This window comes from Microbispora rosea (assembly GCF_900156315.1).
Lineage (GTDB): Bacteria > Actinomycetota > Actinomycetes > Streptosporangiales > Streptosporangiaceae > Microbispora > Microbispora rosea.
In genome coordinates this window covers 57,490-109,418 of the sequence record NZ_FTNI01000033.1, presented here as the reverse complement: position 1 = coordinate 109,418, position 51,929 = coordinate 57,490, and the positions used below count along the sequence as shown (strand labels likewise).

The 51,929-nt window shown below is 70.9% G+C and carries 40 protein-coding genes and 1 pseudogene (1 of these 41 running past the window's edge); 25 read left to right on the top strand and 16 right to left on the bottom strand.

The window, feature by feature from the left end; translation table 11 throughout:
* Positions 1–320 (top strand): RICIN domain-containing protein (locus BXA11_RS34580; RefSeq protein WP_143734691.1); only part of this gene is annotated, 320 nt, incomplete at its 5' end.
* 105 nt (positions 321–425) lie between these two features.
* On the opposite strand, the gene BXA11_RS34575 is transcribed toward BXA11_RS34580, so the two are convergent.
* Positions 426–1,619, bottom strand: coding sequence for a PP2C family protein-serine/threonine phosphatase (locus BXA11_RS34575; RefSeq protein ID WP_083744791.1), 1,194 nt, complete (start codon positions 1,617–1,619; stop codon positions 426–428).
* 188 nt (positions 1,620–1,807) lie between these two features.
* Positions 1,808–2,506 carry a methyltransferase domain-containing protein gene (locus BXA11_RS34570; RefSeq protein ID WP_076441381.1) on the bottom strand — a complete coding sequence of 233 codons (699 nt, stop codon included), beginning with the start codon at positions 2,504–2,506 and terminating at the stop codon, positions 1,808–1,810.
* 116 nt (positions 2,507–2,622) lie between these two features.
* Between BXA11_RS34570 and BXA11_RS34565 the strand changes: the two genes are divergently transcribed.
* The gene (locus BXA11_RS34565; protein ID WP_143734690.1) at positions 2,623–2,889 is read left to right on the top strand and encodes a hypothetical protein; all 267 of its coding nucleotides are present in this window, start codon (positions 2,623–2,625) and stop codon (positions 2,887–2,889) included.
* 114 nt (positions 2,890–3,003) lie between these two features.
* Here the strand turns inward: BXA11_RS34565 and BXA11_RS34560 are convergent, their stop codons facing one another.
* Both BXA11_RS34560 and BXA11_RS44115 read right to left on the bottom strand, forming a co-directional pair.
* Positions 3,004–5,499 carry a PEP/pyruvate-binding domain-containing protein gene (locus BXA11_RS34560; RefSeq protein WP_076441377.1) on the bottom strand — a complete coding sequence of 832 codons (2,496 nt, stop codon included), beginning with the start codon at positions 5,497–5,499 and terminating at the stop codon, positions 3,004–3,006.
* A 1-nt stretch (position 5,500) separates the two neighbouring features.
* Complete coding sequence (locus BXA11_RS44115) at positions 5,501–6,217, bottom strand: TetR/AcrR family transcriptional regulator (protein WP_076441375.1); 717 nt, start codon at positions 6,215–6,217, stop codon at positions 5,501–5,503.
* A 688-nt stretch (positions 6,218–6,905) separates the two neighbouring features.
* On the opposite strand from BXA11_RS44115, the gene BXA11_RS34550 reads away from it, so the two are divergent.
* The gene (locus BXA11_RS34550) at positions 6,906–7,271 is read left to right on the top strand and encodes a hypothetical protein (protein ID WP_076441373.1); all 366 of its coding nucleotides are present in this window, start codon (positions 6,906–6,908) and stop codon (positions 7,269–7,271) included.
* Between the two features lie 130 nt (positions 7,272–7,401).
* Here BXA11_RS34550 and glpK (BXA11_RS34545) read toward each other — a convergent pair whose 3' ends face one another.
* Entirely contained in the window at positions 7,402–8,925 is a 1,524-nt protein-coding gene (gene glpK / locus BXA11_RS34545; protein ID WP_076441371.1) for a glycerol kinase GlpK, read from the bottom strand.
* A 48-nt stretch (positions 8,926–8,973) separates the two neighbouring features.
* On the bottom strand, positions 8,974–9,753 hold the full coding sequence (locus BXA11_RS34540) for an IclR family transcriptional regulator (protein WP_030511832.1): 780 nt from the start codon (positions 9,751–9,753) through the stop codon (positions 8,974–8,976).
* A 288-nt stretch (positions 9,754–10,041) separates the two neighbouring features.
* Between BXA11_RS34540 and BXA11_RS34535 the strand changes: the two genes are divergently transcribed.
* From BXA11_RS34535 to BXA11_RS34525, 3 genes are all read left to right on the top strand, one after another.
* Positions 10,042–10,878 (top strand): MIP/aquaporin family protein, encoded by an 837-nt coding sequence (locus BXA11_RS34535; protein ID WP_030511833.1) that lies wholly within the window; start codon positions 10,042–10,044, stop codon positions 10,876–10,878.
* Between the two features lie 59 nt (positions 10,879–10,937).
* Positions 10,938–12,455, top strand: coding sequence for a glycerol kinase GlpK (gene glpK, locus BXA11_RS34530; RefSeq protein ID WP_030511834.1), 1,518 nt, complete (start codon positions 10,938–10,940; stop codon positions 12,453–12,455).
* A 63-nt stretch (positions 12,456–12,518) separates the two neighbouring features.
* Positions 12,519–14,237 carry a glycerol-3-phosphate dehydrogenase/oxidase gene (locus BXA11_RS34525; RefSeq protein ID WP_204054050.1) on the top strand — a complete coding sequence of 573 codons (1,719 nt, stop codon included), beginning with the start codon at positions 12,519–12,521 and terminating at the stop codon, positions 14,235–14,237.
* Positions 14,238–14,374: 137 nt separating this feature from the next.
* Here BXA11_RS34525 and BXA11_RS34520 read toward each other — a convergent pair whose 3' ends face one another.
* The 3 genes from BXA11_RS34520 to BXA11_RS34510 all read right to left on the bottom strand — a co-directional run bounded on the left by BXA11_RS34520 (position 14,375) and on the right by BXA11_RS34510 (position 18,055).
* Complete coding sequence (locus tag BXA11_RS34520) at positions 14,375–16,138, bottom strand: YncE family protein (RefSeq protein ID WP_159454894.1); 1,764 nt, start codon at positions 16,136–16,138, stop codon at positions 14,375–14,377.
* Between the two features lie 72 nt (positions 16,139–16,210).
* Complete coding sequence (locus BXA11_RS34515; RefSeq protein ID WP_159454893.1) at positions 16,211–16,885, bottom strand: HAD hydrolase-like protein; 675 nt, start codon at positions 16,883–16,885, stop codon at positions 16,211–16,213.
* A 27-nt stretch (positions 16,886–16,912) separates the two neighbouring features.
* Complete coding sequence (locus tag BXA11_RS34510) at positions 16,913–18,055, bottom strand: ROK family protein (protein ID WP_076441363.1); 1,143 nt, start codon at positions 18,053–18,055, stop codon at positions 16,913–16,915.
* A 105-nt stretch (positions 18,056–18,160) separates the two neighbouring features.
* Here BXA11_RS34510 and BXA11_RS34505 point away from each other — a divergent pair, with 105 nt between their 5' ends.
* The 7 genes from BXA11_RS34505 (at position 18,161) to BXA11_RS34475 (ending at position 23,848) form a co-directional block, all read left to right on the top strand.
* Entirely contained in the window at positions 18,161–18,889 is a 729-nt protein-coding gene (locus BXA11_RS34505) for an amino acid ABC transporter ATP-binding protein (protein ID WP_030511839.1), read from the top strand.
* Positions 18,890–18,911: 22 nt separating this feature from the next.
* The gene (locus BXA11_RS34500; RefSeq protein ID WP_030511840.1) at positions 18,912–19,841 is read left to right on the top strand and encodes a glutamate ABC transporter substrate-binding protein; all 930 of its coding nucleotides are present in this window, start codon (positions 18,912–18,914) and stop codon (positions 19,839–19,841) included.
* Positions 19,841–20,485, top strand: a complete 645-nt coding sequence (locus BXA11_RS34495) for an amino acid ABC transporter permease (protein ID WP_030511841.1) — start codon at positions 19,841–19,843, stop codon at positions 20,483–20,485. Before BXA11_RS34500 ends, BXA11_RS34495 begins: the two co-directional genes overlap by 1 nt.
* A complete protein-coding gene (locus BXA11_RS34490; RefSeq protein ID WP_076441362.1) occupies positions 20,482–21,315 on the top strand; it encodes an amino acid ABC transporter permease in 834 nt (277 codons plus the stop codon). The genes BXA11_RS34495 and BXA11_RS34490 overlap by 4 nt, the downstream gene beginning before the upstream one ends.
* Complete coding sequence (locus BXA11_RS34485) at positions 21,302–22,252, top strand: asparaginase (protein WP_076441360.1); 951 nt, start codon at positions 21,302–21,304, stop codon at positions 22,250–22,252. The genes BXA11_RS34490 and BXA11_RS34485 overlap by 14 nt, the downstream gene beginning before the upstream one ends.
* Before the next feature lie 39 nt (positions 22,253–22,291).
* Entirely contained in the window at positions 22,292–23,038 is a 747-nt protein-coding gene (locus BXA11_RS34480) for a copper homeostasis protein CutC (RefSeq protein ID WP_030511844.1), read from the top strand.
* Between the two features lie 66 nt (positions 23,039–23,104).
* Positions 23,105–23,848, top strand: coding sequence for an alpha/beta hydrolase (locus BXA11_RS34475; RefSeq protein WP_076441358.1), 744 nt, complete (start codon positions 23,105–23,107; stop codon positions 23,846–23,848).
* On the opposite strand, the gene BXA11_RS34470 is transcribed toward BXA11_RS34475, so the two are convergent.
* Both BXA11_RS34470 and BXA11_RS34465 read right to left on the bottom strand, forming a co-directional pair.
* Complete coding sequence (locus tag BXA11_RS34470; protein ID WP_159454892.1) at positions 23,835–25,994, bottom strand: MMPL family transporter; 2,160 nt, start codon at positions 25,992–25,994, stop codon at positions 23,835–23,837. The genes BXA11_RS34475 and BXA11_RS34470 overlap by 14 nt on opposite strands.
* Before the next feature lie 13 nt (positions 25,995–26,007).
* The gene (locus BXA11_RS34465) at positions 26,008–26,409 is read right to left on the bottom strand and encodes a hypothetical protein (protein WP_076441354.1); all 402 of its coding nucleotides are present in this window, start codon (positions 26,407–26,409) and stop codon (positions 26,008–26,010) included.
* 220 nt (positions 26,410–26,629) lie between these two features.
* Between BXA11_RS34465 and BXA11_RS34460 the strand changes: the two genes are divergently transcribed.
* Together BXA11_RS34460 and BXA11_RS34455 are read left to right on the top strand one after the other, a co-directional pair.
* The gene (locus tag BXA11_RS34460; RefSeq protein WP_076441352.1) at positions 26,630–30,673 is read left to right on the top strand and encodes a ThuA domain-containing protein; all 4,044 of its coding nucleotides are present in this window, start codon (positions 26,630–26,632) and stop codon (positions 30,671–30,673) included.
* A gap of 89 nt (positions 30,674–30,762) precedes the next feature.
* A complete protein-coding gene (locus BXA11_RS34455; protein WP_030511849.1) occupies positions 30,763–31,404 on the top strand; it encodes a hypothetical protein in 642 nt (213 codons plus the stop codon).
* Between the two features lie 91 nt (positions 31,405–31,495).
* On the opposite strand, the gene BXA11_RS34450 is transcribed toward BXA11_RS34455, so the two are convergent.
* Complete coding sequence (locus BXA11_RS34450) at positions 31,496–32,659, bottom strand: ROK family protein (protein ID WP_076441350.1); 1,164 nt, start codon at positions 32,657–32,659, stop codon at positions 31,496–31,498.
* 278 nt (positions 32,660–32,937) lie between these two features.
* Between BXA11_RS34450 and BXA11_RS34445 the strand changes: the two genes are divergently transcribed.
* From BXA11_RS34445 to BXA11_RS34425, 5 genes are read left to right on the top strand one after another with little or no spacing between them, the layout of a single operon-like run.
* A complete protein-coding gene (locus BXA11_RS34445) occupies positions 32,938–34,383 on the top strand; it encodes a sugar ABC transporter ATP-binding protein (RefSeq protein WP_076441348.1) in 1,446 nt (481 codons plus the stop codon).
* Positions 34,380–35,378, top strand: coding sequence for an ABC transporter permease (locus BXA11_RS34440; protein WP_076441346.1), 999 nt, complete (start codon positions 34,380–34,382; stop codon positions 35,376–35,378). The genes BXA11_RS34445 and BXA11_RS34440 overlap by 4 nt, the downstream gene beginning before the upstream one ends.
* The gene (locus BXA11_RS34435; protein ID WP_051762642.1) at positions 35,375–36,316 is read left to right on the top strand and encodes an ABC transporter permease; all 942 of its coding nucleotides are present in this window, start codon (positions 35,375–35,377) and stop codon (positions 36,314–36,316) included. Before BXA11_RS34440 ends, BXA11_RS34435 begins: the two co-directional genes overlap by 4 nt.
* Positions 36,303–37,535 (top strand): substrate-binding domain-containing protein, encoded by a 1,233-nt coding sequence (locus BXA11_RS34430; RefSeq protein WP_076441344.1) that lies wholly within the window; start codon positions 36,303–36,305, stop codon positions 37,533–37,535. The genes BXA11_RS34435 and BXA11_RS34430 overlap by 14 nt, the downstream gene beginning before the upstream one ends.
* A gap of 17 nt (positions 37,536–37,552) precedes the next feature.
* The gene (locus tag BXA11_RS34425; RefSeq protein ID WP_239105301.1) at positions 37,553–38,371 is read left to right on the top strand and encodes a sugar phosphate isomerase/epimerase family protein; all 819 of its coding nucleotides are present in this window, start codon (positions 37,553–37,555) and stop codon (positions 38,369–38,371) included.
* A 94-nt stretch (positions 38,372–38,465) separates the two neighbouring features.
* Here BXA11_RS34425 and BXA11_RS45055 read toward each other — a convergent pair whose 3' ends face one another.
* The 3 genes from BXA11_RS45055 to BXA11_RS34410 form a co-directional block, all read right to left on the bottom strand.
* A complete protein-coding gene (locus tag BXA11_RS45055) occupies positions 38,466–39,860 on the bottom strand; it encodes a lectin (protein ID WP_076441340.1) in 1,395 nt (464 codons plus the stop codon).
* Positions 39,861–40,112: 252 nt separating this feature from the next.
* Positions 40,113–41,780, bottom strand: coding sequence for an MBL fold metallo-hydrolase (locus tag BXA11_RS34415; RefSeq protein WP_076441338.1), 1,668 nt, complete (start codon positions 41,778–41,780; stop codon positions 40,113–40,115).
* Positions 41,777–43,261 (bottom strand): MFS transporter, encoded by a 1,485-nt coding sequence (locus BXA11_RS34410; RefSeq protein WP_076441336.1) that lies wholly within the window; start codon positions 43,259–43,261, stop codon positions 41,777–41,779. The genes BXA11_RS34415 and BXA11_RS34410 overlap by 4 nt, the downstream gene beginning before the upstream one ends.
* Positions 43,262–43,338: 77 nt before the next feature.
* On the opposite strand from BXA11_RS34410, the gene BXA11_RS34405 reads away from it, so the two are divergent.
* The 3 genes from BXA11_RS34405 (at position 43,339) to BXA11_RS44105 (ending at position 48,468) form a co-directional block, all read left to right on the top strand.
* Positions 43,339–44,016 (top strand): winged helix-turn-helix transcriptional regulator, encoded by a 678-nt coding sequence (locus BXA11_RS34405; RefSeq protein WP_076441334.1) that lies wholly within the window; start codon positions 43,339–43,341, stop codon positions 44,014–44,016.
* Between the two features lie 129 nt (positions 44,017–44,145).
* Positions 44,146–46,845, top strand: a complete 2,700-nt coding sequence (locus BXA11_RS34400) for a glycoside hydrolase family 3 protein (RefSeq protein ID WP_083744788.1) — start codon at positions 44,146–44,148, stop codon at positions 46,843–46,845.
* Between the two features lie 81 nt (positions 46,846–46,926).
* Entirely contained in the window at positions 46,927–48,468 is a 1,542-nt protein-coding gene (locus tag BXA11_RS44105; RefSeq protein WP_076441332.1) for an acyltransferase family protein, read from the top strand.
* Between the two features lie 3 nt (positions 48,469–48,471).
* Here BXA11_RS44105 and BXA11_RS45050 read toward each other — a convergent pair.
* Positions 48,472–49,368: pseudogene (locus tag BXA11_RS45050) on the bottom strand (MFS transporter); the annotation flags it as partial.
* A gap of 242 nt (positions 49,369–49,610) precedes the next feature.
* Between BXA11_RS45050 and BXA11_RS34385 the strand changes: the two are divergent.
* A complete protein-coding gene (locus BXA11_RS34385; RefSeq protein ID WP_076441327.1) occupies positions 49,611–51,110 on the top strand; it encodes a vWA domain-containing protein in 1,500 nt (499 codons plus the stop codon).
* A gap of 168 nt (positions 51,111–51,278) precedes the next feature.
* A protein-coding gene (locus tag BXA11_RS34380) for a DEAD/DEAH box helicase (RefSeq protein WP_030511864.1) crosses the window boundary here: on the top strand, positions 51,279–51,929 show its 5' portion. The gene runs 1,065 nt beyond the window's last position; only the first 651 of its 1,716 coding nucleotides appear in the window; the start codon lies at positions 51,279–51,281; its stop codon lies beyond the right edge, outside the window.

Here is a 51,929-nt window from a genome sequence, read left to right as displayed (position 1 = left end):
CCGACGGCACCCAGGTGCAGCTGTGGGACTGCAACGGCCAGACCAACCAGACCTGGTCCTCCACCTCAGCGGGCGAGATCCGCGTGTACGGCAACAAGTGCCTGGACGCGGCCGGCACCGGCAACGGCGCCAAGGTGCAGATCTACAGCTGCTGGGGCGGCGACAACCAGAAGTGGCGCGTCAACTCCGACGGCTCCATCCAGGGCGTCCAGTCCGGGCTGTGCCTGGACGCCACCGGGCAGGGCACCGGCAACGGCACCAAGATCCAGCTATATTCCTGCCACGGCGGCACCAACCAGAAGTGGACCTGGAACGGCTAGCCCCACTCACACCCGCCGCCGGGGACCGCGCGAGCACGTCCCCGGCGGCGGACGGGGGTTCGGCCCTTCCGCCCCGAATCGCACGGGAGAGCGTCGCGGGGCGGGTCAAGGGCTGAGCTTCTCGTGCGCGTTGCCGTGCCACTCGACCAGCAGCACGCTCGCGTCGTCATGCAGCCGGTTGTCGTGATACTCCAGCACGGTCCGGATCAGGCGGCGCAGCGTCTCGGGCACCGGCAGTCCGGCGGCGTTCTGCTTGATCATGAACTCGACGAACCGGCCCAGGCCGAACTCGCCGCTGTCGGGGCTGCGCATCTCGGTGATGCCGTCGGTGTAGAGAAGGATCCGATCGCCGGGCTCCAGCTGTTCGCGGCACTGAACGACGGGCAGGCCGAGGTCGAGCCCCATCGGGTGGGCGGGCGGGCAGTCCAGGGTGGACGTCCAGCGGCCGTGGCGGATCAGCACGGGCGCGTGGTGGCCGCGGTTGACCCAGGTGAACAGGCCGGTGGAGAGGTCGAGGTCGCCGATGATCGCCGTGACGAAGCGGTCGCCCCGGCCGAACTCCTCGATCAGTACCCGCTCGATCGCCTCGCTGTTACGCGCCAGGCTCATGCCCTGCCGCCGGTGGTTGCGGCAGGCGGCCACGGCGAGGTTCGCGGTCAGCCCGGCCGACACGTCATGGCCCATCGCGTCGAAGACGCTCACGTGCGCCATGGAGCCGGAGGTGGAGTAGTCGAAGGCGTCGCCGCCGATCTCGTACGCCGGCTCCAGCACGGCGCCGATGGTCACCGCCGGCGTGGCGAAGGTCAGCGGCGGCATGAGGTTCCACTGCATCTCGGCCGCCACGTTCATCTCCCGGCTGCGCACCAGCCGCGCGTGACAGTCGCTGAACGAGCGCTTGCTGACGACGATCAGCGCGATGAGGGACGCGATGTGCCGCATGCGCTCCTCGATGTCGTCGCCCTCCGACGTGGGGGTCATGTGCAGCACGCCGAGGCGCTCGGTGCCGTCCAGCACGGGAACCCACCACTGGTCGGGGGCGTCGCCCTCCGTGACGCTCCGCAGCGTGCGCACCTCCTGCAGGGCGAGCCCGGCGAGCGTGGTGTCGATCTTCAACTCCTCCGGCTGGGCGTCATCCCCGCCGGGGCCGTACAACCGGCGCAACACGCTCTGCTGCAGGTCGGCCAGGTAGATGCCGACCTCCGCGAAGCCCGCATCGCGTTTGTGGCGGTCGACCAGCGACGGGATGTCCTCGAACGCCACCAGATGGCTGTCCTCCAGCATGCCCGTCAACGCGCGCATGAGCCCACGATCATGAGAAGGGGGGATGCCCTGCTCCATCTGCCCACCCCCGTGGTCCTCCGTCACCTACCCACGATGCGCCACTACCCGTAGTGTCAGCCCGAACACCATGACGATTTGGGCGACGAATTACCCCAGTGCGGGTGCATTGCCGCGGTGTGGGCGCCTTCGGCGACCCGGCGGACCGCTCAGTCGAAGAAGCGCGCCAGCCGCCGCTCGCAGGCGGGCTCCCGGCCGTCCTTCGCCGGGACGAGGTCCGCGAAGACCGTGGACTCGTCGCGCGTGACCAGCAGCGGATACCAGCACCGGCCCGCGTCGTCGGGCCGGCACAGGTGCTTGAACGTCTGCACGTCGATCAGCCTGACGTGCGTGGGGTCGGCCACCGCGTTGACGTGCCGCCACCAGGGCGCGAGGACGTGCAGCACGCCGCCCGGCCGCAGCATGCGGTGGCACTCGCGCAGCAGGGGCAGGTAGTCGGCCAGGTGTTCCAGCACGTGCACCACGAAGATCTGGTCCACCGCCTCGTCCGCCAGCGGCACTCCGTACGCCAGGTCGGCCAGCACGTCGACCACCGGGCCGGGGCGCAGGTCGATGCCGATGTTGTCGCGGTGCTGCTTGGTGCCGCCGCAGCCGAGATCGACGACGCGGGGCGAGACGCCGGCCACCCGCACCCGGTCCCACACCGCCAGCACCCCGGCCAGGCGGCCGAGACGCTCGCGCAGCACGGCGAGCTCGGCGGTGGACGGCACGTCCCCCTCGACGTGCGCCACCCCGCCGTCGAAGCGGATCCGCACGTCCAGGCCGCGCAGCCGGGGGTCGTGCGCCAGGAGGTCCGCCGCCGCCTCGTCGAGGTCCCGGTCGACCAGCTCACGCCGACGCCTGTCCATCCCGTCCACTCCTCGCTCCGATCACCTGTCGTCTACCCCCGGGAGGCCGGGGCGTACGCATGACAGGCCTTTGCGAGGATGAATGAAGGCCGTACGACGGGGGCAGGTGAGCGGTCATGCGCGATCCGCAGGCCGGGGGGACCGGCGGACAGCAGCGAGGACATGTGGGAGGAGACGCGGACGTGGTGGCGGACAGATCAGGAGCGAAGGACGCGAGGGGCGCCTCGCCCGAGCCGCTGACGCCGGAACCGGACGACGGGGGCCTGGAGGAGATGATCGGCGACGTGTCCGACATCGAGACGCCGGCCGCGGAGACGCCGCCGCCGACCGGGACGGAGTCGGCGATGCCCGAACCCGAGCCCGACATCGGCCCGACCTCCTGAGCCGTCCCGGCTCCGCGCGGATGGCGGGGCGTCGCCGCCGCCGCGACCGGCGGGTGGTGGGCCATGCCCGCCGCTCCGCATCGCCGGTAGCGGCCCCGAGTTCGGTCAGCGGCTTCAAGCGCCGAGCAGTTCCACCGTGCCGTTCGCGCCGTCCACCCTGATCCTGTCGCCGTCGCGTACCCGCATGGTGGCGTTGCCGGTGCCCACGACGGCGGGGATGCCCAGCTCGCGGGCCACGATGGAGGCGTGCGAGAGAGGCGCCCCGACGTCGGTGACCACGGCCGCCGCGCGCGGGAACAGCGGCGTCCAGCCCACGTTGGTGAGCGTGGTGACCAGGATCTCACCGGGCCGGAGCCGATCGCCGTCCTCGGGGCGGGCGATCACCCTGGCGACACCCTCGACCACGCCCGGCGCGCCGGGGAAGCCGGTCACGGTGTCCACGGCCGGGGGGACGCCGCCGCGGGCATCGTAGATGTCGGCGCGCCTGCGGGGGTCTGCCGCCCAGCGGACCGGGTCGAACCGGCCCACGATGAGCGTCGGGTAGGGCGGGAGCGCCGCGTACATCTCGTACGTCGCCCGCCGGACGGGCACCCGCTGCAAGGGAGTGGCGTCGCCGCGGAGCACGGCGAGCAGTTCGTCCAGGTAGAGGTGGAAGAGGTCACCGCCGTGACCGGTCAGCTCGCCGGCCCGCAGGACGAACGCCCGCAGCACCCAGAACGCGCGGACGACCTCCGACCGGGTGGCCTCGCGGTCGCGCACCACCCCGGCCCAGCGCTCGACCCTCGCCCGCATCCCGGCCTCGCGGCGGGGGTGGCGCCGAGCCAACCGCGCCCACGCCTCCTCCCTGGCCTCGCGCTGCCGGGCCAGCAGGACGTCCGCGTCGGCCCGTGTGTCCCGCAGCCCCGCGAGCTGGGCGTCGATCCAGGCGGGGTCCTCCCCGGGGCGCGGGACGGACACCTCGAACTCGTGCGGTCCGCGGTGGCCATAGAGCCGGGCGAAGGTCTCCCTGGTGATCTCGCCGGATGCCAGCCGGCCCAGCCCCGTAATCAGGCCGAGGCTGGCCAGCTCGTCCTCGCCGCCCGCGCCCGTCAGGATGGCGTCCGCGTCGGTCTCGCCCACCAGCGTGCGCAGCCTGCCGCGGGTGAAGACGAGCGTGCCGCCACCCTGCCGGCCCGCGGCCTCCAGCATGCGGCAGGCCGTGCGGAAATGCGGCTCGACGGCCCGCGACCACAGGCCGGCCAGTTCCGGCGCCGACGAGGTGGACCGGATCGCGGCGCGCAGTTCCTCGCATCGCTCCAGGGAGGTGGACAGGAAGGCCCGCATGCCTCCGAGGCTCGCCTTGACCCTGCGCTGGCGGCGTACGGCCAAGGGCACCGCCGTTGTGATGATCTGCCACCGGGACATCCCGAGCGGCGGCACGTCCAGGCCCGGCGGCAGCTTGCCGAAGACCTGCTCGATCGCACCGAGCCTGCTCCCCATGCCCAACGCCCGGGCGACGGAGACCGCGATGCTCAGGTTCATGTAGAAACGGCCGCCGATGTTGCCGACCAGATCGAAGCCGGGCATCGTGGCCGCCGACATGGCCTCGTTGATGAACAGGCGGACGAACGACCAGGTGATGGGCGTCATGACGTCGGGGATGGCCTCCCCGAGGTTGCCGGACGTCCACAGGTAGTCGCCCTTGAGGCTGTCGTTCCACTCCTCCACGCGTGGCCCGGCGGCGGTGATCGGGCGGGCCTGGACGAGGGCGAACGTGCCCGCGCGCCTGGTCCATTCCACGTCCATCGGCCTGCCGTACAGCGCCTGGACGCGCGCTCCCAGCTCGGCCAGCGCCAGGGCCTGCGCCCGGGAGAGGACGGTAGCCCGGCGCATGTCCTCGGGGACCGGCTCCTCGCGGGTGCCGCCGGGGGCGAGGACGGTCATGACGGTCTTGTCGCCGGTCCGCTCCTCGACGACCGCGGCGCCGGAGACGACGACCGTGTCGGGGATGACCTGGCCGCCGACCACGGCCTCACCCAGGCCCCACGACGCGTTGATCACAATCGAGTCGCGGGCGCCGGTGACGGGGTCGGCGGTGAACATGACGCCCGCCGCGTCGGCGTCCACGAGCTCCTGCACCACGACCGCCAGGGCGACGTCGTCGTGTGGCACGCCGTTCTCCTCCCGGTAGGCGATGGCACGGGAGTTCCAGAGGGAGGCCCAGCAGCGTTTGACCGCGTCGAGCAGCCCATCGGCTCTGACGTTGAGGAAGGTGTCCTGCTGCCCGGCGAACGACATGCCGGGGAGGTCCTCGGCGGTGGCGGACGAGCGCACGGCCACCGGGACGTCGTCGCCCAAGGCGGCATAGGCGGCGCGGATCTCGGTGGCGATCGGGCCGGGAACCTCGCGCCCGGCGAACAGGGCCGCGATCCGCTCGGCGTCGCCCGCCGCGGCGGCGGCCAGCGTCTCCTCGCGGAAGTCCGCCACGAAGGCCCGGTAGGCCTCGGTGGTGACGTGAAATCCGCCGGGGACGGGCAGCCCTGCCCGTGCGAGGGTGGCCAGCGAGGCGCCCTTCCCGCCCACGGTGGCGAGGTCGGCGCCGGTGTCGTCCAGGGGGATGACGACCTTCATGTCACACGCTCCTCGGAGAGCTCAGGGAATCCGCCAGCTTGCGCCGGGCGACGTAAGTCATCGAGTCGAGATAGTCGAGGGTGGCCCGTTCCACGGCGTCTACGGCGTCATCCGGCAGCGCCCGTCCGGTGCCGATGGCGCGCTCGACCATGTCGGCGAGCAGCGGGGCGAGTCGCTCCTCCGGGGGAGGCCCGCCGGGGAGCATCCACGGCACGGTGAGGAACCCGTAAATGATCGAGCCGATCACCAGGACGTGGTCGCCCGACAGGTCTCTGGCAGCGCCCACCTGGATCAGCGCGGCGTAGTAGGCGTCCAACGCCTCGCCCGGGTTCACCGCGCCGGGGCCGTGCCGCTTCTGCCGGACGAGCTTGCCGAGCACCTCCGAGTCGCCGACGAGCGCCGCCTTGAGCAACGGCCGGCGCAGCAGGCCCGCGGCGATCCCGGCGAACAGATCGCGCGGGGTGGCGGGAGCGCTCCGCCGCACCTCCTCGAGCATCCGCACCCGCTCCCGGCGCAGTAGCGCGGCGAAGAGCGCGTCGCGCGTCCTCCAGTGCAGATAGATGGTGCCCTTGGCGACGCCGGCCTGTTTGGCGACGTCGTCGATGGTCGTCTTGTCGTAGCCCCAGCGGCCGATCAGCTCGGCGGCGGCGTCGAGGATGCGGTGCGCCCGCTCCACCTGGCGCGCCGGATCCTGCGGGGGCCGTCCCACTTTGGTCATCCGCCCATCCTCATTGATTGACTGGATGACGCTATATGGTCATTAAATTGAGCGCAAGGGGCGGCAGCTCGTATAGAGCTTGCCGCCAGTGATGGCTGGCCTGGGCGCGGGCTCGATGGCGTCGTGGCCGGCAAGACCGGCACAACAGGTCAATCACGCTGCGGGAGGTCTGGCTGAGCAGCCGGACAAGCAGATGCCGGATCCCGCCGAGCGTCGGTGGTGCCGGCTCGGGTTCGGCTGGCTGGCTCGTTCTCGGGCGGTAACCGCGGCGAGGAAGGCGTGGGCGAGCATGACCTGGTGAGCTCCGGCTCCGCCCGCAGGTGCGGGCGTCGCTCGGTGATCGCGCGTCCGTCGGCGTCTCTGCACCAGCCCACGCGTAAGATCGCCGTCTACGGCTGGAGTATCGGGTGTCCCGTCTGGAATGCTCCGCCCATGCCGGTGACGTCCTTTCCGCAGTCACGGATCGTCGTAGCAGCAGGCTTTTCCTGTGGTGAAATCGCAGCGATGATAGGGCTCTCCCGCCTGGAGGCCGATCGTGGGCAGTAACCCGCCGCCTGAGCAACCGCATGGTCAGCAGCCGCCGATACAGCCGGAATATCGGACACCAGAGCGACCCTATGTTCGGCAGCCACCGCCGGTCTCGCCGGAATATTCGCCGCGAGCGCAGTCGTCAGCGCAGGACGCGCTGATGGGGGCCGTCGCCGCGGTGACTCTGATTCCATTCCTTCAAGCCTTCGCCACGAAAACCGGCGAAGACATGTATGCGTGGATTCGTGAAAGGGGTTGGAGAAGGGACCGGAGGAGACTCAGGAGCCAGCGCAAAAAGGGGATCATCTATCTGGCGGACCCCGAGCTGAAGATCCTCATTTCGTTTCCCAGCGATCTCCCGCCGCACATCGTCGCGAACGCCGCCCTAGTAGCTCAGGGGGTCGGCAAGGCGCCTCGCGCCGGTTGGGTGGGGATCGCATGGGACTCCTCGGCCGGCGGTTGGACCGAGATCCCGATCGTCACCCCGCCTCGGCACACCGTCCGGTTGCGCACTGACGAGGCCTGACAGCGCTCGCGGAGGCCTCGCTAGGTCCGGGGGACCACCGTTGATGGGGGAGGACGGTCTGGCCGGTGGAGAAGGCCGCTCCCGTCCCCCGCTCGCGGCGGGTGATCGACCAGCCGCCGACCGGCCGCTGTCAGGGGCGGGCCCGGCCCGCGGTGGGCTTGATCCAGTCGAGGGCGCGCTCGACCGCCCGCCGCCAGTTGTCGTATTCGTCCTCGCGCCGTTGCGGGTCCATCGCCGGCGTCCACTGGGCGGCGCGGTGCCAGTTGCGCCGCAGGCCCTCCAGGTCGGGCCAGTAGCCGACGGCGAGCCCGGCGGCGTACGCCGCGCCGAGGGAGACGGTCTCCGCGACCATGGGCCGGACCACCGGCACGTCCAGCACGTCGGCGATGAACTGCATGAGCAGGTTGTCGGACGTCATGCCGCCGTCGACCTTGAGCGTGGTGAGGGCGATCCCCGCGTCGGCGTTCATGGCGTCCACCACCTCGCGGGTCTGCCAGCCCGTGGCCTCCAGCACGGCGCGGGCGAGATGGCCCTTGGTGATGTACGAGGTGAGCCCGACGATGACCCCGCGGGCCTCGCTGCGCCAGTGGGGCGCGAACAGCCCGGAGAACGCCGGGACGATGTAGCAGCCGCCGTTGTCGTCGACCGTGCGGGCCAGGGTCTCGATCTCCGGGGCGGTGCTGATGATCCCGAGCCGGTCCCTGAACCACTGCACGAGCGCGCCGGTGACCGCGATGGAGCCCTCCAGGGCGTACACCGCGGGCTGGTCGCCGATCTGGTAGCCGACCGTGGTGAGCAGGCCGTGGGTGGAGGCGACCGGCTCGGTTCCGGTGTTGAGCAGCAGGAAGGCGCCGGTGCCGTAGGTGCACTTGGCCTCGCCGCGGTGGAAGCAGGTCTGCCCGAACAGCGCGGCCTGCTGGTCGCCGAGCGCGGCGGAGATCCGCACGCCGGGCAGCACCCGCCGTGCCGTGCCGTACGTCTCGCTGGACGGGCGGATCTGCGGCAGCATCACGCGGGGAATGCCGAAGAAGCCGAGCAGGACCGGGTCCCAGTCGAGGTCGCGCAGGTTCATCAGCAGCGTGCGGCTGGCGTTGGTCACGTCGGTGACGTGGACGCCCCCGTCCGGCCCGCCGGTGAGGTTCCAGATGAGCCAGCTCTCCATCGTGCCGAACAGGACGTCGCCGCGCTCGGCGCGTTCGCGCAACCCGTCGGTGCTGTCCAGCAGCCAGCGGACGGTGGGGGCGGAGAAGTACGTGGCAAGGGGCAGGCCGCAGCGCTCGCGCACCACGTGCGCGTCGGGGCGGCGGGACAGCTCGTCGACCAGCGTGTCGGTCCGGGTGTCCTGCCAGACGACGGCGGGGGCGACCGGGACGCCCGTGCGCCGGTCCCACAGCACCGCCGTCTCCCGCTGGTTGGCGATGCCGACGGCGGCGACCTCGCCGGGCCCGATGCCCGCCTGGGCGAGCGCCTCCGGCCCGATCCGCTCCAGGTTGCGCCAGATCTCGACCGCGTCGTGCTCCACCCATCCGGGACGGGGGAAGTGCTGCTTGTGCTCCCGCTGCGTCACCGAGACCAGCCGGCCGCGCTGGTCGAACAAAATGCACCGGGTCGAGGTGGTGCCTTGGTCGATGGACATCACATAACGCTGGGTCACGGCGGGCCTACCTTCTGGCGGCGGAAGCGGTGTGGGGAGTGGAGAGGGTCACCAGCGGGAGGCGCCGAGGTCGCGGGAGACGGCACGCGCCGCGTCGCGCACATAGCCCACCAGGTCGGGGCGGGGACGCCCGCCGGGGTCGCAGATCCGCTCGGTGGCGCCGGAGATGCCCATCGCGCCCACCACGAGACCGCCGTACCCCCGGATCGGGGCGGCCACCCCCGCCTCGCCCATGCCGGCCTCGTCGACGTCCGACGCCCAGCCGTGCTCGCGCACGGTCGTGAGCACGCGCGACATCTCCCTGTGCGTTCGCACGGTGCGGCGGGTGAACTGCTCCAGCTCCCCGTCCTGTACGGCGTCATGCAGTGCGGCGGCCGCGTTGGCGTCGTAGGCGAGCAGCACCTTGCCGATCGCCGTGGCGTGCATGGGCAGGAGCATGCCGACGTCGAGCGTCTGCAGGCTGTCGTCGGGCCGGAAGACGTGGTGGACGACCAGGACCTTGCCCTGCAGGTGGGTGCCGATCCGCACCGCCTCGCCGCTGCGCGCGGCCAGGGCGTCGGCCCAGTTGATCGCCCGGGAGCGGAGCTCGTTCACGTCGAGGTAGCTGGTGCCCAGGTGCAGCAGTGCCGCGCCGAGCTGGTACTTGCCCGTCGCCTCGTCCTGCTCGACGAAGCCGACGAGCTGGAGGGTGCGCAGGATGCCGTGCGCCGTGCCGCGGGCCAGTCCGAGGGAGTTCGCGATCTCGGTGAGGCCGAGCCGCCCCGATCCCTGGGCGAGCAGCCGCAGGATCGCGGCGGCGCGCTCGATGGACTGGACCGGACCTGGCACGCCCCGGATCCTAGCGATGTCGACTGGTGTTCGACAATGCCGACACCCCGCCGGTGCAGGTGCGCTGAGCTGCTGAAAGATCTTCGGTAATGGGACAGGTTTGCGCGAAATGTGATTGTTCGCGTCATACCCGGGGAGCGTAGTACGCGGTTCTGAATGTGACCAGTGTTCGACAATGCCGACGATCTTTCGTTGACGCTCCCTTGGGCGGCGTTTAACGTCCGGACGACCGGCAGTGCTCACAACGGGCACTTCTGGATGTGACGGGCGTGGTCAAGGAGGAGACACATGGCGGAAGGGCGAAGCGACCGGCGGCTACTCAATCCACTTGCGGGTGAGCTCGCGGCCGAGTTCGCGGGCACGGCGATCCTCATCCTGTTCGGCGTCGGGGTGGTCGCCCAGGTGGTGGCGGGCGGCATCGGCGACCACGACAGCATCGCGTGGGCGTGGGGGCTGGGGGTGACCCTCGGGGTCTACACCGCCGCCCGCATCAGCGGCGCCCACCTCAACCCGGCCGTGACGGTCGCCCTCGCGGTCTTCAAGGACTTCTCCTGGCGGAAGGTCCTGCCGTACGCGCTGGCGCAGACCGCGGGCGCCTTCGTGGCGGCGCTGCTCGTCCGGTGGAACTACGCCGAGGTCCTGGCCAAGGTCGACCCCGGCCACACGATCAAGACGCAGGGGGTCTTCTCCACCCTCCCCGGCAACGGCACGCTGCCGGTCACCCAGTGGGGAGCGCTGCGCGACCAGATCATCGGCACGGCGATCCTGCTGTTCCTGATCTTCGCGATCTCCGACGAGCGCAACTCCGCGCCGCTCGCCAACCTCGCGCCGGTCATCGTCGGCCTGCTCGTGGTCGCGATCGGCATGGCGTGGGGGACCGACGCCGGCTACGCCATCAACCCCGCCCGCGACTTCGGCCCGCGCCTCGCCTCGTTCTTCACGGGGTACGGCTCGGCGTTCCGCGACCAGTACGGTGGGCTCTACTTCTGGGTGCCGATCATCGGCCCTCTGGTCGGCGGCGTCATCGGCGCCGGGCTCTACCAGCTCCTGGTCGCCCGTTTCCTGCCGCGTACGGACGCGTCGGAGCCCGGCCGCACGCCGGAGCCCGCCGCGCAGGCCGGCTGATCATCCCCGGGGCCGAGACCAGCAACGTCCACCTCACCGAAACGAGAGGCGCAACGAGAATGGCAGACTACGTCGGCGCGGTCGACCAGGGGACGACCAGCACCCGTTTCATGATCTTCGATCACGGCGGCAACGAGGTCGCCCGCCACCAGCTGGAACATCAGCAGATCCTGCCGCAGGCGGGCTGGGTCGAGCACAACCCGACCGAGATCTGGGAGCGCACCCGGGCGGTGATCGAGACCGCGATGCGGACCGCGGGCCTGCACGCCTCCGACCTCGCGGCGCTCGGCATCACCAACCAGCGCGAGACCGCCGTCGTCTGGGACCGGCGCACCGGCCGGCCCTACTACAACGCCATCGTCTGGCAGGACACCCGCACCGACCGCATCGCCTCGGCCCTGGATCGGGAGGGCAAGGGCGAGGTGATCCGGCGCAAGGCCGGCCTGCCGCCCGCCACCTACTTCTCGGGCGGCAAGATCCAGTGGATCCTGGAGAACGTCCCCGGCGTGCGTGAGGCCGCCGAGCGCGGTGACGCGATCTTCGGCAACACCGACACCTGGCTGCTGTGGAACCTGACGGGCGGCGTCGACGGCGGCGTCCACGTCACCGACCCGACCAACGCCAGCCGCACGATGCTGATGAACCTGGAGACGCTCGACTGGGACGACGAGCTGCTGTCGTTCTTCGGCGTGCCCCGTCAGATGCTCCCCGAGATCCGGCCCTCCTCCAACCCCGACCTGTACGGCGTGACCCGCGCCGGCGGCCCGCTCGGCGGCGAGGTCCCCCTCGCGGGCGACCTCGGCGACCAGCAGGCCGCGACCGTCGGCCAGGTCTGCTTCGAGCCCGGCACGGCCAAGAACACCTACGGCACGGGCAACTTCCTGCTGCTCAACACCGGCACCGAGCTCGTGCGCTCCCAGCACGGCCTGCTCACCACGGTCTGCTACCAGTTCGGCTCCGCCAAGCCCGTGTACGCCCTGGAGGGGTCGATCGCGGTCACCGGCTCCGCGGTGCAGTGGCTGCGCGACCAGCTCGGCATCATCTCGGGGGCGTCGCAGAGCGAGGCGCTCGCCCGGCAGGTCGAGGACAACGGCGGCGTCTACTTCGTGCCCGCGTTCTCCGGCCTGTTCGCGCCCTACTGGCGCTCCGACGCCCGCGGCGCCATCGTCGGCCTGTCCCGCTACAACACCAACGCCCACCTGGCCCGCGCCACGCTCGAATCGATCTGCTACCAGACCAAGGACGTGGTCGGCGCGATGGAGCAGGACTCCGGCGTCGTCCTCGACGTGCTGCGGGTGGACGGCGGCGTGACGGCCAACGAGCTGTGCATGCAGATGCAGGCCGACATCCTCGGCGTCCCGGTGTCGCGTCCGGTGGTCGCCGAGACCACCGCGCTCGGCGCCGCGTACGCCGCCGGGCTCGCCGTGGGCTTCTGGAAGTCCACCGACGACCTCAAGCGCAACTGGCACGAGGACCGCCGCTGGGAGCCCACCTGGAGCGACGAGCAGCGCGAGCGCGGCTACGCCGGATGGCGCAAGGCCGTCCAGCGGACACTCGACTGGGTCGACGTCGACTGAGCCGCCCGACAGAACCGGGCCGCTGACAAGAACGAGGGAGTCAACACCGATATGTCTGTACCCATGGGTCCCCGCGCTCGGGAGGCGGCGCTGCGGAGGCTGGCCGAGGACGAGTTCGACGTCCTGGTCGTCGGCGGCGGGGTGGTCGGCGCCGGGGTCGCGCTCGACGCGGTCTCGCGTGGCCTGTCCGTCGCGCTGGTGGAGGCCCGTGACCTCGCGGCCGGCACGTCGAGCCGGTCGAGCAAGCTGATCCACGGCGGGCTGCGCTACCTGGAGCAGCTCGACTTCCGGCTGGTGCGGGAGGCGCTCAGGGAGCGGGGCCTGCTGGTGACCCGGCTGGCCCCGCACCTGGTGCGTCCGGTGCCGTTCCTGTTCCCGCTGCGTCACCGCGTCTGGGAGCGCGGCTACGTCGGCGCGGGCGTGCTGCTCTACGACACGCTCGGCGGCGCCCGCGTGCTGCCGCGGCACCGCCAGCTCAGCCACAGCCGGGCTCTGCGCGAGGCACCCGGCCTGCGCAGCGACGCGCTCGTAGGGGCGATCAAGTACTACGACGCCCAGGTCGACGACGCCCGCTTCACGATGACGGTGGCCCGCACGGCCGTGCAGTACGGCGCCTGCGTCACCACCCGCACGAAGGTCACCGGGTTCCTGCGCGACGAGTTGCCGGACGGAGGGGCACGGGTCACCGGCGCGGTGGTGCGCGACCTGGAGGGCGGCGCCGAGCTGCGGGTCAGGGCCCGTCAGGTGATCAACGCCACCGGCGTTTGGACCGACGAGATCCAGCGGCTCGCGGGAGCGTCGCCGGGCTCCCGGGGGTCGGTGACGGTCCAGGCGTCCAAGGGCGTGCACCTCGTCGTGCCGAGGGAGCGGATCCGGCTCGACACCGGGCTGATCCTGCGCACGGAGAAGAGCGTGCTGTTCGTCATCCCCTGGGGCCCGCACTGGATCGTCGGCACCACCGACACCCCCTGGGACCTGGACAAGGTCGAGCCGGCCCCCACCCGGGCCGACATCGACTACATCCTGGAGCACGTCAACGCCGTGCTGCGGACGCCGCTCACCCACGACGACATCGAAGGCGTCTACGCGGGCCTGCGCCCGCTGCTGGGCGGGTCGGGGTCGTCGTCGCCGACCGTGAAGCTGTCCAGGGAGCACGCGGTCATCCGGCCCGAGCCCGGCCTGGTCATCGTCGCGGGCGGCAAGTACACCACCTATCGCGTGATGGCCAAGGACGCCGTCGACGTCGCGGTGGCCGGCCTCGGCCAGAAGGTGCCCGCGTCGGTCACCGACCGCGTCCCGGTCCTCGGGGCCGCCGGGTTCGAGGCGCTGCGCAACAACAGGCGCCGTCTCGCCGGGCGCGCGGGGCTGCCCGTCGCGCGCGTCGAGCACCTGCTCGGCCGGTACGGCTCCTGCGTCGAGGAGGTGCTCGCGCTGGTCGAGGCCGATCCCGGCCTGGGCGAGCCGATCCCCGGCGCGGAGGGCTACCTCAAGGCCGAGGCCGTGTACGCGGTCACGCACGAGGGGGCGCTGCACCTGGAGGACGTCCTGGTCCGGCGCACCCGGGTCTTCATCGAGGAGCGGGACCACGGGCTCGCGGCGGCCCCCGAGGTCGCCGCGCTGATCGCGCCCGTCCTCGGCTGGGACGACGACCGGATGCGCGCGGAGATCGACGCCTACCGCTCCGGCGTGGAGGCCGACCTCGCCGCGCAGCGTGAGATCGACGACGCCGCTGCCAACGCCGTCCGCCTCGCGGCCGCCGCCCCGGCGAACCAGGTGGCCTAGAGATCGGAGGCGGCGGCCTCGGCCTGTTGGGAGACAGGCCGAGGCCGCCGCGCATCGTCAGAGCCGGGGGAGGGGCGGACGCGACGGCGTCCGTGGGGGAGCCTCCCCTGATCGATCTTGTCCGGTTGCCGTGCCGGTCATTCCTGCGGCGCTTCTTCGACCGTCATATCGAGGGTGGCCGTCGTCGGCAGGCTCGCCCGGTCGCCGTCGAACTCAACGCGATACGAATACTCGCCCGCCTCGGTGGGTGTATCCATGAAGCGGAATCGTCCGTCGAAGATGATCGTGGACACGGACGGCAGCGCGGTTACCACGGTGCCCCTGCTGTTGGTGACCTCGCGCAGGACCCTCAACTTGGTGGTGGAACCCACGGGTTGACCACCCTGGGAGAGCACCCCGCTGAACTTGAGTTGTGTGCCGACGATGCCCGTCTCCGGTCCGGACAGGGTGATCGACGACGCTGCCTTGACCAAGGTGACGGTCGCCGAGGCGGTGCTCCAGTGCACGGTCGGACTGCCGTTCCAGATCACGTCGTATCTGATCACCCCAGCGCTTCTCGGCCTGTCTGCGAAGGTGAACGTGCCGTCCTCCGCGGTCGTCACTTCGCGGGTGAGTGCGGCGCTGTCGTTCACGTAGCGGGTCACCGAAAGCGGCTGCTCGCCCGGAGCCGACCCGTCGGGCAGCGTGAGCCGGCCGGTCAGGGTGAGTATGTCGGCCCCGGTCCCGGTCCCGGTGGACGGAGCCGTCAGGGTCAACGTGGATGCCGGGAGCGTGCCGGTTTCCAGCCGCCACAGGTGCAGCTCCTCGCTATCCACGTCTCTCCATGTTGCGAAGAGGTCGTTATTCGAGAAGGTGAGACTCCGCAGGTCCATCCGACCGCCATGCTCGGTGAGCGTGCCGGTGTGGACCGGGGCCGCCGTCGCGCTGTCGTACAGGGTCATGCCCAGTCCTGACTTGGTCCCGCGTCCGCCCGCGACGAGAGTTCCGTCCGGGCTGACCGCGACGACCGGCAAGTAGTAGCCGGCGGTCGGATCCGGGCCGTAGGCGCGGACCTTCTGGAGGCCGCTCGTGTCCCAGGCGAAGTATTCGTGCGAATCGAGGAATGTCGCGATGACCGTCGAGCCGTCCGGTGTGATGGCGAGGTCTCCCAGGAAGCCCGTGTCGTAGTCGTAGCCGTCGATGATGCCGCGCAGAGTAGCTTGGGACCTGATTACGTCGTACACCGTCAGGCTGGCCGGGGAGTGCCCCGAGTCGCCGACCACCAGAGTGTTTCCGGCGGCGGCGACCTTGGGGCTGGCATAGGTCGATGCCACCGGGGTCAGTCGTGATGCGTGTCCGAACGACGTGTCGATGCGGACGACACCGCCATCCCATTGGTCGCACCCATATCCCACGAAGAGCCGTGTGCCCGACAGTGCCAAGTTGGTCGGGCATGGGTATTCGGCCAGGCTGATCAGCCGGATGATTTCGAGGCTGGCGGTGTCGATCACGGCAACCTCGTTCGAATCGCGTAGCGCCGCATACAGCCGTGTGCCGTTCGGCGCGATGGCAAGGCCCAGCGCACCGGACAGCCCGGCGATGGTGGCGTTGGGCGTGCCGTTGGCATTGACGACAAGAATTCGGTCGCCCCCGGCGATGAAGGCCTTTCCTCCGCCCGCGACCACGTCACCGCCGCTCGTGATGCCCAGGTCGGTCGTGATGTCGGCGGCCGAGGCGGCCGGTGCGTGCACGACAAAAAGGCCGGCTGTCACCGCCAAAGTGGTTGCGAGGCAGGCCAGCAGCCGGGTGATTGACGACTTATGGAATCCGCCGCTCTCTTCGCGGGGCGACGAGCGCCCGGGAATTCCTGATTCCGATGTGCTGGAACGACTGGGACGTTTCCGAGGGAATGTGATGATCACGACAGTGATCTAGCCATGTCCACCCCGATCACGTCAAGGCGATTTCGCCTCGTACGCTGGCGTATTCGTGCGTTACGACCCGCCGGGCGTATCCATTTCAGGGATGGCCGTTTGGGAGAGCACATCGAGAAGGCGTTCGGGGGTGTCGACCACGGCGACGAGGCCGGGATCGGCGAAGTCGGCCACCTCGCCGAACCCCCAGGTGACGGCGATGCTCCGCACCCGGCAGGTGGCCGCGCCGGCGACGTCCTCCCTGCGGTCGCCGATCATGACGGCCGCCTCGGGCGGGGCGCCGAGGACGTCGAGCGCGTGCCGGACGACGTCCGCCTTGTGCCGTCGTGACCCGTCGAGCGTCGCCCCGGCCACGTACGCGAAGAAGCCGTCGAGCCCGAAGTGCACCAGGATCTTCTCCGCGTAGACGGCCGGCTTCGAGGTCGCCACCGCCAGGGTCCAGCCGTCGGCGACGAGCGCCTCCAGCACGGCGGGGATCCCCTCGATGACCTCGTTCTCGTACATCCCGTCGGTGTAGCGCTCGCGGTACGCGTGGATCGCCTCGTCCAGACGCTCCGGCGGCACGCCGAGCAGGAGGAGTCCCTCCGGAAGGGGAGGGCCGATCATGGTGCGGAGCCGCTCGTGCTCCACCTCCGCGATGCCGACCGCGGACAGGGCGTGCCGCAGCGACGCGACGATGCCGGTCTCGGGGTCGGTCAGCGTGCCGTCGAGGTCGAAGAGGCAGTATCGGGTCACGTACGGCTGTCCGTTCAGGATCGGTGTTCAGGCGAGCACGGCGTCGAGCAGCAGGGATCCGGCACCGAGCAGGGCGGCGTCGGGCCCCGACCGCGTGGTGGAGATCTCCAGGTCGCGGGTGGCCAGCGGCAGGCACCGCTCGTACACGGCCGCGCGGATCGACGCGATCAGCGGCTCGGCCGGCGACAGGCTGCCCCCGACCACGATCGCGTCGGGGTTGATGAAGTTGACCAGCACGGTCAGCACCTCGCCGATGAGCCGGCCGGCGTTGCGGACGAGGGCGGTGGCCTCGGGCACCCCGTCCTCCACCAGTGCGACGACGTCGGCCGGCCGCCGCACCTCGATGCCCTGCTCGTTGAGCACGCTCATGAGGGCCGCGCCGCTGGCGTAGGCCTCAAGGCAGTCGTCGTGGCCGCAGGAGCAGGTGACCGACGAGTCGCTCCTGACCCGCACGTGGCTGATGTCCCCGGCCGCGCCCCGCCCCCGGTGGAGCGTGCCGTTCACGATCACACCGCAGCCGATGCCGCTGCCGGCCTTGAGCACCATCAGCGTCTCGCACTTCGGCCACGACCTGGCCTCCCCGGCCGCCATGAGGTTGGCGTCGTTCTCCACGAGCACCGGCAGGTCGAAGTGCGCGCCGAGGCGCTCCGCTACGGGGAAGTTGTTCCAGCCGGGCATGCGCGAGGGCGCGACGACCCGGCCGGTCCCCGGGTCCACCGGCCCGGGGATGCCCGTGCCGACCCCGCGCAGCGGGACCCCGGGCGGGCCGTGCGCGGCCAGCAGGTCCTCGAACGCGCCGGCCATCCAGTCGATGGTCGCCTCGGGGCCGTCCGCGATCTCGCAGGGGCGCTCCTCGACCACCAGCGGGGTGCCGCTGAGGTCGAGGAGGCCGAGGCGCGCGTGGTGGGCGCCCAGATCGGCGACCGCGAGCAGTCCCGCGCTGGGGCTGAGCCGCAGCCGGCGTGGCCGCCGGCCGCCGCGGGAGGTGCCCGCGCCCTCCTCCACCAGCAGCCCGCTGCCGATCAGTTCTTCGACGCGCAGCGAGACGCTGGAGGCCGCCAGGCCGGACAGGCGGGCGAGTTCCGCCCGCGACTCGGCGTGGCCGGCGGCGACGAGGCGCAGGAGGTCGCCCTGCGCCCCCCGCACCGGCAACCTCTCTTTACCTGGCATGGAGGTAAGAGATACCACGACGTGACTTAGTGCGCCAACGCGTTGACTTCGACCAGAATCATCCATTACGGTCCGCCATAACTTCGATTTCGAAGGAAGATGGCGATGATTCGGGTACGAGGCCTCAACAAGTGGTTCGGTGAGCACCACGTGCTGCACGACGTCGATCTCGACGTGGCGCGCGGCGAGGTCGTGGTGGTGATCGGCCCCTCCGGGTCCGGCAAGTCGACGCTGTGCCGGTGCCTCAACCGGCTGGAGGCGGCGGACTCGGGCGAGATCCTCGTGGACGGGGTGCCCGTGCCCGCGGAGGGCCGCGCGCTGGCCCGGCTGCGGGCCGACGTGGGGATGGTCTTCCAGAACTTCAACCTCTTCCAGCACAAGACCGTGCTGGAGAACGTGATGCTCGCGCCGATGAAGGTGCGCGGCGTGAGCCGCGCCGAGGCCGAGCGGACCGCCCACGAGCTGCTGGCCAGGGTCGGCATCGCCGAGCAGGCCGGCAAGCAGCCCGCGCGGCTGTCGGGCGGGCAGCAGCAGCGCGCGGCCATCGCCCGCGCGCTCGCCATGCGGCCCAAGGCCATGCTCTTCGACGAGCCCACTTCGGCGCTCGACCCGGAGATGGTCGGCGAGGTCCTCGACGTGATGACGGGCCTGGCCGCCGACGGCATGACCATGGTCGTCGTCACCCACGAGATGGGGTTCGCGCGCCGCGCGGCCGACCGCGTGGTGTTCATGGACGGCGGCCGGATCGTCGAGACGGGGGAGCCGAACGCCTTCTTCGACTCGCCTCGAACCGATCGGGCCAGGGACTTCCTGGCCAAGGTACTCACGCACTGATCGCAAAGGATGGTGGACCCCGATGGTGTCCATTAAGCGGGTGGCCGCTGTCGCCGCCGTGGCGATGGCCGGCCTGACGGCCTGTGCCGGGACGGACTCGGCGAGCTCCGCCGTGCCGGGCGCGGCCCCGAGCGAGGGCGGCGGGAGCGGCGTGCTCGCCAAGGCTCCGGTGGCCGCCGCCGCGGACATCCTGCCCGGCTCGACGATGGAGAAGATCAAGCAGCGCGGCGAGCTGATCGTCGGCGGCTCGCTCGACGCGCCGCTGCTGTCCCAGCAGAACCCCGCCACCGGCGAGGTGGAGGGCTTCGACGCCGACCTCGGCAAGGCTCTGGCCAAGTACATCATCGGGCAGCCGAAGGTGAAGATCGTCAACGCGGCGTCCGAGACCCGCGAGGCGCTGCTGAGCAACGGCACCGTCGACGTGGTCTTCCAGACCTACACGATCACGCCGGAGCGGGCCGAGCAGGTCTCCTTCGCCGGGCCGTACTACTCCTCGGGCCTGTCCATCGCGGTCAAGAAGGGCACGACGGGGATCTCCTCGCCGCAGGACCTGAACGGCAAGACCGTCATCGCCGGGGCCAACACGCCGGCGATTCCCGAGATCAAGAAGCTCGCGCCGCAGGCGAAGATCATCACCTTCGGCGGCGACCCCGAGTGCGTCCAGGCGCTCAAGCAGGACCGCGGCGTGGCCTACGTGCAGGACGAGACGCTGCTGGTCGCCGATGCCAAGAAGGACCCCGAGCTGCAGGTCGTGACCAAGCCGTTCACCCAGGACCCGTACGGCATCGGCCTCAAGCACGCCGACGACCAGTTCAAGTCGTTCGTCAACGACTGGCTGAAGAAGATCCAGGCGAACGGCGTCTGGCAGGACATCTGGAAGAACTCCCTCGGCACGGTCGTGCAGGGCGAGGCTCCCACGCCGCCCGAGATCGGGTCGGTGCCGGGTTCCTGATGTCGGCGCTGCTTGATCACCTGCCCGAGTTCTGGCAGGGGCTGGTCGTGACCCTCCAGATGACCGTGGCGTCGTTCGCCGGCGCCGCGGTCGTGGGGCTCGTGATCGTGGCGATGCGGGTCGGGCCGGTCCCGGTCCTGCGCGCGGTCGCGACGGTCTACGTCGAGACCCTGCAGAACCTCCCGCTGCTCGTGCTGCTCGTGCTCGCGGTCTTCGGCCTGCCCGAGATCGGGCTCAAGGCCGGCCTGACCACCACGGCCGTCGTGGTGATCGCGCTGTACGAGGGCGCCTACATCGCCGAGGCCCTCCGCTCGGGCGTCAACGCGATCTCCTCGGGTCAGGGCGAGGCCGCCCGGGCGCTGGGGCTGACGTTCGGCCAGTCGCTGCGCCACGTCGTGCTGCCGCAGGCGCTGCGCACGGTCGTGCAGCCGATCGGCAACATCTTCATCGCGCTCACGATGAACACCTCGCTCGCGGCGGCCGTCGGCGTGGTCGAGCTGACCGCCGCCGCCAACCGGGTGAACCTTCTGGAGGCACAGCCGATCCCGATCTTCGTGGGGGCGGGCCTGGCGTACGCCGCGATCGCCGCCTGCGCCGGGTTCGTGACCGGGCGGCTCGAACGGCGGCTGGCGGTGGCGCGATGAGCAACCTGCTGTTCGACGAGCCGGGCCCGCGCGCCCGCCGCCGCATCCGCCTCGCCACCGTCGCGGGCGTGCTGGTGCTGCTCGCCCTGCTGGCCCTGGCCGTGCGCCAGTTCGCCGCCAACGGGCAGCTCGCCGCCGAGCGCTGGCAGCCGTACGCGACCTGGCCGATGTGGCGCTACCTGCTCGGCGGGCTGTGGTCCACGGCGCTGGCCGCCGTCGTGTCCGCCGCGCTCGCGATGGCGGCCGGGATCGCCCTCGCGCTCGGACGGCTGTCGCGGCGCCGGGCGGTCCGCCTGCCGTCCGCGGCGTACGTCGAGGCCGTGCGGACGATCCCGGCGCTGCTGCTGGTCTACCTCGTGCTGTTCGCGCTGCCGAGGTACGGCCTGGACCTTCCGCTGTTCTGGAAGCTCGTGGCGCCGCTGGCCGTGTCCAACGCGGCGCTGTTCGCCGAGGTCTTCCGGGCCGGGATCATGTCCGTGGAGCGGGGGCAGGGAGAGGCCGCCCTGGCCCTCGGGCTCACCCACGGGCAGTCGATGCGCCTGGTCGTGCTGCCGCAGGCGGCCAGAAGGGTGCTGCCCTCGATCGTCAGCCAGTCGGTCGGCCTGCTGAAGGACACCTCGCTCGGCTTCGTCGTCAGCTACGCCGAGCTGCTCTACAGCGGCAAGGTCCTGGCCAACTACAACGGCCTGCTCATCCAGACGTACATCGTCGTCGCGCTGGTCTACCTCGTGGTCAACGCGTCGCTGTCCGCGCTCGCCCGTTCCCTCGACCGCTCCGTGGCGGGCAGGGGCGGCGCGCGCAGGAGGAAGATCACTCGTGTCCCTCGCTGAATACGCCCCGCTCGCGGAGGTCGTGCGGTCCGGTTTCGTGGAGAGCGTGCACTTCGGCAGCGCGGTCGCGCTGTCGGCGGGTGGCGAGGTCGCCGTCGCGCGCGGCCCGGTGCACGCGCCGGTGCTGCCGCGCTCGTCGGCCAAGCCGTTCCAGGCCCTCGCCTGCCTGCTCGCCGGGGCCCACCTGCAGGGCCCCGCGCTCGCGATCGCCGCGGGCAGCCACACGGGGGAGGACTTCCACGTGCGGCTCGTGGCCGGAATGCTCGCCGAGGCCGGGCTCGGCTTCGGCGACCTGGGCTGCCCACTGGACTGGCCGGAGGACGAGGCCGCCCGGCAGGCCCTGGTCCGGGCGGGCCTCGGGCCGTCGCGGGAGCGGATGAACTGCTCGGGCAAGCACGCCGCGATGCTCGCCGCCGCCGTGGCCGCGGGCGCGCCCACCGCCACCTATCTCGACCCCGGCCACTTCGTGCAGGAACGGGTGAGGGCGGTGGTGGAGGAGCTGTCGGGGGAGAAGGCCGCCCACGTCGCCGTCGACGGCTGCGGCGCCCCGCTGTTCGGGATCTCGCTGACCGGCCTGGCCCGCGCGGTTCGTGCCATGGTCGTGTCCGCGCAGGGGACGCCGCCGCGCGCGGTCGCCGACGCCATGCGCGCGCACCCGGAGTACGTCGGCGGGACCGGCCACGTGAACACCCGCCTGATGCGGGCGCTGCCCGGGGCCGTGGTGAAGGGCGGCGCCGAGGGGGTGCTGGTCGTGGCGCTCGCCTCCGGGCACGCGGCGGCCGTCAAGGCGATCGACGGCGGACCCCGGGCGACGACCGCGATCGCGCTCGCGGCGCTGCGGGCCGCCGGCGCGGACGTCTCGGCGGCGGCCGAGTTCACGACCGTTCCCGTGCTGGGCGGGGGAGTCCCGGTCGGCGAGATCAGTGCTGTTTTCTGAGCGGCTGTTTTCTGAGCGGCAGCTTTCCGAGGGGGAGACATGAGCCTGACGTACGAGATCTGCATCGACAGCACGGCCGGGGCGCTGGCCGCCGAGCGCGCGGGCGCGCACCGCGTGGAGCTGTGCTCCGCGCTCTTCGAGGGCGGCCTGACGCCCACCCTGGGCACGGTCGAGGCCACGCTGGCGGCGGTGTCGGCGATCCGGGTCCACGTGATCATCCGGCCGCGCGGCGGCGACTTCGTCTACGACGAGCACGAGGTCGCGGCCATGGTCCGCGACGTGGCGGCGGTGCGGGACGCCGGGGCGCAGGGCGTCGTGATCGGCGTGCTCACTCCGGCGGGGGAGGTGGACACCGAGGTGGCCAAGCGGCTGATCGACGCCGCCGGCGGGCTCTCGGTCACCTTCCACCGGGCCTTCGACATGACGGCCGACCCGTTCGCCGCGCTGGAGACGCTGGCCGGCCTGGGAATCGACCGGGTGCTCACCTCCGGCCAGGACAGCTCGGCCCTGGAGGGCGCGCCGCTGATCGCCGAACTGGTGCGGCGGGCGGGCGACCGGCTGGTCGTCATGCCGGGAGGCGGCATCACCCCGCGCAACGTGAGCCGGGTGGTCGAGGCGACCGGGGCCAGGGAGGTCCACTTCGCCGCCCTGGTCGACGAGCCCAGCCCGGCCGTCCACCGCAACCCGTATCCCTTCATGGGCGGCGAGCTGCGCCAGCCCGAGTACGTCCGCCGGGTCACCTCGCCCGCGCTGGTCGCGGAGGTGATCGCCGCGGCGCGCGGCTGAAGCCGGGCCTTATCCGCGGTGACCCGCGGGCAGGAGGGGTAGACCCTGGGCGGGGGGGTGAGGCCGATGGGCACGCCGGAGCGGAGCCGGCCCCATCCGGGGCCCGAGGAGGGCGTGCGGCACGGCCGGTTGTCCGCCCGCCCCGTGGCCCTCGCACGGACGGCGTCCTCTCCCGAGCCGGGGGTGCACCGCCTGGACGGGCGCGCCCTGTTGTCCGTACCGCCCGCCCGGGCGGCCGGGCCGCTACCGCTCGCCGTCGTGCTGCACGGCGCGGGCGGCACGGCGGAGCAGGCGCTGGAGTGGTTGCTCCCGCAGGCGTCGGATCCCGGCGTGCTGCTGCTCGCGCCGCAGGCCGTCTCCGCCACCTGGGACGTCATCGTCGGCGGTTACGGCGCGGACGTCTCCAGGATCGACGCCGCGCTGGAGGAGGCGTTCTCCCGCACGGCCGTCGCCGTCGGCGAGGTGGCCGTGGCCGGGTTCTCCGACGGCGCCTCCTACGCGCTGTCGCTGGGACTGGCCAACGGCGACCTGTTCCGGGCCGTGCTCGCGTTCTCCCCGGGGTTCATGGCGCCGATGATCCGGCACGGCCGACCCCGGATCTTCGTCTCGCACGGCGTCTCCGACCGCGTGCTGCCGATCGACGAATGCAGCAGGCGCCTCGTGCCCGAGCTGAGGGAGAGCGGTTACGAGGTGACGTACGAGGAGTTCCGCGGCGGGCACCAGGTGCCGCCGCAGACCGCCGCCGCGGCCGTGCGCTGGTGGATCTCGCAGCGCCTGGGTCACGGCACCGGCGACGTCAGTCCGGGGTAGCGGTCTGCTTGAACGGCCACCAGTTCCGCTCGCCGAGCATCGTCGCGAGAGCGGGGACGAGCAGGGCCCGGACGAGGAAGGTGTCGGCGAGCAGGCCCAGGGTGACCACAAAGCCGATCTGAAACAGCGCCTCCATCGGAATCACCATCAAAGTGGCGAAGGTGGCGGCGAGCACGAGGCCGGCGGAGGTGATCACGCCACCGGTCCGCTCAAGGGCCTCCGTCACCGCACGGCGGGTTTCGTGCTGCCGACGCCGCTCGCTGATCCGGCTGAGGAGAAACACGTTGTAGTCGACGCCCAGGGCGACGAGGAAGATGAACGCGTATATCGGCAGATTCGGGTCCGAGGCCGGCTGGCCCAGGAGGTGGGTGAAGATGAGGGAGCCGACGCCGAGGGCGAAGCCGAAGGAGAGGATCACGGTCGCGATCACGTAGAGCGGCATCACCACCGCGCGCAGGAGCACAGCGAGGACGACGAGGATCAGGGCAAGGCTGACCGGGACGATCAGCCTGGTGTCACGGCCGAGTGCCTGGCGGGCATCGTAGTTTTCGGCCACGGTCCCGCCGATCAGGACGGTCTGGCCGCCGGCCGCGCGCTCGGCGACCTCGCGCAGCGCCGGGACGGCGTCGGTGGACTGCTCCGAGAACGGATCCATCCGCAGGTCCGCGTCGAAGATGAGCATCGGGGAGTCGTCGTCCACGTTGACCGACCTCGCCACCGCGTGCATGTCGGCGACCGGTGTGTGCGTGCCTTCGGTGAGAGCGCTCTGGACCTTCCCGCCTACCTCGGCGGCCACGACGATGCGAAGCGGTGCCGACCGGCCGGGGATGAAATGGTCGCGGATCACCTGCTGGCCGCGGACCGAGTCCGGCGCCTCGCGGAAGGACTCGGAGAAGTCGAGCGCCGGACGCGCGCCGAGGCCGGCCAGCGCGCCCGCAGCGAGGACGGCGGTGACCGCCGCGGCGATCACTCCCGGGCGTGCGTGAACGAGGCCCGCGACGCGCCCCCAGAACGTGACCGCGGCTGCGGACTCGGGCTCGAGGCGGGGAACCGCGGGCCAGAACGCCCGTCGCCCGAGGGCGATGAGCACCGCGGGCAGGAGCGTCAGGCCGGCACAGACCATGATCGCGACACCGAGGGCGAGGATCGGGCCCATCTCACGTGTGGCGTTGAAGTCGGCAAGGGCGAGGACCATCATCGTGCCGGCGACGATTGCTCCGGCGGAGAGAATCGCTGGGGCGGTGCGCTGGGCGGCGGCGACCATCGCCTCCTCGGCGTCCCGCGTCCGGCGCAGCTCGTCGCGAAACCGCGCCACGATCAGCAGACAGTAGTCGGTGCCCGCACCGAACATCAGCACGACCAGGATCGAGGTCGTCTGGCCGCTGACCTCGGTGAGGCCGGCGGCGACAAGGCCGTAGGCGAGGCCGGAGGTGACCAGATAGGCGAGGGCGACGACGGCCAGCGGCACCAGAGCGACCAGCGGCGAGCGGTAGGTCACGAGCAGCAGGAGCAGCAGTACGGCGACAGTGACCGCCAAAAGGGTTCCGTTGATCCCTCCGAGCGCGGCTTGCCGATCGGCCTCGAAGCCGGCACGGCCGGTCACGAAGGCCCTCAATCCGCTCTCGTCGCCGGTGGCCGGCGGGACCACCTCGCGGATCGCCGCGACCGCCTGCTCGACGTCGGGCGTCGAGTCATCGGTCATCAGGACCGTGCTCAGGATGACGGTGTCGTCGGGTGAGGTGAGCAGCGAACCGCCCGAGCTCATGTCGAGCGGATCGGTCTCGCCGCACGCGCGTTGGTACGGGGTGGCGACCATCGTCAAGTTCGGGATCGCGCCGGACCGGCACAGCGCGAGGGCGTCGGTGTCGGCGCGCCGTCCGTCGTCCGCGGTGATCCCGCTCTCGCGGAAGTAGGCGATCACCGCCGCCGTCTCGCTGCCGCGCCGGAACCGCTCGTCGATGATCCGCTTGACCGCCGCCGACTCCGATCCCCGGACGAGGAAGGTCTCGCTCTCGTCGGCGGCACGCTCGCTGAGTTTGGCTTGTAGCGGCACCGCGAGCATCGCGAGCGCGAGCCACACGGCGATCACGACCCACCGTGACCGCCGGCCGGCGGCGATCACGGAAGCCCTGGTGAGAAGTCGCATCGGGTCGCCGACCTTAGAGACCGCCACCGACCCCCTCTATTTGGCTGACGACGCCATGCGCGATGTAGACGTAGATCCTCGTCGGGTCGATCTCTATCGGCACGGGCCGGCTCTTGTCGTCTTCGCGCGAAACGATGATCTCGCAGTTGTGACGGGCCGCCTTCTCGCGCGCCTCAGCGAGCTCCAAGCCGAGCAGCTCCGCCGTATCGAAGGCGTTCTTCGCGGGCCTGTACTGGTCGAGCCCGTTCTGCTCGGTCTCCACCATCGGGCATTGAAGCGCGGTCAGGTCGCGCCCCTTGGCCGTCGCCTCCCCGGAATCGTCGCTGCATCCCGCCAGAGCCAGTGCTCCGACGGTGATCGACACTGTGGCCGCAGCGACGCTGAGAAGCCGCCGGTGAACCCTCTGACCGCTCATAGCGGGGACGCTAACTGACGAAACCGTCTGGATCAAGACAACTAACGCTCTTGACGAAGGAATCTACGGCTGATCGGCCGTCAACTTTTTGGATTTCGAGGCGAAAGTTCTTGACACATGGACAAAAGGTGCAGACGCTACGTCTGAACCTCGGGCGGTCGAACCATATTGCTCCGGCCGCGGGGCTGTCGCCGCCGCATTGGGAGAGGAAGTGAGTGGTATGCGGAACGCCGCGCTGCCCGCGCGGAGTGTGAGGCGTTCTCTGATCGCGCTGACTACGGTCGCTCTCGGGGCTCAGATACTCACCCCGGCGACCACTGCCCAAGCGAAGAGCACCCCCCAGGCTGCTGCTGCCCCTGCGACGAGCACCGGGCTGGCCAACAATGGTTTCCTTGCGGCTCCTGCCAAGGCGGAGGACGGCAAGAGAATCCTCATCTATACCGGCACGACCGGATACCGGCACGCCGATGGGATCGACAACGGGCGCCCAGTGGTGCAGGCCGCTCTCGAGGCCGAGGGCTACGAGGTCGACTGGGAGGATTGCGACAACAACGGTGGCGGCGCGAACAACTGCGACAACCCGAACAAGAATCCCCGGATCTTCACCGACGAGAACCTGGCCCAATACAACGCGATCCTGTTCCTGAACTCATCGTGGTCGTGGGCCGGCGGCGGCCGGCCCGGACCGCTCCTCAACCAGGCCCAGCGCGATGCGTTGATCCGCTTCACCCAGAACAGCGGCGGGATCGCGGCCGTGCACAACATGACCGACGCCGGCGCCGGCGTCTCCGTGTGGGACTGGTGGGACGGCGGGCCGGACAGCCTCATCGGCACGACGATGACCGCCCACTCGAACGGGTCGGCCACCGGCAACGCCGCGACCGTCCAGGTCGCCGACCACAACCACCTCTCCACCAAAGACCTGCCCGACACCTACCAGATCGCCGACGAGCACTACAACTTCGTCCGCAGCGTCCGGGGCACCCACCACGTGCTCGAGACCTTCGACGAGCGCACCTACAACACCGGCAGCCAGAAGATGGGCCAGGACCACCCCACGACGTGGTGCAAGCTCTACGACGGCGACAGGGTCAAGGACGGCACCACCACCCCGCGGTCCTACAACGACGGACGGAGCTGGGTGACCTCGCAGGGCCACTTCGGCGTGCGTTACAGCGAGAACGGCGGCGACAACCCGCTGGTCAAGCAGATCGTCGGAGGGGTGCGCTGGGTCGCCGGCGAGGGCGACAAGACCGACTGCTCGGGCACCGTCTGGTCGAACTTCACCCGCACGACCCTGGTCGACAACGCGAACGGCCCGATGGCTCTCGACGTGGCGTCGGACGGCAAGCTCTACTGGACCGAGATCGGCCCCACGACGGGCTACCAGTCCCAGGGCTACGTGAAGATGCACGATCCGAACGGCCCGCCGAACAACTCGACCACGGTCGCGACGATCCCGACGCGCGCCGACCACGGCAACTCCGAGGACGGCGTGCTGGGGATGAGCCTGGAGCCGGGCTTCGACCTGTCGAAACCGGACAAGCGCGACATCTACGTCTACTACTCCCCGCGCAACCCCGACTGGCCGACCACGGGCAACCAGCAGACGGTCGGCTACAACCTGATCAGCCGCTTCACGTTGAACGAGGCCGGCACCGCGTTCGAGCCCGCACAAGCAGGCGGAGCCGGTGACCCGGCACATCCCTACGATGAGCGGCAGATCCTGCGCGTGCCCAAGGCGAAGATCTCGGGCAACCCCTCAGGCTTCCCGGGCGGCCCCACCGACAACGGCCCCGGCCATGTCGGCGGCGCGAGCCTGGTGTTCGACTCCGAGGGCAACCTCTACCTCGGCGTCGGCGACGACACCTCCCCGAACGCGCCCGGCCACAACGGCTACCCGCCGATGGACCATCGCGCCTCCGAGCGCTGGGACGCGCGCAAGACGGCGGCCAACACCGCCGACCTGCGCGGCAAGGTCCTGCGCATCAAACCGATCGAGGACATTCCGCCTCCGACCTCAGGGAGCGCCCCCGACCCCGGCCTGGACAAGACCTACACGGTCCCGAAGGGCAACATGTTCCCGCCGGGGACCCCGAAGACCCGGCCGGAGATCTATGCCATGGGCTTCCGGCAGCCCTTCACGGTGCACACCGACCCCGCCCACCCGGGCACGGTCGTCGTCGGCGAGTACTGCCACGACAACTCGGTGGACCAGGCCAACCGTGCCCCGGCCGGCACCTGTGAGTGGGATCTGGTCGACGGGCCCGGCTTCCAGGGCTGGCCGTTCTGCGTCGGCGACAACTCGAAGACCAACACCACGTGGCGCTGGAACTACGAGACCAACTCCTCGACCGGCCAGCAGTACGACTGCACGCTCGACAAGATCCCGGCCGACCTCGCCTGGGCTCCGCCGGGCGGCACGAGCTCGCAACCCACATTCCAGGGCCTCGATGAAATCCCAGGCCCCGCGAAACCGGCGACGATCTGGCGCAAGTACCCCAACAACCCGGGCGGTCAGGATCCGTTGGCTTTCGGCGACCTGGGCCCCGGGGGCATGCAGCCGGTCACCGGCCCGGTCTACCGATACAAGGACAGCTACGGTCCCGGCGCCTTCCCGCCCTACTACGACGGCTCGTGGCTGATCACCAACCGCGGTGCAGACAACGGGTTCTGGAAGGAGGTCCGCCTGCGGGAGGACAACAACCAGATGCTCCGGGTCAACGACTGGCTGCCGGTCAACCACTTCGGCACGCCGAACAGCAGCTTCGTGATCCCGACCAGGTTCGGGCCCGACGGCGCCCTCTACATGGGGCGCTGGACCTTCGGCTGCTGCCGCAGCCAGGTCAACTCCACAATGAAGATGGAGCTGGTCAAGATCGAGTTCAAGCCCTCGACCACGTGCGCCGAGGACACTCAGGCACCGATGGTGTCGCACCAGATCGAGGGCCGGGCCCACCCCAGCCAGCAGAACACCTACATCGACTCGGCCACCCTCAAGCTCAACGCCAACGATGTCGGCTGTGCCGGGGTGGAAAAGGTGGAGTATCGCGTCAACGGCGGAGAGTGGACCGCCTACGACGCGCCGGTCCCGTTCAAGAACCCGGGGAAGTACACGGTCGACTACCGGGCCACCGATTACTCCGGTAACGCCTCCGCCCCGCAGAGCGCCGTCTTCACGGTGGCCGACGGCGGCAAGACGCTCCCCACGACGTGCGACATCTACGCCATGGGCACGGGGTGGAGTCCCGGCAACTGCGAGATCGCTCTCGGTGGCACCATCACCTGGCACTTCAACGCGGATGCGGGGATGCCACACGATGTCTGGCTCGTGCCGCCCGGCGGCAATCCGGACCCGAACGGCGGCGACATCTTCGAGGTCACCAAGGGCCCTGTCTCGCCGGGAGGTCCGTCGGTCTCCTACACCTTGAACAAGGAAGGGACCTGGACGGTCATCTGCAGGCTCCACTCCGGCTTCGACGGCAAGAAGTGGGCGGGCATGGTCACGACGATCACGGTCGGAGGAGGGGCCGCGGGTGTGTACACCATCTCTCCCAAGCACAGCGGCAAGTACGTCGCGCCGCAGAACGCCTCCACCGCCAACGACGCCAAGATCGTTCAGATGAGTGCGACGGAGGGCGGCGAGCAGCAGTGGGAGGCCATTCCCTTCACCGCGGGCGCCTACCAGCTCAAGAACGTCAAGAGCGGCAAGTGCCTTGACGTGCCGACCGGCTCGACCGCGACGGGCACCCAGCTCGTCCAGTACTCCTGCCATCCCGACGGAAATACCGACCAGGTCAACCAGAGGTTCTATCTCATCCCGTCCGGAGACGCCTACCAGATCAGTTCGGCGGTGAGCGGCCTGTGCCTCGACATCAACGGCAGGTCCCAGGCCGACGGCGCCGCGTTGATCCAGTGGACCTGCAGCAATGACGACAACCAGCGGTTCGGCTTCACCCCGGTTTCCTCTCCCAGCGTTCCGCTGACCGTGACCGCCTCGTCCCGCTGCGTGGGCACGTCGGCGTACGTGGCGGTGACGGCGGTCAACGACGGCGACGCGCCGGCGAGCGTGACGTTGTCGACCCCGTACGGCTCGACGACCGTGGCCGACGTGGCCCCGGGCAAGCAGGCGTACCAGTCCTTCAACGCGCGTGCCGGGCAGATCGGCGCGGGCAAGGCGACTGTCAAGGGGACCGCGACGATCGACGGCAAGCAGGTCACCTCGACCTACGACGCCGCCTACAACGCGATCAGCTGCGCCTGACCGCCGCACTGAAAGCACTGACCGGGGCCGGCCGGACGATTGGCCGGCCGGCCCCGCACCCCATGCCTCCCAAAAGATGGAGTCATCACGTGAAGACCAAGAGAACCACCCGGATACTGGCTGTGTCGGTGCTCGGCCTGGCGCTTTCGGGTGTGGTCGGTCCCGCGATGGCGGCCGACGGACCCGGCGACGGCTCCGGCGACGGCATCGACGTGTCGGTGAACATCGAGCCCACCACCACGCCCGGTCAGCTGTCGATGACGGTCGCCGACAACAGCGGGGTGTCCCTCGCCGAGAACGGCTCGGACGCCGCCGCCCGCCAGTTCACCGGCACCCTGCCGACGGTCACGGTGTCCGACACCCGCAACCCCGAGGACATCCCCGATGGGGAGTACTGGGCGGTCGTCGGCCAGGCCGGCCAGTTCACCGCGGCCGACGACCCGTCCAAGACCATCGGCCCCGAATACCTCGGCTGGAAGCCGCGCCTGCTGACCGACTCCTCAACCGGGGCGGTGTCGGCCGGTGAGCCGGTCTCCAGTGTCATCTCCGACGGCAGCGACGCTCCCGCCGTGGGTCTGGAGGGCCAGGAGCTGCTCGTGTCGATCGCGAACTCCGCGGACGAGATCGGCACTTCGGAGGTCAACGCCGATCTGGCCCTGCGCACTCCGGTCGACGTCGCCGCCGGTGAGTATCACTCGACGCTGACGCTGTCGCTGTTCAACCAGTCCTGAGCCGGCGGCGGGACCGGAAAGGAAACGGGCCACCCCTTTCTCGCCGTAGGGGTGGCCCAATATTCATAGAAGACCCTTGATTCGGCGGAAGTTATGTGGAAACCGACCGATCGACGGTCTTGGGATCCAGGATGCGCTCTATGACCATGACAGCGGCGCCGGTAACGCCCGCCCGGTCACCGAGCTCGCTGGCACGGATGCTGAGACTCTGGGTGGCCAGTGGCAACGAGCGGCCGTAGACCATTTCGCGGACGCCCGCCAAAAGGTGATCGCCCGCTTCGACCAGGTCGCCGCCGATCACGATCATTGTGGGGTTGAAGAAGTTGACGATCGAGGCGAGCGCGCTGCCGACCTCTCTGCCGCCCTGCCGGACAAGGCGGATGGCCAGGGGATTGCCTTCCTTGGTAAGGCGGACGACATCCCGGCCGTCGGCGACATCAAGCCCCGCGTCGCGGAGGCGGGCGACCAGAGCCGCGCCGCCGGCCACGGCCTCCAGGCAGCCGATGTAGCCGCAGCGGCACTGCACCTGGTCGATGGTGGGTATGCGAATGTGGCCGATATCCCCTGCAGCCCCTCGGGCGCCGCGATGCAGCCGGCGTCCGGCGATGATGCCACAGCCGATGCCGGTGCCCGCCTTGACGAAGATCAGATGCTCGACCTCGGGGTGGACGGCCCAGTGCTCGCCCAGCGCCATGATGTTCACGTCGTTGTCGACGAGCACCGGAACGCCGAGCCGCTCGCCGAGCCAGCCGGGTACGGGGAAGCCGTCCCAGCCCGGCATGATCGGTGGGTTGACCGCCGTGCCGCTTTCGTGGTCCACGGGGCCGGGGAGGCCGACGCCGACTCCGCAGACGTCCGACGCCGGGTGACCGCACTCGGCGAGCAATTCGCGGAAGGTGTCGAGAACCCAGCTCAGCGTCGGCTCAGGTCCGCGGTCGATGGGCAGGTCGGCGGCACGTTCTGCCAGGACCGCTCCACCGAGGTCGCTGGCGGCGATCCTGGCGTGGGTGACGCCGAGGTCGGCGGCGAGCACCACGCGGGCCTCACGGTTGAAGGAGAAGGCGGTGGCGGGCCTGCCGCCCGATGGAGTCGTGTCCTCGGCGGGCAGGATCAAGCGCTGGTGCAGCAGAGCGTCAATCCGCTGGGACACCGCGCTTCTTGACAGACCAGTGAGCTGGACCAGCTCAGCGCGGGTACGCGCTCGCCCGTCACGCAGGATCGAGAGCAGTGATCCCGCTCCGGTCCCGCCGGGCATGCCCTGAGCCACTGGCACTCCTTACTACTCGACGTTTCCTTATGTTTTACCCTACGCGTCTTTTGCTTGACCAAAGTCATAAGTCATGTATACGCTCGCGGCGATATGTAGCGGCGCACCTAAAGTTCTGACAAGCAGACGGGGTGCCGGGTCGGGAGCGAGTTTATGACCTGTATTAACGGCGTGCCCGAGCCGAGAATCCAGAGAGCCCCGGGTGACCACGCCACGCGAATCCGCGGGGCTTTTCTGTCTTCCGTTCCCGCGGCGGAGTAGGCCCGATGCTGACCATGACGGGCATCGGCAAGAGCTTCTTCGGCGTGCGGGTGTTATCCGGCGTCGACCTCGCGGTCGTGCCGGGCGAGGTCCACGCGATTGTGGGGGAGAACGGAGCGGGCAAGTCCACGCTCATGAAGATCCTCGCCGGAGTGCACGCACACGACGAGGGAACGATCGAGATCGACGGCCGGCGCGTATCGTTCGGCCATCCGCTGGAGGCCCAGCGCGCCGGCGTGGCGATCATCTACCAGGAGTTCAATCTGCTGCCCGAGCGGACCGTGTCCGAGAACGTCTTCCTCGGCAGGGAACCGATACGGCGCGGCTTGGTCGACCGGACCGCGATGGACACCGCGACCGCCCGGCTGCTCGCCGAGCTGGGTGAGGACTCCTTCGGCCCCCGGCAGCTGGTCAAGCGCCTGTCGGTCGCTCAGCAGCAGGTCGTGGAGATCGTCAAGGCGCTGTCGCTCGATGCCCGGATCGTCGTGATGGACGAGCCCACCGCCGCGCTCGCCGAGCACGAGGTCGAACTGCTCTACCGGCTGGTGCGGCGCTTGCAGGAGCGAGGCATCGCCGTGCTCTACATCTCTCACCGGCTGCGCGAGGTGTTCGACCTCAGCGATCACGTGACGGTCATCAAGGACGGCAGGCTGGTCACCACGGTCGCCACCGAGGACGTCACCTCCGAGGATCTGGTCCGCCTCATGGTCGGGCGCGATCTGAACGGGTACTTCCCGCCACGCTCCACCTCGGTCGGGGAGACACGGCTCCAGGTCACCGGCGGCGGCAACGACCGGCTGCACGACATCGACCTGAAGCTGAACGCGGGAGAGATCGTCGGCATCGCCGGGCTTCAGGGATCCGGCCGATCGGAGCTGGCCAAGGCCCTGTTCGGTGCCGAGCCGTTCACCCGGGGCGAGATGACGCCGGTGCGCCCGCGCTCGGTCCGCGAGGGAATCCGTGCCGGAGTCGGCCTGGTGACCGAGGACCGCAAGAGCGAGGGCCTGGCCCTGCGCCAGTCCGTGCGCGACAACGCCCTTCTCGTGACCCGCGCGATGGGCCGTGGTGCTCGCCGCAGCGGGGTGCGGGAACTGCTGGAACGTGTACGGCTCACGCCGCCCCGCGAGGAGCAGGAGGTTCGCTATCTGTCCGGCGGCAATCAGCAGAAGGTCGTGCTCGCCAAGTGGATGACCGTCGCCCCGAAGGTGCTCCTGTTCGACGAGCCCACCCGTGGGGTCGACGTGGGCGCCAAGGCGGCCATCCACGACCTGATGCGCGAGCTGGCCGAAGACGGCGTCGCGATCATGATGATCTCCTCCGAGCTGCCCGAGCTGATCGGCATGAGCGACCGCATCGTCGTGCTCCGGGAGGGCCGCATCGCGGGCACCCTTCCCGCAGGATCCTCAGAGGAGGCCGTCATGAGCCTGGCCGCGGGTGAGGTGTCCTCATGACCCAGAACGTGCTCGCTGATGGCAGGGCCAGGTTCGGGGCGCTGGTGAACCCCACGAGTGTCGTCTTCCTGGCACTGGCCGGCGTGATCCTCGTGGGCTGGGCGCTGGTAGCCGTGGACGGTGGCCAGTTCCTCACGATGGAGACCGTCGTCGGGGTGCAGCAGCGCTCGGCGGCGCTCGGCATCGTCGCGGTAGGCCAGACGCTGGCCATCCTGGCGGGATCCCTCGACCTGTCGGTCGCCTATCTGATCAGCCTCGCCTCGCTGGTCGCGGCGGTGACCATGGCGGGCCAGGACTCCAACATCGTGCTCGCGGTCGGCGCCGTCATGGGAGTGAGCGCACTGGTCGGGCTGGTCAACGGTCTGATGATCAGCAAGTTGCGCGTGCACGCGTTCATCGCCACACTCGGCATCTCACTGATCATCAAGGGAATCCTGGGCGACCTCTACGACGGCCCGGCCGGCCGGGTGCCGGAGTCCTTCCAGCACCTCGGCTACGACCGGTTGGGCCCCGTGCCCGTCTCGGCGTTGCTCTGGGCCGCGGTCGCACTCGTCGCCTGGTTCCTGCTCAGACGGACCAAATACGGCTACCGGGTGTACGCCGTCGGCGGTGACGTCGAGGTCGCCAGGTTGTCCGGCATCCGCACCGACCGGGTGATCATCATCACGCACGTGCTGTGTTCGCTCTGTGCCGGCATCGCGGGACTGCTGCTGGCCAGCAGGCTCGGCGCCGGAGCCCCGACCGTGGGCACCGACGGTGGATACGACCTCGAGTCCATCGCCGCCGTCGTCCTCGGCGGCGCCGCGCTGGCCGGGGGCAGAGGCGGAGTCGCGGGCACCGTGGGCGGCGTGCTGCTGCTCGCCGTCCTGGACAGCGTGTTCAACCAGCTGGAAGTGAACTCCTTCTTCAAGGACGTCGTGCGGGGCGTGGTGATCGTCGTCGCCGTTGCCGTTTACGCCCGGCGTACGGGCCTGATCGGAAGGAGGCGGACGTGAAGCGTGCGCTGCCGATTCTCGCGGTGCTGGCGGTGCTGCTGGCCGCCATCGCGATCGTCAACCCGTTCTTCCTCGAGCCCGCCGGGTTCCTCTCCTTCGTCAGGCGCGCCGCGCCCCTGGTCATCCTCGCCGCCGGGCAGTACCTGGTGATCGTCTCCGGAGAGTTCGACCTGTCGGTCGGATCGCTGGTCACCGTCGAGGTGGTCGTCGCCGCCCGCTTGATCGACGGGGACGAGGCGGCGACCTGGCCGGTGCTGGCCCTGCTGATCGTTCTCGGCCTGTTCGTCGGTCTGGTCAACGGTGCGGTGACGACCCTCCTGCGCGTGCCGTCGTTCATCACCACGCTCGGCATGATGCTCGTGCTGTCCGGCGCGGTCTTCCTGTGGACGGGCGGCGCACCGCGCGGCGCGCTCTCCCAAGCCTTCCGCATGTTCGGCAGGCAGACCGGATGGGCTGTGCTCACCCTCGTGGTCGTCGCCGTCGCGGCCGTGTTGCTGATGCGGGCGAACTTCGGCAGGACACTCATCGCCATCGGCGACAACGAGCGCGCGGCCGCCCTGTCCGGCGTACGGGTAACCCGGGTGAGGCTCATCGCCTTCACCCTCTCGGGCGTGTCCGCCGCAGTGGCCGGAATCCTGCTCGGCGGGTTCGCCGGAGTGTCCGCTCAGGTCGGCCAGGGACTGGAGTTCCAGGCAATCACCGCGGTCGTCCTGGGCGGCGTCGTCCTGGGCGGCGGTCGCGGCACGGTCATCGCCGCGATGGCCGGGGCGCTCACCCTGGAGGCCCTGTTCACCCTGCTCAACCTGTACGGCGTCTCTGGGGCGCTGAAGTTCACCGTGCAGGGCGTCGTCCTCATCGCCGCCGTAGCGGCCGGAGCCATCCGTCTTCCCTTCCTCGATGCCCCGAAAGTAAAAGGAGACGCCCATGCGGTTTCATAGACCGCTCATCCTCGCCGCCGCGGCTCTGACGGTGTTCGCCGTCGGCGGCTGTACCAGCGACAAGCCCAGCACCACCACAGCCGCCGACGCGGGCGCCGGCACGGCGCCGCCCGCGGCCGCTTCGACGGCGCCGGCCTCGGGAACCGGTGAGCAGTCCAAGTTCTTCGTCCAGGCCGACTACGACGCTCAGCTCGCGATGCGCTCGCAGACGGCGGAGGGACCGGCGGACAAGCCCTGGGAGCAGGCCATCGCGCCGCAGATGGTGTCCACCGCCGAGTACAAGAAGAAGGACGGGCCGTACCACCTGTGCTTCTCCAACGCGGCGGTCGACAATCCCTGGCGGCAGGTCGGCTGGAAGACCATGCAGGCCGAGGTGGCGTTGCACAAGGAGATTTCCGAGCTCACCGCCCTCGACGCCGAGGGCAAGGACGACAAGCAGATCTCTGACATCGCCGAGCTGCAGGCCAAGGGCTGCGATGCGTTGATCGTCTCGCCCAACACCACGGCGACGCTCACTCCAGCCGTCAAGGGCGCCTGCGGCAAGGTCCCGGTCATCGTCTTCGACCGGGGCGTGGAGACCGACTGCCCGGTGACGTTCATCAAGCCGATCGGCGGCTACGCGTTCGGTGCCGACGCGGCCGAGTTCCTCGTGGAGAAGGTGCCGGCGGGCGGGAAGATTCTGGCGCTGCGCATCAGCCCTGGGGTGGATGTGCTGGAGACCCGCTGGTCGGCGGCGAAGGCCGCCTTCGACTCCAGCGGCCTCCAGGTCGTCGGTGTGGAGTTCACCGACGGCGACGCGGCCAAGGCCAAGGGCATCGTCAACGACTACATCCAGCGGTACGGCAAGCTCGACGGCGTCTGGATGGACTCGGGAGCCACCTCCGTGGCCGTCGCTGAGGCGTTCGAGGACGCCGGCGTGCCCGTCCCGCCGATGACCGGTGAGGACCAGCAGGACTTCCTGCGTAAGTGGAAGGACGACGGTCTTACCGCCGTCGCTCCCACGTACCCCACCTACCAGTGGCGCACACCGATCATCGCCGCCTTGAAGATCCTCAAGGGGGAGGAGGTGCCGAAGGTGTGGAACCTTCCGCAGCCCAAGATCACGGCGGAGACCCTCGACCGGTACCTGCAGCCGAACATGCCGCCGCTGCACTACGCGCTGTGCGGCTGTGAGGGCATGCCGGGATTCCCCGAGAAGTGGGGCGGTAAGAAGGGGTGAGCGCGTTCCCTCTCGGAGTGAACACGTGGGTGTGGGTGTCGCCGCTGAGGGACGACGACCTCGCGTCCCTGGTGCCCCGGGTCGCGGCCTGGGGGTTCGACGTCATCGAGCTGCCGGTGGAGCGGCCCGGCGACTGGGATCCTCACAAGGCCGCGGCGCTGCTGGCCGAGCACGGGCTGAAGGCATCGGTGGTGCTGGTCATGCCGCCGGGGCGGGAGCTCGTGGCGGCCACGGCCGAGGTCGTCGAGGAGACCCAGGACTACCTGCGGCACTGCGTGGACGTGGCGGCGGCCGTGGGCTCTCCGGTGATCGGCGGGCCCGCCTACGCCTCCGTCGGCAGGACCTGGCGGATGTCGAACGACGAGCGCCGGGCGATCTACACCGAGCTGCGGAACAACCTGGAACCCGTGGTCGACTACGCCGGCGAGCGCGGTGTGGCGATCGCGGTCGAGCCGCTCAACCGCTACGAGACCAGTCTGCTCAACACCGTTGAGCAGGCTCTCGAGGCATTGCCCGGCGGATGCGGCCTGGCGCTCGACGTCTATCACATGAACATCGAGGAGAAGGATCCGGCGCGAGCCGTACGCGCCGCGGCGGGCCGGATCGCGCACGTGCAGGTCTGCGGAACGGATCGGGGCACACCAGGCGCCGACCGCTTCGACTGGCCCGCCTTCACCCAGGCCCTGGATGAAGCGGGCTATGCGGGCCCCCTCGTTATCGAATCCTTCACCGCCCACAACCAGACGATCGCCACCGCGGCCTCCATCTGGCGGCCGCTCGCACCAAGCCAGGACTCCCTCGCCGTGGACGGCCTGGCCTTCCTCAGGTCGCTGTAGCCGGCCCCGCGGTTCCCCGCCAGTGGCGGGGAACCGCGGGAGCCCATCGACTACTGCGGCAGGCGGTTCGTCCCGCAGCTGTGGCTGGGGAGCCTCAGGCCCGGGTCCACCGCTGGTTCGCGCCGCCGTTGCAGGTCCACAGCTGCACCTTGGCGCCGTTGGTCGTCTGGTTGCCGTTCACGTCCAGGCACAGGCCGGACTGGACGCCGACGACGGTGCCGGTGGAGTTGACCGTCCACTTCTGGTTGTCGCCGCCGTTGCAGTCCCAGATGCCCACCGTCGCGCCCGCCGTGGTCCGCTGGTCGAACACGTCCAGGCACTTCGTCCCGCCGAACGTGCGCAGCTCGCCCGAGGAGGTGAGGGACCACTTCTGGTTCGCGCCGCCGTTGCAGTCGTAGATCTGCACGGTCGAGCCGTTGGTCGCGGCGCCGCCGGCGACGTCGAGGCAGCGCCCGGACTGGGCGCCGACGAGCGTGAAGTTCTGCGGGGCCTGTGGGGCCGCCCAAGTGCCGGTCGCCGTGTCGATGGTCCAGGAGTCGTAGAACGCGTTCATGGAGGCGGTGGAGCCGCTGATCGTGAGCGGCAGCCACACGGGCGTCGAGCTGTTGAGGTCGTTCGGGTTCCACCGGTCGCCGACGTAGAGGTACGTGGTGCCCGACGAACCCGACACCGGCACGACGGAGGAGGTCTGGGAGTCGAACGTGCGGCTGCCGGAGGGGGCGAACGTGGTGAATCCGCTCCACGGCCCGGACAGGGAGGTCGCGGTGGCGTAGGCGTTGTCGTTGGTGGACCAGCCGGTCAGGTGCGAGGCGAACAGGAAGTATCGTCCGTTCACCTTGACCATCGCCGGAGACTCCAGGTCGGCGAGCACCGCCGTCGTGCTCACCGCCTGGGTGTAGTCGGCGGAGAGCCGGTCGACGCGCAGGCCGTGGCTGCGGTCCTCGGTCAGCAGGTAGGCCGTGCCGTCGTCGTCCTTGAACAGGCCCAGATCCCGGCTCTCGAATCCCAGCGGCCGCGAGGAGCCGCGGTAGGTGTACGGCCCGCACGGCGTCGGGCTGGTGGCCACGCCCGCCCGCGCGTCGCTGTAGGAGGAGTTGTCGATGTGCACCCACATCACGTACTGGCCGGTCGCCGAGTTGTAGATCACCTTCGGCCGTTCCACGATGCGCCCCGCGGCGAGGTCGCCGCTGCCCTGCCGGCTCAGCGCGTTGCCCACCCGGGTCCAGGTGGCCAGGTCCGTTGAGGAGTAGCAGGCGACCGCCGTGAACGTGGCGCCGGCGCTCTTGTCCTCGCCGACCATGTAGTACGTCGAGCCGACCTTGAAGAACCCGGCGCCGTGCGCCTGCAGCCGGTTGCCCGCCGTGTCGTACCACAGGACGCCGGGGTGGAGCGTCGCGGCGGCGGCGAACCCCGGGGCGGGCGCGAACAGCCCGGCGATCATCAGGATGGTCGTGCCGAGCGCCGTGAACCACGCGCGGATGCGTCTCATGGGTGCCTCACCTGGGGGATGGACGGGCGGGCGGGGCCGTGGGCAGAGCCAGGCGAAGCGCCGGGCGTCACGTGGCCGCGGGGGACGGAGTGCCGATCTTCGGCCTCGGGGCTCCCCGGACCTTAGACACGATCCGGGGACGCGATCAAGACCCGGCCCGCCCGTCTGCCGTCCCGTACGCGATGACCTCGGCCCCGGCCGCCCTCCGGGGCCGGAAGAGCCGAAACTTTCACGAGGCGGCGTCGCGACCCGTCAGCCGGCCGGGTCCAGTTCGAGCCCGGCGAGTGAGGCGTAGTGCATGAACTTGAACGGGTTGAGCAGCTGGTTCCGCGCGACCATCGACTCCAGCAGGCTCTGCCGCAGGCCGGCGAGCTCGGGAGCGCCGGCGTGGCTGAGCAGGCCCAGGTCGACGACGTGCAGGGCCAGCGGATGCTCGCCGCGTCGTGCGAGCTCGAGCCCCGCGGTGACGAAGGCCGCCGCGCTCCGGCCGCCCAGCAGGTCCAGCGCGGCCGACAGCTCGGCGGAGGTGAAGCGCTCGACGCCCTCGCCGCTTCTGTGCCAGTAGCCGGTCCGCCCGCGGTGCACCCGCTGGATGAAGGTGTCGCGGGTGACCAGGTAGGGCATCACCGCGGCGGGGTGGTCCCGGAGAACGTCCGGCAGGTGGTTGAGCCGCAGGATCTCGGCGAGCGTCAGACCGTCCGAGATCCCGGCCATAGTGATCCGCTCCAGGTCGCGCAGTGCGGCCAGCAGTCCGGGGAAGGCCTCGACGGGGTAGTTCTCGGTCAGCGCCGGGTGCCCGTGGATCAGCGTGCGCGGCCGCAGGTCCATGACGACCCGCATGGCGTCGAACAGGCCCTGCGCGGAGCCCTCCGCGACGGTCGGCGAGCCGAGATAGGGCATGCACATGTCGCCGACGAAGGCCACGCCCAGATCCGGGAGGTGGACGACCAGCCCGTCCTCGGTCTCTCCTCCGGCGATCGGGATGAGCGTGAAGTCCACGCCGCCGACGGTCAGCTTCTCCACGGCGTCCACCAGCCGGCCGGGGACGACGTGGGCCTGGCGGCCGTGGCCGCGCGGAAGGTAGTAGCCCAGCGGCGGCGGGCCGGAGTTCTGGATCGCGAGCTCGCGGGGGAAGTTCGCCTGGGCGATCACCGTGGCGCCGTCGGCCGTGAGGGCGTCGAGGCCGCCGACATGGTCCAGATGGGCATGAGTGAGGATCACGTGCGTGACGGGCAGCTCGGTGATCTCGCGGAGCGCGCCGAGTGCCGCGGCCGCGTGCTCGGGCGTGCTGGCGGCGTCGACGGCGACCACCCCGGTGCCAGTGACGACGAAGCCGACGTCGGCGAAGTCGTAGCCCTGCGCCACGTGGACCCCCTGTGCGTGCTCGACCAGGCGCGGGGGGACGAAACGGAACCCGTCCTCGGGATTCGCCCAGTAGCCGGTGATCAGGTGACCGGCCCGGCCGCGTGCCCGCGCGGCGTCCTCGGCGCGTCCGAGCAGGTCGTACGCGCGTGCCAGCGCCGCGTGGACGGGCCGCATGAAGCCCGGCGGGAACTGCTCCTTGACCATGAGGACGAACTCCAGATCCGCGACCACGGTCTCCGCGCGGCCCGCGCACCCGGGCAGGCCGGCGAGGGAGATCCCGCGGTAGTAGTGGGGGAGCCCGAGGTCCAGCGTGGTGGCGGCGTCGAGCTTGGCGATCGCCGCCTCGGCCTGGCCGTCCAACCGGGACTGGAAGGCGCCGGCGAGCGCCAGCAGGAGACCGTCGCGCGGCGTCCGGGACGACAGTTCCGCGAAGAACCCGAAACCCTCCGCGTCGAGCCCGGCGGCCGTGAACTGGCTCGCCAGCACGATCCTGGTGCGCCGGTCGGCGTTCGGCCACGTGGCGACCTGGGAGAGCGCCGCGATCTCTTCGTTCATGCCTCTTCTCCGATCTGGTCGCGCTGCCGGTGCGCCGGATGCCGGTCGGCGCCGCCGGGGCGCCGGATGAATACGAGGGCGAGGGCGGCGCCGGCCGCCGCGGCGATCATGAACCAGCGGACGTCGTCGTGAGCGCCGATCACGGTCGCCGCCGTCGGGGTGCCGAAGACGGCGACGAAGGCGGCGACGCCGAGGGCCGAACCGATCTGACGGAACATGGTCTGCGCGCCGATTCCGGTGGCCAGCGTCTGCGGCGCCAGAGTGGCGGTCGCCGCGATCGTGAACGCGGGCAGGGCGAGGCCCACTCCGCCGCCGCCGACGAGCATGGCGGGGAAGAAGAGCGACCAGTAGGCGGGCTCCGCACCGATGAACGCGACCCACATCCCCGATCCGATCCCGAACAACAGGGCGCCCGCACCGCCTACGAGGCCGGGGCCGACGCGCTGCGCGAGCCTACCGGCGAACGGCGCGCACACGGCGGCCGCGACGGGGCCGGGGGTCAGGGCCAGCCCGGCCCGCAGGATCGAGTAGTGCCAGGTCCCCGTGAGGAAGAGCACGTTGGCGAGCAGCATCGCCGAGAACGCGGCCGAGAACAGGGCCGCTGACAGGGCGGACAGCGCGAACGCCGGGACGCGCACGATGCTCAGTTCCAGGACCGGAGCGCGGTGCCGCCGGGAGCGCGCGGCGAACACGGCCGCGAGCACGACGGCGGCGGCGAAACAGCCGATCACCCGTGCGTCCCAGTTCCACGCGTGCCCCTGGACGAGGCCGAGGGTGGCGAGGGAGACGGCGGCGATCAGGACGAGGGTCCCGAGACCGTCGGGCAGGGGCGGACGGGCGGGGTCGCGGATCTCGGGCAGCACGCGGTACGCGCCGGCGAGCACGATCGCGGTCAGGGGGACGTTGACGATGAAGATCCAGTGCCAGCTCACCTGGGTGAGTAGCCCGCCCAGTGACGGACCCGAGGCGGCGCCGACCGCGCCCAAGGCGGACCAGACGCCGATCGCGGCCGCCCGGCTCCGCGGTGGGATGGAGGGCAGCAGAAGGCCGAGCGAGGCCGGGGTGATCGCGGCGGCTCCGGCCCCCTGCAGGATGCGGGCGGCGATGAGGAACCCGAGGGACGGCGACGCCGCGCACAGCGCCGAGCCCAGGCCGAACGCGAACAACCCGGCGATGAAGACCCGCCGCCGTCCGACGACGTCGCCGAGTTTGCCCGCGGGCACGAGCAGCGCGGCGAAGACGATCGCGTAGGCGTTCAGGACCCAGGACACCCCGGCCACGGTGGAGTCCGTGAAGTCGGCCTGGATGGCCGGAACGGCGATGTTGACGATGAACACGTCGAGCGTGGAAACGAATACGGCCAGCGCCAGCACAGCGAAGACGGCACGCGGGTCACCCGCGCCCTGCGGAGGAGTGAAGGGGGGCGGGCCTGGGGACGCGCTCGCGCCCGCGGCGGCCGCCCGCCTTTCGAGATTGGTCATGACGCACTTCTAAAGTTATAAGACAAAAAAGTCAAGTGACTACGTGATAGTTTCAAGTCGAATGGTAGGCTCCGGCCATGCGCTCCTATGGTCAGTACTGCTCGGTGGCCAAAGCACTCGATGTCGTCGGCGATCGATGGACGTTGTTGATCGTGCGTGAGCTCCTGTCGCGTGGCCCGTGCCGCTACACCGACCTGCGCTCCGGGCTGCCGGGGATCGCCACCAACCTGCTCGCGGACCGCCTGCGCGAGCTGGAGGCCGCCGGGCTCGTGGAACGCGAGGACGCCCCGCCGCCGATCGCCACCACCCTGTTCCGGCTCACCGAGCGCGGCGCCGGGCTGGCGCCGGTGATCGACGCGCTCGGCCGCTGGGGCGTGCCCCTGATGCGCGACCACCGGGCCGAGGACGCCTTCCGCGGTCAGTGGCTGCGCCTGCCTGTCCGGATGTTCCTCACCGACCACGAGCCCGATCGGCCCGCGTCCTCGATCCAGATCCACGCAGGGGACCAGAGTGTGGTGATCGACGCCGACGCCGGCCGGGTCTCGCTTCGCCTGGGCGCCGACCCGGACGCCGACGCCACCGTCACCGGCTCGCCGCCCCGCATCCTCGCCCTCCTCAGCGGCGGCCTCGGCCTCGCGGACGCCGAGGAGCAAGGTCTGCGGGTCGCCGGGTCCCGGGAGGCCGTCCTGCGCGTCCTGCCTCGCACCGGAAATGCCATCGGCGACTCCGCGCCCGCCGAGGGGAATGTTTCCTAGTCATCCTCGGTGGGGCCCGCCGGGGCTGGAGAGCGCTCTCTTGACCGATGGGTCTTACGGGGTGACGATCTGCGCAACACGCCCGTAACACCCGATCCGGCCCACGCGGCTCCTGGAGAACGGACGTTCATGCGCAGACTCATCACCCCCCGCCCGCCGGGCCGCCGGCGGCTGCTGTCGGCCCTGGCCGGCCTCGCCCTGCTGCCGGGCGCCGTCGCGGCGGCGCCCCCCGGCGAGCCGCAGGGGAGGCCGCCGGGGAAGCCCCCGGGAAATCCCGCGGTCCGGCCGGTGGTCGGCAAGCCGGACATGGACCACGGCTGCGCGCGCATCGAGAAGCGCCTGCCCGCGCTGCCCGACTGGCCGGCCGTCACGAGCGAGATCAAGCGGAACCCGGCCGACGAGAGGCGCGTCGCGAAGATCGTCGCGGGGATGACCCTGGCCGAGAAGGTGGGCCAGATGACCCAGCCGGAGATCTCCGCGATCACTCCGGAGGAGGTCGCGCAGTACGGCATCGGCTCCGTGCTCAACGGCGGCGGATCCTGGCCGGGCCGCGACAAGCACGCCGCCCCGGGGGACTGGCTCGCCCTCGCCGACGCGTACTGGCAGGCGTCGGTGAACACCAGGACCAAGATCCCGGTCATCTGGGGTATCGACGCCGTCCACGGCAACAACAACGTCTTCGGCGCGACGCTCTTCCCGCACAACATCGGCCTCGGCGCGGCGCACGACCCGTGCCTGCTGCACGACATCGGCGCCGCGACCGCCGCACAGGTACGCGCGACCGGCCAGGACTGGGCCTTCGCGCCCACCCTCGCCGTCGTCAGGGACGATCGCTGGGGCCGCACGTACGAGGGCTACTCGGAGGACCCCCGCATCACCCGCGCGTACGGCTACGAGGTCGTCCGCGGCCTCCAGGGCGGCGGCCCACGCGGGCTGGGCGACCGGGGCGTGATCGCGACGGCCAAGCACTTCATCGGCGACGGCGGCACGCTCAAGGGACAGGACCAGGGAGTCAACCCCTCGTCCGAGGCCGACATGGTCAACATCCACGGCCAGGGCTACTACGGCGCGCTCGCCGCAGGGGCGCAGACCGTCATGGCGTCCTTCAACAGCTGGACCAACGAGGACCTCGGCATCACCGAGGGCAAGGTGCACGGCAGCGAGAAACTGCTCACCGAGGTGCTCAAGCGGAAGATGGGCTTCGACGGCGTGGTCGTCTCCGACTGGAACGGCATCGGCCAGGTCGCCGGCTGCACGAACTCGAACTGCGCCCGGGCGATCAACGCCGGCATCGACGTGGTGATGGTGCCGAACGACTGGAAGGCGTTCATCTCCACCACGATCGCCCAGGTCGAGGCGGGGGAGATCCCGTTGTCCCGGATCGACGACGCCGTGACGCGCATCCTTCGGGTGAAGCTGCGGGCGGGCGTGTTCGACGCGCCCAAGCCCTCCGCGCGCCCCGGCGCGGGCTCGGCGAAGGCCCTGGAGGCGCGGGCGCTGGCCAGGAAGGCGGTGCGGGAGTCGCAGGTCCTGCTGAAGAACAACCGCAAGGTGCTCCCGCTGTCCCCCCGGTCGGAGGTGCTGGTGGTCGGCAAGAGCGCCGACAGCATGCAGAACCAGACCGGCGGCTGGACCCTCAGCTGGCAGGGCACCGGCAACACCAACGCCGACTTCCCGAACGGCACGACCATCCTGGGCGGCATGCGGGAGGTCCTCGGCGCGGACCACGTGACCTTCAGCGAGACGGCCGACGGCGTGGACCCCGGCGCGTACGACGCGGTGATCGCCGTGATCGGCGAGACGCCGTACGCCGAGGGCGTGGGCGACCTCGGCCGCCGCTCGCTGGAGGCGGCCGCTCTCTACCCCGGCGACCTCGCGGTGCTCGACAAGGTCTCCGGCAAGGGCACGCCGGTCGTCACCGTCTACGTCACGGGCCGTCCGCTGCACGTGAACAAGGAGCTCAACCGGTCGGACGCGTTCGTGGTCGCCTGGCTGCCCGGCACCGAGGGCGGCGGCGTGGCCGACCTGCTGGTCAGGAGCCGCGACAGCGGCCCCGGCTACACGGGCACGCTGTCGTACTCGTGGCCGAGGAGCGCCTGCCAGTCGCCGCTGAATCCCCCCTCTCAGAAGCAGGGTGAGCAGGGCTACGACCCGCTCTTCCCGCTGGGCTACGGCCTGCGCTACGGGCAGACCGGGTCGGTCGGCACACTCGACGAGACCTCGCCCGGGTCCGGCTGCTCCGGCACGGGCGGCGGCGGCACCGCGACGGAGGACCTGGAGGTCTACAACCGCCAGGACGTGGCGCCGTACAAGAGCTACATCGGCTCGGCCGAGAACTGGGGCGGCACGGAGATCGGCGTGGACGGCGAGGCGGCGCACGCGGAGATCGCCGTCGTCCCGTCGGACGTCACCGTTCAGGGCGACGGGCTGAAGGCGACCTGGAACGGCGCAGGGGCGGCGCAGCTCTACATGCAGGATCCCGCGGGCGGCAGCGACCTGCGCGGCTACCTGAACGCCGATGCGGCGCTGGTCTTCGACACGATCGTCCACCAGCCGCCGGCGGCCCGCACGGTGATCAGCGCGCACTGCGTCTACCCCTGCTTCGCGGAGGTAGTGGCGACGTCGCTGTTCCAGAACCTGCCCGCGGGCACGAAGGCGACCGTCAAGATCCCGGTGTCCTGCTTCTCGCCGAACCTGGACTTCGAGAACGTCAACACGCCGTTCCTCGTCTACACCGACGGCGCGTTCTCCGCCTCGTTCGCGAACGTTCGGTGGGTGCCGGGCGCGGCCGGGGACGCCGACGCCCGAAACTGTGCAGACCTGACATAGTGGTACGTATGTGCCCCCTGAGGCCGTAAGGTCCAGGGGGGCGCTTACGCTTTTCCCAGGCTGACCCCCTACCCTGACCGGATGTTCGTCGATGTTGTGGAAACGAACCGGACCGGTGTCGGAGAGGAGGCGTCACCCGCGCAGCCGCGGCCGCAGCCACCGTCGCCGCGGCAGGGATGGCTGGACGCGTTGCGCGGCCTGGCCGCGCTCGTCGTGGTGTTCGAGCACTGCGTGGACGCGCTGTTTCCCGAGGTGCGCGCGGGCGCGAGCCAGTGGTTCAACTTCGGCCAGTACGGCGTGCTGGTGTTCTTCCTCGTCAGCGGCTACGTGGTGCCGGTTTCGCTGGAGCGGCGCGGCAGCGTCGGCGGGTTCTGGATCAACCGGGTCTTCCGTCTGTATCCCCTGTGGTTCGTCGCCGCGGCGGCCGGGACGGTGTTCGGCGCCACGGGCGTGTACGCGACGCTGCCGAGCCAGCTGGCCGACAATCCGGGCATCTCCACCCTGGCGCACCTGACGATGCTGCAGGACCTCCTTCAGGTGGTCAGCGTCGTCAACGTGTTCTGGACGCTGTCGTACGAAATGGTCTTCTACCTGCTCGTGACGGCGATGTTCGTGGCGGGCGTGCACCGTGCCGGCACCACGGGCATGATCGCCTTCGCCGCGGCGGCCGTCACCCTGGGCGGACTGCTTCCGGCGGGCGCGCTGTCGAGGGGCGCCGGCACCGCCCAGGTCGTGGTCGTCACGGCGGTCGTGTTGCTCGCGGCGGCCGCGTCGCTGGCGTGTCGCGGGCGGCTGCGCGTGTGCGGCACCGCGGCCGCGGCCGTGCTGGCTCTCGTGCTGCTCGGCGCCAACAGCCGGATCGGGGCGTGGCAGAGCCTCGCCATCCTCGCGACGATGCTCGCCGGCACCGTGCTCTACCGGCTCGACCAGGGGCGGCTGCGCTGGAAGAGGAGCGGGTGGGCGCTGGTGTGCGTCCCGGTCGCGTCCATCGGCGCCGCGTGGGCGTTCGGCCCCGGCTGGGGCATGCCCGCCGACCAGGCGCTGGCGTTCACCTGGGGCTGGTCCACGGCCGTCGCCGCGGCCTGGGCCACTTTCCTGGCCGCCCGTCTTCTGCGGCGCCGGCCGATGCCCCGCGCCCTCGTGGGGCTCGGCCTGATCAGCTACTCCGTCTACCTGCTGCATCCCCTCGCCGTGCAGGTGCTCCGGCGGCTGACGACGGACCCGGGCCGCTTCTCCCTCGCCGAACGCCTGGCCATGGCCGTCCTGCTGCTCGGGGTGGTGCTCGCCTGCTCCGCGCTGACCTACCGCGCCGTCGAGCGCCCGGCCCAGTCCCTGGGCCGTCGCCTGTCCCGCTGGGCAGGCTCCCGTACGCGTACGACGGAGACCTCGGCCGAGGTCCCGGCACTACTGCCCGTGCGGGGCCTGCCGCGTCTCCTGACGCGCCTTCCCGGCCGAGGGCGCGAGCCTGCGCGCGCCCAGCAGGACCGCCAGCAGCAGCGCGGTGACCAGCGCGAACGAGACGGGAAGTCCGGCCAGCGTGGCGATCCCGCCGATGGCGCTCGGCGCGAAGAACCCCGACGCGTAGCTCACGGTGGCCGCGCCCGCGACACCTGCGCTCGGTGAGGGCCCGGCGTTGCCCGCCGCCGCGAACACCAGCGGGATGACCACGGCGATCCCCACGCCGATCAGCATGAACCCGGCGATCGCCGGCACCGGGGTACGGGAGACCACGACGAGCAGCCCGCCGAGCGCCGCCAGTGCGCCGCCGCCGCGCACGGTCGCCACCGGCCCCAGCCGCCGCACCACCGCGTCGCCGCACAACCGGCCCGCGGCCATCGTGCAGGCGAAGGCCGTGTACGCCGCGGCGCCCACCGCCTGGGACGCGCCCGCGACCTGGCGGAGATAGACCGCGCACCAGTCCTGGGCGGCGGCCTCGCCGAACACCGCGCAGAACCCCACCAGCCCGATGAGCAGCACTCCGCGCGGCGGCAGCACGAAGTGGGGCGGGGCCGGCTCGTCCTCGCCCGCCCGCACGTCGAGCAGCAGCGGTCCGACGGCCAGGGCCACGAGGAACAGCACGATTGCCGTGCCGCCCAGATGGAGCCGGGCGTCGAGGCCCGCGCTCGCCGCCAGCGTGCCCACCGCGCCGCCCACGAGCGTCCCCACGCTCCACATGCCGTGCAGTCCGGACATGATCGAACGGCCGAGCCGCTGCTCGACCACCACCCCCTGGGCGTTCATCGCGACGTCGCCGATGCCGGCCACCGCGCCGTACAGCATGAGCGCCGCGCACAGCAGGGGCAGGTCCGGCGCCAGCGGGGGCAGGACGAGGATCAGGCACCACAGGCCGATCGAGACGCGGGTGACGGCCCGCCCGCCGAACCGGTGCGTGAGGCGTCCCGCGGTCGGCATCGCGAGGATGGAGCCGACCGCGGGCGCGAGCAGGGCGAGCCCGAGCCCGCCGGGACCGGCCCCGACGTGGTCCTGGATCCAGGGGATGCGGGAGGCGAAGCCGCCGGTCACCGCTCCGTGCAGGGCGAAGGTGACCGACACCGCGAACCTGGCCCGTCTCAGCTCCCGAAGATCCACGACCAACACGGTATGTCCTCCTGGGCGGCTCCGGGAGTGTGACCCCTGAGGCAGGGGTGACGTACCGGGCTTCGATGATCACGAGCGGGGAACGGTTCGCCCTCACTTGGATGACCGAGGCGGCGCACGGCCGTCCGGGGTCCGTCCCAGAGGGTGGACCTACCTCGGAGGCGCCCATGAAGAAGTCCAGCCCGATCCTCGCGGTTCTGACTGTGATCGCCCTGTTGTTCGCCACCGCCTGTGCCGTCGGGCCGGCCGCGCCGGACGCCGGGGCCAGAGCGCCGGCCGCTCCCCGGGGATTCCCGGACTCGGCCCGGCACGACGACACCGGCGCGGAGATGCCCTCACTCGACAGGGAAGAGGGGGAGCACCGCGCGGAGGAGCCCTCGACCTTCGCCCTCGACGTCGACACGGCCTCCTACGGCTACGCCCGCCGTGCCCTGCAGGAGGGGCGCCTGCCAGAACCGGGGCAGGTGCGTACGGAGGAGTTCGTCAACGCCTTCCGCCAGGACTACGCGGAGCCGGACGGCGACGGCTTCGCCGTCCACCTCGACGGGGCCAGGCTGCCCGGGGAACAGGCGGCGCTGCTCCGCGTCGGCCTGCAGACCCGCGAGCCGGACGCGTCGGTGCGGCGGCCCGTCAGCCTGACCTTCGTGGTCGACGTCTCCGGGTCCATGGCCGAGCCCGGCAGACTCGACCTCGTGCGCCGGGCGCTGCACACGCTCGTCGACCAGCTCGTGCCCGGCGACCAGGTGTCCATCGTGTCCTTCCGCGAAACGGCCCAGGTGGTCGCGGAGACGACGGCGGTCACCTACCGGTCCGAGCTGCACGAGGCCGTCGACATGCTCGGCGCCGGCGGATCGACCAACCTGTCGGACGGCTTGGAGGCCGGCTACCGCCTGGCGGCCGGCGCCTTCCGCGAGGACGCCACCAACCGCGTCATCCTGCTCTCCGACGGCCTGGCCAACACCGGCGAGACCGCCTGGCAGGCGATCCTCGACCGGGTGAGCGAGTACGCGGGGAAGAAGATCACCCTGCTGTGCGTGGGCGTCGGCCGCGAGTACGGCGACGAGCTCATGGAGCAGCTCGCGGACAGGGGCGACGGCGCGGCCGTGTACGTCTCCACGGAAGACGAGGTGCGCAAGGCCTTCACCGAACGGCTCACCACCACGCTGGAGGTGCGCGCCCGGGACGCCAAGGCGCAGGTCTCCTTCAACCCGTCGGCGGTCGAGTCGTACTCGCTCCTCGGCTACGAGGACCGCGCGCTGACCTCGGAGGACTTCCGCGACGACAGCAAGGACGGCGGGGAGGTCGGTCCCGGTCACTCGGTCACCGCGCTCTATCGGGTGCGCCTGCGCCCGGACGCGGACGGCCGGCTCGCCACCGCCACCGTGCGCTGGCTGGACCCCGACACCCGGCGGCCGTCCGAGGCGGACCGGAGCGTCGACGTGTTCGCGCTGGCCCCGGCCCTGTGGGGGAGCGCCTCCGTCCGTCTCCAGGTCGACGCCGTGGCCGCAGATCTCGCCGGGCATCTGCGCGGCCGGGGGTCCGGGAAGAGCGGGACCTGGAGCCTCGCCGAGCTGATCGACCAGGCCGACCGCTTGGCGGCGCGGACCGATGACCCGGCCGTGACCGAGCTGGCCACACTGCTGCGCACCACCCGCGACCTGGGCTGACGGCCCGCGCGAGGACGGCGGCACGCGGCCCGGTGCGCCCTGGAACCAAGGGCGCACCGGGCGGGTGCCGGGGGCGGCGTTCGGGGTAAGGGCGGAAAGACCATAGGGTCGTCCCGTGCACATTCGCCCCGCCACAGCCGGGACCAGGAGCAGGACCAGGAGCAGGACATGGTCGTGAACGAGATCGATGAAGGACCCGGATTCGCCGATCTGGCGCTGGGCCCCGAGCTCCTCAAGGCCTTGACCGGTCTCGGCTACGAGGAGCCCACGCCCATCCAGCGGGAGGCCATCCCGCCGTTGCTGGAGGGCCGTGACCTCCTCGGGCAGGCCGCGACCGGCACAGGCAAGACGGCCGCGTTCGCCCTGCCCATGCTCCAGCGGCTGCATGCCGGCCACCCTGCGGCCTTGGAAGCCGACGGTGGCGAGCCCGGCGGGCTGGTGCTGGTGCCCACCCGCGAACTGGCCGTGCAGGTGTCGGAGGCCATGCACCGCTACGGCCGCGATCTCGGCACGCGGGTGCTGCCAATCTACGGCGGGCAGCCGATCGGGCGGCAGCTGCGGGCGCTTGAGCGCGGCGTGGACGTCGTCGTCGCCACTCCGGGGCGGGCGCTCGACCACATCGGCAGGGGCACTCTGCCGCTCAAGGGCCTGCGCATGATCGTCCTCGACGAGGCCGACGAGATGCTCGACATGGGCTTCGCCGACGACATCGAGGCGATCCTTCAGGAGACCCCGGAGAACCGGCAGACCGTGCTGTTCTCCGCGACCATGCCGCCGCGCATCGACGGGATCGCCCGCCGCCACCTGCGCGAGCCGGTG

Bases quoted from the DNA above. Each gene is read 5' to 3' on its own strand.
- BXA11_RS45055 (WP_076441340.1), bottom strand. From the start codon at position 39,860: ATGAGACGCATCCGCGCGTGGTTCACGGCGCTCGGCACGACCATCCTG.
- BXA11_RS34470 (WP_159454892.1), bottom strand. From the start codon at position 25,994: ATGCGACTTCTCACCAGGGCTTCCGTGATCGCCGCCGGCCGGCGGTCA.
- BXA11_RS34575 (WP_083744791.1), bottom strand. From the start codon at position 1,619: ATGCGCGCGTTGACGGGCATGCTGGAGGACAGCCATCTGGTGGCGTTC.
- BXA11_RS34550 (WP_076441373.1), top strand. From the start codon at position 6,906: ATGGGGGCCGTCGCCGCGGTGACTCTGATTCCATTCCTTCAAGCCTTC.
- BXA11_RS34480 (WP_030511844.1), top strand. From the start codon at position 22,292: ATGAGCCTGACGTACGAGATCTGCATCGACAGCACGGCCGGGGCGCTG.
- BXA11_RS44105 (WP_076441332.1), top strand. From the start codon at position 46,927: ATGTTCGTCGATGTTGTGGAAACGAACCGGACCGGTGTCGGAGAGGAG.
- BXA11_RS44115 (WP_076441375.1), bottom strand. From the start codon at position 6,217: ATGACCAAAGTGGGACGGCCCCCGCAGGATCCGGCGCGCCAGGTGGAG.
- BXA11_RS34535 (WP_030511833.1), top strand. From the start codon at position 10,042: ATGGCGGAAGGGCGAAGCGACCGGCGGCTACTCAATCCACTTGCGGGT.
- BXA11_RS34430 (WP_076441344.1), top strand. From the start codon at position 36,303: ATGCGGTTTCATAGACCGCTCATCCTCGCCGCCGCGGCTCTGACGGTG.
- BXA11_RS34450 (WP_076441350.1), bottom strand. From the start codon at position 32,659: ATGCCCGGCGGGACCGGAGCGGGATCACTGCTCTCGATCCTGCGTGAC.
- BXA11_RS34400 (WP_083744788.1), top strand. From the start codon at position 44,146: ATGCGCAGACTCATCACCCCCCGCCCGCCGGGCCGCCGGCGGCTGCTG.
- BXA11_RS34495 (WP_030511841.1), top strand. From the start codon at position 19,841: ATGTCGGCGCTGCTTGATCACCTGCCCGAGTTCTGGCAGGGGCTGGTC.
- BXA11_RS34405 (WP_076441334.1), top strand. From the start codon at position 43,339: ATGCGCTCCTATGGTCAGTACTGCTCGGTGGCCAAAGCACTCGATGTC.
- BXA11_RS34505 (WP_030511839.1), top strand. From the start codon at position 18,161: ATGATTCGGGTACGAGGCCTCAACAAGTGGTTCGGTGAGCACCACGTG.
- BXA11_RS34410 (WP_076441336.1), bottom strand. From the start codon at position 43,261: ATGACCAATCTCGAAAGGCGGGCGGCCGCCGCGGGCGCGAGCGCGTCC.
- BXA11_RS34415 (WP_076441338.1), bottom strand. From the start codon at position 41,780: ATGAACGAAGAGATCGCGGCGCTCTCCCAGGTCGCCACGTGGCCGAAC.
- BXA11_RS34475 (WP_076441358.1), top strand. From the start codon at position 23,105: ATGGGCACGCCGGAGCGGAGCCGGCCCCATCCGGGGCCCGAGGAGGGC.
- BXA11_RS34565 (WP_143734690.1), top strand. From the start codon at position 2,623: ATGCGCGATCCGCAGGCCGGGGGGACCGGCGGACAGCAGCGAGGACAT.
- BXA11_RS34460 (WP_076441352.1), top strand. From the start codon at position 26,630: ATGCGGAACGCCGCGCTGCCCGCGCGGAGTGTGAGGCGTTCTCTGATC.
- BXA11_RS34445 (WP_076441348.1), top strand. From the start codon at position 32,938: ATGCTGACCATGACGGGCATCGGCAAGAGCTTCTTCGGCGTGCGGGTG.
- BXA11_RS34500 (WP_030511840.1), top strand. From the start codon at position 18,912: ATGGTGTCCATTAAGCGGGTGGCCGCTGTCGCCGCCGTGGCGATGGCC.
- BXA11_RS34490 (WP_076441362.1), top strand. From the start codon at position 20,482: ATGAGCAACCTGCTGTTCGACGAGCCGGGCCCGCGCGCCCGCCGCCGC.
- glpK (WP_030511834.1), top strand. From the start codon at position 10,938: ATGGCAGACTACGTCGGCGCGGTCGACCAGGGGACGACCAGCACCCGT.
- BXA11_RS34440 (WP_076441346.1), top strand. From the start codon at position 34,380: ATGACCCAGAACGTGCTCGCTGATGGCAGGGCCAGGTTCGGGGCGCTG.
- BXA11_RS34465 (WP_076441354.1), bottom strand. From the start codon at position 26,409: ATGAGCGGTCAGAGGGTTCACCGGCGGCTTCTCAGCGTCGCTGCGGCC.
- BXA11_RS34385 (WP_076441327.1), top strand. From the start codon at position 49,611: ATGAAGAAGTCCAGCCCGATCCTCGCGGTTCTGACTGTGATCGCCCTG.
- BXA11_RS34510 (WP_076441363.1), bottom strand. From the start codon at position 18,055: ATGCCAGGTAAAGAGAGGTTGCCGGTGCGGGGGGCGCAGGGCGACCTC.
- BXA11_RS34570 (WP_076441381.1), bottom strand. From the start codon at position 2,506: ATGGACAGGCGTCGGCGTGAGCTGGTCGACCGGGACCTCGACGAGGCG.
- BXA11_RS34560 (WP_076441377.1), bottom strand. From the start codon at position 5,499: ATGAAGGTCGTCATCCCCCTGGACGACACCGGCGCCGACCTCGCCACC.
- BXA11_RS34525 (WP_204054050.1), top strand. From the start codon at position 12,519: ATGGGTCCCCGCGCTCGGGAGGCGGCGCTGCGGAGGCTGGCCGAGGAC.